This window comes from Halosimplex rarum, assembly GCF_047715405.1.
GTDB classification, from domain to species: domain Archaea; phylum Halobacteriota; class Halobacteria; order Halobacteriales; family Haloarculaceae; genus Halosimplex; species Halosimplex rarum.
On the sequence record NZ_CP180412.1, the window covers coordinates 3,239,571 to 3,296,397 of the forward strand.

50 protein-coding genes (2 of these 50 only partly in view) are annotated in these 56,827 nt (G+C 70.3%); 24 read left to right on the forward strand and 26 right to left on the reverse strand.

The window, feature by feature from the left end:
• The 3 genes in view from ACMGFH_RS15515 to ACMGFH_RS15525 are tightly spaced (at most 51 nt apart) and all read right to left on the reverse strand, a layout consistent with a single transcriptional unit that may run on beyond the window.
• Positions 1–1,027, reverse strand: partial view of a DNA double-strand break repair nuclease NurA gene (locus ACMGFH_RS15515; RefSeq protein ID WP_415379352.1) — the 5' portion only. It extends 230 nt beyond the left edge of the window; 1,027 of the gene's 1,257 nt are visible here — the first part of the coding sequence; the start codon lies at positions 1,025–1,027; its stop codon lies off the left edge, out of view.
• Positions 1,024–1,416 (reverse strand): hypothetical protein, encoded by a 393-nt coding sequence (locus ACMGFH_RS15520; protein WP_415379353.1) that lies wholly within the window; start codon positions 1,414–1,416, stop codon positions 1,024–1,026. The genes ACMGFH_RS15515 and ACMGFH_RS15520 overlap by 4 nt, the downstream gene beginning before the upstream one ends.
• Positions 1,417–1,467: 51 nt before the next feature.
• Positions 1,468–2,925 (reverse strand): sister chromatid cohesion protein PDS5, encoded by a 1,458-nt coding sequence (locus ACMGFH_RS15525; RefSeq protein WP_415379354.1) that lies wholly within the window; start codon positions 2,923–2,925, stop codon positions 1,468–1,470.
• Between the two features lie 146 nt (positions 2,926–3,071).
• On the opposite strand from ACMGFH_RS15525, the gene gpmI reads away from it, so the two are divergent.
• The 3 genes from gpmI to ACMGFH_RS15540 all read left to right on the forward strand — a co-directional run bounded on the left by gpmI (position 3,072) and on the right by ACMGFH_RS15540 (position 5,251).
• Entirely contained in the window at positions 3,072–4,631 is a 1,560-nt protein-coding gene (gene gpmI / locus ACMGFH_RS15530) for a 2,3-bisphosphoglycerate-independent phosphoglycerate mutase (protein ID WP_415379355.1), read from the forward strand.
• A 129-nt stretch (positions 4,632–4,760) separates the two neighbouring features.
• Entirely contained in the window at positions 4,761–5,042 is a 282-nt protein-coding gene (locus ACMGFH_RS15535) for a type II toxin-antitoxin system HicB family antitoxin (protein WP_415379356.1), read from the forward strand.
• Positions 5,043–5,050: 8 nt separating this feature from the next.
• Positions 5,051–5,251 (forward strand): type II toxin-antitoxin system HicA family toxin, encoded by a 201-nt coding sequence (locus ACMGFH_RS15540; RefSeq protein ID WP_415379357.1) that lies wholly within the window; start codon positions 5,051–5,053, stop codon positions 5,249–5,251.
• Between the two features lie 111 nt (positions 5,252–5,362).
• Here ACMGFH_RS15540 and ACMGFH_RS15545 read toward each other — a convergent pair whose 3' ends face one another.
• The 3 genes from ACMGFH_RS15545 to ACMGFH_RS15555 all read right to left on the reverse strand — a co-directional run bounded on the left by ACMGFH_RS15545 (position 5,363) and on the right by ACMGFH_RS15555 (position 7,842).
• Entirely contained in the window at positions 5,363–6,322 is a 960-nt protein-coding gene (locus ACMGFH_RS15545) for a Gfo/Idh/MocA family protein (protein ID WP_415379358.1), read from the reverse strand.
• Between the two features lie 88 nt (positions 6,323–6,410).
• Entirely contained in the window at positions 6,411–6,647 is a 237-nt protein-coding gene (locus ACMGFH_RS15550; RefSeq protein WP_415379359.1) for an amphi-Trp domain-containing protein, read from the reverse strand.
• A gap of 118 nt (positions 6,648–6,765) precedes the next feature.
• Complete coding sequence (locus ACMGFH_RS15555) at positions 6,766–7,842, reverse strand: saccharopine dehydrogenase family protein (RefSeq protein WP_415379360.1); 1,077 nt, start codon at positions 7,840–7,842, stop codon at positions 6,766–6,768.
• A gap of 227 nt (positions 7,843–8,069) precedes the next feature.
• Between ACMGFH_RS15555 and ACMGFH_RS15560 the strand changes: the two genes are divergently transcribed.
• The 4 genes from ACMGFH_RS15560 to ACMGFH_RS15575 all read left to right on the forward strand — a co-directional run bounded on the left by ACMGFH_RS15560 (position 8,070) and on the right by ACMGFH_RS15575 (position 12,098).
• Complete coding sequence (locus ACMGFH_RS15560; protein ID WP_415379361.1) at positions 8,070–8,564, forward strand: ferritin-like domain-containing protein; 495 nt, start codon at positions 8,070–8,072, stop codon at positions 8,562–8,564.
• A 139-nt stretch (positions 8,565–8,703) separates the two neighbouring features.
• Positions 8,704–10,158, forward strand: a complete 1,455-nt coding sequence (locus ACMGFH_RS15565; RefSeq protein WP_415379362.1) for a TIGR00341 family protein — start codon at positions 8,704–8,706, stop codon at positions 10,156–10,158.
• A 57-nt stretch (positions 10,159–10,215) separates the two neighbouring features.
• Entirely contained in the window at positions 10,216–10,560 is a 345-nt protein-coding gene (locus ACMGFH_RS15570) for a hypothetical protein (protein ID WP_274322131.1), read from the forward strand.
• A gap of 551 nt (positions 10,561–11,111) precedes the next feature.
• Positions 11,112–12,098, forward strand: a complete 987-nt coding sequence (locus tag ACMGFH_RS15575; protein WP_415379363.1) for an AAA family ATPase — start codon at positions 11,112–11,114, stop codon at positions 12,096–12,098.
• Here ACMGFH_RS15575 and ACMGFH_RS15580 read toward each other — a convergent pair.
• The 4 genes from ACMGFH_RS15580 to ACMGFH_RS15595 are packed head-to-tail and all read right to left on the reverse strand — an operon-like array spanning position 12,058 to position 15,471.
• Complete coding sequence (locus tag ACMGFH_RS15580) at positions 12,058–12,756, reverse strand: hypothetical protein (protein WP_415379364.1); 699 nt, start codon at positions 12,754–12,756, stop codon at positions 12,058–12,060. The genes ACMGFH_RS15575 and ACMGFH_RS15580 overlap by 41 nt on opposite strands.
• Complete coding sequence (locus tag ACMGFH_RS15585) at positions 12,753–14,018, reverse strand: DUF58 domain-containing protein (protein WP_415379365.1); 1,266 nt, start codon at positions 14,016–14,018, stop codon at positions 12,753–12,755. The genes ACMGFH_RS15580 and ACMGFH_RS15585 overlap by 4 nt, the downstream gene beginning before the upstream one ends.
• Positions 14,015–14,620 (reverse strand): hypothetical protein, encoded by a 606-nt coding sequence (locus ACMGFH_RS15590; protein ID WP_415379366.1) that lies wholly within the window; start codon positions 14,618–14,620, stop codon positions 14,015–14,017. Before ACMGFH_RS15590 ends, ACMGFH_RS15585 begins: the two co-directional genes overlap by 4 nt.
• Positions 14,617–15,471, reverse strand: a complete 855-nt coding sequence (locus ACMGFH_RS15595; RefSeq protein ID WP_415379367.1) for a DUF4129 domain-containing protein — start codon at positions 15,469–15,471, stop codon at positions 14,617–14,619. Before ACMGFH_RS15595 ends, ACMGFH_RS15590 begins: the two co-directional genes overlap by 4 nt.
• 242 nt (positions 15,472–15,713) lie before the next feature.
• On the opposite strand from ACMGFH_RS15595, the gene ACMGFH_RS15600 reads away from it, so the two are divergent.
• Together ACMGFH_RS15600 and ACMGFH_RS15605 are read left to right on the forward strand one after the other, a co-directional pair.
• A complete protein-coding gene (locus ACMGFH_RS15600) occupies positions 15,714–17,738 on the forward strand; it encodes a bacterio-opsin activator domain-containing protein (protein ID WP_415379368.1) in 2,025 nt (674 codons plus the stop codon).
• Between the two features lie 83 nt (positions 17,739–17,821).
• The gene (locus ACMGFH_RS15605; RefSeq protein WP_415379369.1) at positions 17,822–17,995 is read left to right on the forward strand and encodes a hypothetical protein; all 174 of its coding nucleotides are present in this window, start codon (positions 17,822–17,824) and stop codon (positions 17,993–17,995) included.
• A gap of 46 nt (positions 17,996–18,041) precedes the next feature.
• On the opposite strand, the gene ACMGFH_RS15610 is transcribed toward ACMGFH_RS15605, so the two are convergent.
• A complete protein-coding gene (locus tag ACMGFH_RS15610; protein ID WP_415379370.1) occupies positions 18,042–18,725 on the reverse strand; it encodes a hypothetical protein in 684 nt (227 codons plus the stop codon).
• A gap of 212 nt (positions 18,726–18,937) precedes the next feature.
• On the opposite strand from ACMGFH_RS15610, the gene ACMGFH_RS15615 reads away from it, so the two are divergent.
• The gene (locus ACMGFH_RS15615; RefSeq protein ID WP_415379371.1) at positions 18,938–19,132 is read left to right on the forward strand and encodes a hypothetical protein; all 195 of its coding nucleotides are present in this window, start codon (positions 18,938–18,940) and stop codon (positions 19,130–19,132) included.
• A gap of 97 nt (positions 19,133–19,229) precedes the next feature.
• Here the strand turns inward: ACMGFH_RS15615 and ACMGFH_RS15620 are convergent, their stop codons facing one another.
• The 5 genes from ACMGFH_RS15620 to ACMGFH_RS15640 form a co-directional block, all read right to left on the reverse strand.
• Complete coding sequence (locus tag ACMGFH_RS15620; protein ID WP_415379372.1) at positions 19,230–20,444, reverse strand: ATP-grasp domain-containing protein; 1,215 nt, start codon at positions 20,442–20,444, stop codon at positions 19,230–19,232.
• Between the two features lie 42 nt (positions 20,445–20,486).
• Positions 20,487–21,101 (reverse strand): low molecular weight phosphotyrosine protein phosphatase, encoded by a 615-nt coding sequence (locus tag ACMGFH_RS15625; RefSeq protein ID WP_415379373.1) that lies wholly within the window; start codon positions 21,099–21,101, stop codon positions 20,487–20,489.
• On the reverse strand, positions 21,098–22,177 hold the full coding sequence (locus ACMGFH_RS15630) for a polysaccharide deacetylase family protein (RefSeq protein ID WP_415379374.1): 1,080 nt from the start codon (positions 22,175–22,177) through the stop codon (positions 21,098–21,100). The genes ACMGFH_RS15625 and ACMGFH_RS15630 overlap by 4 nt, the downstream gene beginning before the upstream one ends.
• A gap of 93 nt (positions 22,178–22,270) precedes the next feature.
• Entirely contained in the window at positions 22,271–23,824 is a 1,554-nt protein-coding gene (locus tag ACMGFH_RS15635; RefSeq protein ID WP_415379375.1) for a flippase, read from the reverse strand.
• Positions 23,825–24,258: 434 nt separating this feature from the next.
• Positions 24,259–25,605: a polysaccharide deacetylase family protein gene (locus ACMGFH_RS15640; RefSeq protein ID WP_415379376.1), complete on the reverse strand. Its 1,347-nt coding sequence runs from the start codon at positions 25,603–25,605 to the stop codon at positions 24,259–24,261.
• Between the two features lie 231 nt (positions 25,606–25,836).
• Here ACMGFH_RS15640 and ACMGFH_RS15645 point away from each other — a divergent pair, with 231 nt between their 5' ends.
• The 6 genes from ACMGFH_RS15645 (at position 25,837) to ACMGFH_RS15670 (ending at position 31,935) form a co-directional block, all read left to right on the forward strand.
• Positions 25,837–26,778 carry a hypothetical protein gene (locus ACMGFH_RS15645; RefSeq protein ID WP_415379377.1) on the forward strand — a complete coding sequence of 314 codons (942 nt, stop codon included), beginning with the start codon at positions 25,837–25,839 and terminating at the stop codon, positions 26,776–26,778.
• A gap of 7 nt (positions 26,779–26,785) precedes the next feature.
• A complete protein-coding gene (locus ACMGFH_RS15650; RefSeq protein ID WP_415379378.1) occupies positions 26,786–27,361 on the forward strand; it encodes a metal-dependent hydrolase in 576 nt (191 codons plus the stop codon).
• Positions 27,362–27,497: 136 nt separating this feature from the next.
• Complete coding sequence (locus ACMGFH_RS15655) at positions 27,498–27,785, forward strand: GYD domain-containing protein (protein WP_415379379.1); 288 nt, start codon at positions 27,498–27,500, stop codon at positions 27,783–27,785.
• 344 nt (positions 27,786–28,129) lie between these two features.
• Positions 28,130–29,065: a glycosyltransferase family 4 protein gene (locus ACMGFH_RS15660; protein ID WP_415379380.1), complete on the forward strand. Its 936-nt coding sequence runs from the start codon at positions 28,130–28,132 to the stop codon at positions 29,063–29,065.
• The gene (locus tag ACMGFH_RS15665; protein ID WP_415379381.1) at positions 29,058–31,010 is read left to right on the forward strand and encodes a hypothetical protein; all 1,953 of its coding nucleotides are present in this window, start codon (positions 29,058–29,060) and stop codon (positions 31,008–31,010) included. Before ACMGFH_RS15660 ends, ACMGFH_RS15665 begins: the two co-directional genes overlap by 8 nt.
• Before the next feature lie 85 nt (positions 31,011–31,095).
• Entirely contained in the window at positions 31,096–31,935 is an 840-nt protein-coding gene (locus tag ACMGFH_RS15670; RefSeq protein WP_415379382.1) for an HNH endonuclease, read from the forward strand.
• Positions 31,936–32,041: 106 nt separating this feature from the next.
• On the opposite strand, the gene ACMGFH_RS15675 is transcribed toward ACMGFH_RS15670, so the two are convergent.
• The 4 genes from ACMGFH_RS15675 to ACMGFH_RS15690 all read right to left on the reverse strand — a co-directional run bounded on the left by ACMGFH_RS15675 (position 32,042) and on the right by ACMGFH_RS15690 (position 37,443).
• Entirely contained in the window at positions 32,042–33,046 is a 1,005-nt protein-coding gene (locus ACMGFH_RS15675; RefSeq protein WP_415379383.1) for a DUF1616 domain-containing protein, read from the reverse strand.
• A 31-nt stretch (positions 33,047–33,077) separates the two neighbouring features.
• Entirely contained in the window at positions 33,078–34,790 is a 1,713-nt protein-coding gene (locus ACMGFH_RS15680; RefSeq protein ID WP_415379384.1) for a hypothetical protein, read from the reverse strand.
• 139 nt (positions 34,791–34,929) lie between these two features.
• On the reverse strand, positions 34,930–35,901 hold the full coding sequence (locus tag ACMGFH_RS15685) for a glycosyltransferase family 2 protein (protein WP_415379385.1): 972 nt from the start codon (positions 35,899–35,901) through the stop codon (positions 34,930–34,932).
• 129 nt (positions 35,902–36,030) lie between these two features.
• A complete protein-coding gene (locus tag ACMGFH_RS15690; RefSeq protein WP_415379386.1) occupies positions 36,031–37,443 on the reverse strand; it encodes a hypothetical protein in 1,413 nt (470 codons plus the stop codon).
• Between the two features lie 412 nt (positions 37,444–37,855).
• Here ACMGFH_RS15690 and ACMGFH_RS15695 point away from each other — a divergent pair, with 412 nt between their 5' ends.
• From ACMGFH_RS15695 to ACMGFH_RS15715, 5 genes are all read left to right on the forward strand, one after another.
• On the forward strand, positions 37,856–39,226 hold the full coding sequence (locus ACMGFH_RS15695) for a polysaccharide deacetylase family protein (protein ID WP_415379387.1): 1,371 nt from the start codon (positions 37,856–37,858) through the stop codon (positions 39,224–39,226).
• Between the two features lie 44 nt (positions 39,227–39,270).
• On the forward strand, positions 39,271–40,995 hold the full coding sequence (locus ACMGFH_RS15700) for an asparagine synthase-related protein (protein WP_415379388.1): 1,725 nt from the start codon (positions 39,271–39,273) through the stop codon (positions 40,993–40,995).
• An 82-nt stretch (positions 40,996–41,077) separates the two neighbouring features.
• The gene (locus ACMGFH_RS15705) at positions 41,078–42,049 is read left to right on the forward strand and encodes a hypothetical protein (RefSeq protein WP_415379389.1); all 972 of its coding nucleotides are present in this window, start codon (positions 41,078–41,080) and stop codon (positions 42,047–42,049) included.
• 157 nt (positions 42,050–42,206) lie between these two features.
• Positions 42,207–43,397: a glycosyltransferase family 4 protein gene (locus ACMGFH_RS15710; RefSeq protein WP_415379390.1), complete on the forward strand. Its 1,191-nt coding sequence runs from the start codon at positions 42,207–42,209 to the stop codon at positions 43,395–43,397.
• Positions 43,397–44,839, forward strand: coding sequence for a sulfatase-like hydrolase/transferase (locus tag ACMGFH_RS15715; RefSeq protein ID WP_415379391.1), 1,443 nt, complete (start codon positions 43,397–43,399; stop codon positions 44,837–44,839). Before ACMGFH_RS15710 ends, ACMGFH_RS15715 begins: the two co-directional genes overlap by 1 nt.
• Before the next feature lie 525 nt (positions 44,840–45,364).
• Here ACMGFH_RS15715 and ACMGFH_RS15720 read toward each other — a convergent pair.
• The 6 genes from ACMGFH_RS15720 to ACMGFH_RS15745 form a co-directional block, all read right to left on the reverse strand.
• The gene (locus tag ACMGFH_RS15720) at positions 45,365–46,876 is read right to left on the reverse strand and encodes an oligosaccharide flippase family protein (protein ID WP_415379392.1); all 1,512 of its coding nucleotides are present in this window, start codon (positions 46,874–46,876) and stop codon (positions 45,365–45,367) included.
• 120 nt (positions 46,877–46,996) lie between these two features.
• Positions 46,997–47,953, reverse strand: coding sequence for a hypothetical protein (locus tag ACMGFH_RS15725; RefSeq protein WP_415379393.1), 957 nt, complete (start codon positions 47,951–47,953; stop codon positions 46,997–46,999).
• Positions 47,954–48,233: 280 nt separating this feature from the next.
• Positions 48,234–49,595: a polysaccharide deacetylase family protein gene (locus tag ACMGFH_RS15730; RefSeq protein ID WP_415379394.1), complete on the reverse strand. Its 1,362-nt coding sequence runs from the start codon at positions 49,593–49,595 to the stop codon at positions 48,234–48,236.
• Between the two features lie 173 nt (positions 49,596–49,768).
• The gene (locus ACMGFH_RS15735; protein ID WP_415379395.1) at positions 49,769–51,397 is read right to left on the reverse strand and encodes a right-handed parallel beta-helix repeat-containing protein; all 1,629 of its coding nucleotides are present in this window, start codon (positions 51,395–51,397) and stop codon (positions 49,769–49,771) included.
• 362 nt (positions 51,398–51,759) lie between these two features.
• A complete protein-coding gene (locus tag ACMGFH_RS15740) occupies positions 51,760–52,785 on the reverse strand; it encodes a DUF354 domain-containing protein (protein ID WP_415379396.1) in 1,026 nt (341 codons plus the stop codon).
• Positions 52,782–53,792 (reverse strand): glycosyltransferase family 2 protein, encoded by a 1,011-nt coding sequence (locus tag ACMGFH_RS15745; RefSeq protein WP_415379397.1) that lies wholly within the window; start codon positions 53,790–53,792, stop codon positions 52,782–52,784. Before ACMGFH_RS15745 ends, ACMGFH_RS15740 begins: the two co-directional genes overlap by 4 nt.
• Positions 53,793–54,168: 376 nt before the next feature.
• Here ACMGFH_RS15745 and ACMGFH_RS15750 point away from each other — a divergent pair, with 376 nt between their 5' ends.
• The 3 genes from ACMGFH_RS15750 to ACMGFH_RS15760 form a co-directional block, all read left to right on the forward strand.
• On the forward strand, positions 54,169–55,506 hold the full coding sequence (locus tag ACMGFH_RS15750; protein ID WP_415383267.1) for a nucleotide sugar dehydrogenase: 1,338 nt from the start codon (positions 54,169–54,171) through the stop codon (positions 55,504–55,506).
• Between the two features lie 365 nt (positions 55,507–55,871).
• Positions 55,872–56,498 carry a hypothetical protein gene (locus ACMGFH_RS15755; protein ID WP_415379398.1) on the forward strand — a complete coding sequence of 209 codons (627 nt, stop codon included), beginning with the start codon at positions 55,872–55,874 and terminating at the stop codon, positions 56,496–56,498.
• Positions 56,499–56,765: 267 nt separating this feature from the next.
• Positions 56,766–56,827: the beginning of a helix-turn-helix domain-containing protein gene (locus ACMGFH_RS15760; protein WP_415379399.1), read on the forward strand. 1,429 nt of this gene lie beyond the right edge of the window; only the first 62 of its 1,491 coding nucleotides appear in the window; it begins with the start codon at positions 56,766–56,768; the stop codon falls past the right edge of the window.

Sequence of the window (56,827 nt, forward strand, 5' to 3'; positions counted from 1 at the left end):
CGTAGGGCGCCTCGACGCGGTAACAGAGGTCGTCCCGCGGGTCGTACAGGACGAAGAACGTGACCTCGTAGGCCGCGGGGTCGAGGTCGCGGTCGATGCCGAGGGCGTCGGCCTCGGCGGCCATCACGCGGTCGGTGCCGACGCGCGAGCGGAACCAGTTGGTCGCCGTGAGGGCGTCCGTTTTCAGGTCGCCGCGGTCGTCGCGGCGGGCGAGGACCCGCTGGAAGAAGGCGTTGTCGTTGGCCCAGGGGGCGTTTGTCTTCTCGCGGACGACCTGCGTGATCGCCTTGGCGGTGCTGTTCTTGATGAAGCCGATCAGCGGCACGTCGCGCGCGACGAAGTCCTCGACGAGGCGGACGTAGTTCTCGACGACGTCGCGCGGGCGCTCGTCCTCGGTGAGCAGGTCGGCGAGCGCGGTGTCGCGTTCGGCCCACTTGAGGAGGCCGGTGGGGTAGAGCGGGCCGTCGAGGATCAGCAGATCGTCGACGATACCGGCCTGTTCGCGGGCGTGCTCGCTCTCGGCGAGGTAGAGCGCGAGCGCGTGGACGACGTTCTGTTCGTAGCGGTCGACGCGTGGCGCGTGGAGCGCGCGCTTGCGGACGTACCCCTCGTCGTGCATCGTCCAGTCTTCCTGGCCGATCCGGTAGGTGTCGTCGTTGGAGTGGGCGGTCATCACGATGGTCCGCGCGCGGTGCAGGTCCAGATCGGAGGGGACGCCCGCCATCGCGGCCTGGGAGACGTCGAGGACGAGGCCGTTCTTGAACGTCGTCGGGTTGATCGTCCCCGAGTCGAGGCCGTGCTGGGTGGGGAACGGCGGGTCCCGCAAGGCGGCGGCGTCGACGGGGACTTTCTCGCGGCGCTGGTCGCCCAGGGGTTCGAGGACGGGGTCGCCGTCGCGGTAGAGGGGGTCGAGAAACTCCCCCCAGACGGTCTCGGCGGCGTTCTGATGGTCACTCTCGTCGACGCCCTCGCTGACGCGGCCGGCGAGGCGGGCGATGCCGTCGACGTGGACCGGGTCGAGCGTCATTCCGCGGTCGGGTCCTCGGCGAGCATCTTCTCGATGGCCTCGGCGATCTCCTCGTAGGACTGCATCTGGAGGCCGTCCGTGGTGATGAGCACGCCGCGGCGCTCGCCGGTCACCCGGAGGAGGTAGCCGTTGGTGAAGGCGCGGACGGTGAAGCGGTACTCGCCGAGCTCCGAGGACTGGTAGGCGTTGCGCGTGTCGCGGAAGCCGCGCCACTCGTGGCCGACGAAGGTGTCTAGATCGGCGTCGCGCTCCAGGTCCTCCCGGAGGTAGAGCTGTTCGAAGTCCGAGCGCGTGAAGAACGTCACCGAGCGGAGGCTGTCCCCGGTGGCCGTTCGGGCCGTCGTCACGATCTGGTCGGCGAGTTCGTCCGACAGCAGTTGCGCGTCCATACCTCGAAGAGGACCCGCCAGACCCAAAGAGATAGCGGTGATTCGAGTCGGTCAGGACCGTTCGGGCGGGTCGAACGTCGCGTCGGGACCGGCCTCGATGGTCTCGACGGCCTCGTCGAGCAGCGTCTGGACGCGGTCGTTCGACTCGCCCCCGCGGCGCGCCCGGAGGGCGTCGAGGGCGCGCTCGTCCCCGATCCGGCCGAGCGCCCGCGCGGCGTGCCCGCGGGCTCCGGCGTCGCTGTCACCGAGGAGCCCCGCGAGCGCGTCCACCTCCCCTCGAACCGCATCGGGCCGGGTCTCGCCGACGACGCCGAGTGCTTCGGCGCCGCAGGCGCGGACGCCCGGGTCTTCGTCGTCGAGCAGGGCCGCGAACGCGTCGACGCGGGGGACGAGCGCGTCCGGGTCGGTCGTCCCCAGTTCGGTCAGGACGCGCGTCGCGTTGAACCGGACCGCCTGGGACTCGTCGTCGAGCGCGGCCACCAGCGCGTCCACGCGGCCCTCGCCGACTGTCGGGTCGGATTCCGCCAGGGCCACGAGCGCGACGCTCGCGCCGCGTCGGGCGATCAGGTACTCGGCGTCGAGCGCAGCGAAGAGCGGATCGAGGTCCCGAACGGTCCCGAGCGCGTCGGCGTCCTCCTGAGCGATCCGCTCGACGGCGCTCCCGGCCCCGCGACCGGCGTCCCGCACCTCGTCGGTGAGCGTCGCGGCCAGCGCGTCTGTGGCGTCCGCGACGGCATCGACGTCCACGCGAGCGATGCGGCCGAGCGCCCGGGCGGCCGAACCGCGGACCTCGCCGCTCTCGTCGTCGAGCGCGTCGACTAGAGCGTCCGCGAGGTCGACCGCGGCGTCGGGATCGGTCTCGCTGAGCCGTCCGATCGCCTCGGCGGCCTCCTCGCGGACCGCCGCCTCCGGGTCGTCCAGCGCGGCCACGAGCGGGTCGCGGTAGGCGAGCGCGTCGCCGGGGTCCTCCCGGAGGAGGTGGCCGAACGCCCGCGCGGCCGCTCGACGGATGTTCGCGTCGTCGTCGCGCAGCGCGGCGGCGAGCGAGTCGGCGGCCGGGTGGACCGTCTCGGGTGCCTCGCGGGCGAGTTCGGCGAGGACCACCGCCGCGTTGTGCCGGGCGCCCGGGTCGGCGTGACCGAGGAGGTCCGCGCACTCCGAGACCGCGGGTTCGACAGCGCGGGGACGCTCGGTCGCCGTCCGCGAGATGGCCACCGCGACGTGCGTCTGGACGTACGAGACCGGCGTCTCCGCGAAGTACTGGACGGTCGGCTCCTGATCGGGGATCCGCGCGGCCAGCGCGTCGACGTGGTCGGCGACCGCGTCGGGGTACTCCTCGGCGATCCGCGACAGGCCCTCGGCGGCGTCGCGGCGTGCGACGGGACTATCGCTGTCGAGCAGGTCCGCGAGTCCCGGCGCCAGATCCACCGCGTCCCCCGGGTCGGTCTTCGCCCGCTGCGCATCCGCCATCGCCCTGTACCGGTCGAGTGCGCGCCCCAGCAACCCCATGATACGCCGACCGAGATTCGGCTGACTCTTAGCTGTCACGATGGGTCAGCCGTCGGCGAGCGGCGGGTCGGCGACCGACCGGGGCGAGGGACCAGATCGACCGAGCGACCGACACTCACTTTGACGGGCCGGACGGACTCGGAGACATGGAAGCCGCGCTCGTCATCCTCGACGGTTGGGCGTTCAACCCCGACGAGGGGGTCCGCGACGCCGTCGCTGCCGCCGAGACGCCGAACTTCGACCGCTTCTGGAACGCCGGCGCCCACGGAACGCTGGTCACCTCCGGCCGCCGCGTCGGCCTCCCAGAGGGCCAGATGGGCAACTCCGAGGTGGGCCACCTCAACATCGGCGCCGGCCGCGTCGTCACCCAGGAGTCCGCCCGCGTCACCGACGCTATCCGGAAGTGGCGGGGCGAGTCCGTGCCCGACGACGGCATCGACGACCCGCCCATCCACGAGAACGAGGCCATCCAGTCGGCCTTCGACTACGCCCGCGAGAACGACGGCCGCGTCCACTTCATGGGCCTCGTCTCCGACGGCGGCGTCCACTCCTACCAGTCCCACCTCCACGCGCTGATCGAACTCGCCGCCGACAAGGGCGTCGACGCCGTCACGCACGCGTTCACGGACGGCCGCGATACCTCGCCGACCGGCGGCGAGGACTACCTCGCGGACCTGCAGGCCCACGCCGAGGAACAGGGGACCGGCCACGTCGCCACCGTCTCCGGCCGCTACTACGCGATGGACCGCGACGAGAACTGGGACCGCACGGAACTGGCTTACGACGCTATCGTGAACCGCCACGCCGGCCACGAGGCCGCGACGGCCGTCGACGCAGTGGTGGAGTCCTACGACCGGGGCGACACCGACGAGTTCGTGGAGCCGACCACGATCACCGACCGCCCCGCCCTCTCCGATGGCGACTCGGTCGTCTTCTTCAACTTCCGCTCGGACCGCGCCCGCCAGTTGACGCGGATGCTCGCCGACGTCCGCTCGGACGCGTGGGGCGGGCGCACCGACCCGCCGACGACCCGCGTCGTCACGATGACCCAGTACGACGAGACGTTCGGCCTGCCCGCCGCCTTCCCGCCGATCCGCCCGGAGGACACCCTCGGCGAAGTCGTGTCCGAAACGGGCCACACGCAGCTCAGACTCGCCGAGACCGAGAAGTACGCCCACGTCACCTACTTCCTCAACGGCGGCCGCGAGGTCGAGTTCGACGGGGAGATCCGCGAGATCGTTCCCAGCCCCGACGTGCCGACCTACGACCAGCAGCCCGAGATGAGCGCGCCCGAGGTGACCGACACCGCCATCGCCGAGATCGAGGAACGCGACCCCGATCTCGTGGTTCTCAACTACGCGAATCCCGACATGGTCGGCCACACAGGCGACTTCGACGCGGCCGTCGCCGCCGTCGAAGCGGTCGACGAACAGCTGGGCCGGCTGGTCGAGGCGATCCAGACGGCCGGCGGGCACGTCCTCGTCACCGCCGACCACGGCAACGCCGACGACATGGGCACCGAGGCCGAGCCCTACACGGCCCATACGACGAACCCGGTGCCGCTGATCTACCTCGCCGCCGACGGGACGGACGGCGGCCGACTGGTCCGGGAGGGCGGCGCGCTCGAAGACGTCGCGCCGACGCTGCTCGAACTCATGGACGTCGAGAAGCCGTCCGCGATGACCGGCGAGAGTCTGCTCGAGTAGGATTCGACTCGGTCGAACGCGTCGTCGACACACGGGGGCGAACAGCGCGAGCGTCCCGGCCTTTCTGCATTCGCACGGGGACGACAGCGGCACCGAGAACTTATCGGTCATCCCGACCTGATTCAGCGTATGAGCACCGACACCGACGGGGCGGGTGACGAGGACCCGACCACGCCGGTCGAGATCTCCCTCTCTCTCGGCGAGAGCGGCGACCTGTGGGTCGCCCGTGACGAGGAGACCGGCGTCGCGTCACAGGGCGAAACCCGCGAGGCGGCACTGGATAACCTCGACGAGGCGGTCGCCCTCTATCACGGAGAGGCGGGACGCGAGCCGACGGACGAGGAGTTGCGCGCGGTCGGTATCGACCCCGAGGAGAACACCTCGGGAGACCTCCCCGACGTACTGCAGTAGCGGATTGGATGGTCTCCCGCGATTTTTCGGGCGACGACGTGATCGAAGTCCTCGGAAACGACGGCGGCTTCGAATGGCAGCGGACGACCGGTGACCACGTCATCCTCACGTGGTACCCACCGGAGGACCACGACACGGAACCACGGACGGTGAGCATTCCACGGCACGACCGCATCGATACGGGGACGCTCAGGCACATCGCCGAGTAAGCCGGTGCAGACGACTTCGAGGCGTTCTGTGAATGGATCGACCGCAACCGGTGATACCGCCGGGACGGACGGCCAAGGAGGGGTGCCGAGACCGTTCAGCGGCCGACAGTCCTACAACTCGATCGGTTCGCCGCGCTCGATGGACTCGTTGACGGCGAGCGTGAGTTCGAATGTTTCGAGGGCGTCGTCGTAGGGCGAGCGCAGGCCCGCGCCGTCGCCCGTCGCGACGGCGCCGACGAACGACTCGACCTCGGCCGCGTAGGGGTTGCGATCGAACGACTCGTCGATATCCTCGCCGTCGACGACGCCCGAGACGGCCTGCTCGGTCACTTCGATGGTCGCGCCGTCGGCGACGATTTCGAGGCCGTGCTTGCCGTCCTCGGCGGCGCAGGTGGTCGAGACGTGGCTGACGGCGCCGTTCTCGTGGGTCATCGTCGCCGAGGTGGCGTCCGAGAAGTCGACGGCGTCCTCGATGCGGTGGCTACCGGCCGCCGTGACGCGCTCGACGTCGCCGGCGAGGTAGCGGACCGTGTCGTAGATGTGGGTCGCCTGCTCGACGACCTGTCCGCCCGACTTCTCGGCGTGGCGCCACCAGTGGTCCTCGCCGCCGGCGACGCCGCCCCACCAGTAGCCGTCGACGTAGCCCACGGCGCGGTCGGCGAGGATCTCGCGGGCGCGGTCGACGCCGGCCGAGTAGCGCCAGTCGTACCCCGCCTGCGCGAGCACGTCGTTTTCCTCGACGGCGTCGCGGATCTCGCGGGCTTTCTCGGCCGAGAGCGCGAGCGGCTTCTCGACGAACAGGTCGTAACCGTGCTCTGCGGCGGCGATCTCCTGGTCCTCGTGGGCGAACGGCGGGAGACAGACGAACACCGCGTCCGGGTCGGTCTCCGCGTAGAGGTCGTGGTGGTCGGAGAAGGCGGGGACGTCGAACCGGTCGGCCGCCGACTCGGCGGTCTCGCTGTCCACGTCGCAGATGCCGACGATCTCGGCCTCCTCGATGGCTTCGAGGTTGTCGAAGTGCTGCCACTGGGCGATGCCGCCGGCGCCGACGAACGCTAACTCGACCGTCATGACCCGATTCGGGCGCCGGGTGCTTATAAAGACGGCGTCAGCGGAAGGACGGAGCGATGCGCGCCCGGTCGCTCGCCGGCCGGCTGTGTTACTCCGGTTTCCAGTCCAGTTTGATCGTGAACGCCTCGCGGTCGCCGCGCAGGAGCGACGACATCTCGCGGACGCCGATCTCCATGCCGATGTCGTCGGGTGGCGCGAGGTGGACGGTCCGGTTGCTCACGTTCACGTCGAACGAGCCGTCGCCGCGGAGGTCCGCGGCGATCGCTTCGAGCTTGTCGGCCGCCTCGTCGCGGGTCACGTCCAGCTCTTCGAGTTCTTTCGCCATACCCGTGCTCACGGACCGAGACGAAAAAGTAATCGGCGGGAACCGTCGGTAACGCCGACCTACGCCGGTCCAGCGGCGCCAGCGGGCGGGCGCGAACGGCGCTTCCGACCGCCGAGCGCTACTGGACGACGCGCTGCGGTTCGGTCAGGAACTCCACGGTGACGCCCTCGAACTCCTCGACGAACTCGGGACCGAACGCGGAGGCGGGCGTCTGGAACCCCCGTCCCGCCTCGCCGGCGAGGACGCGCTCGGCCGCCGTGACCGCCGTCGCCGTCGTGAGGTCGTAGGTGTCCGGCGTGCGCATCCGGGCGCGGGCGACGCGTCCGCTCTCGGTCCGCACCTCACCCCAGACGTGCGTCTCGCTCTCGGCGCGCTCGCGGGCGGTCGGCCCGGAGACGACGCGGTCGATCAGCCCCTCCGCGGCGCGGCGGACCGGGCCGACGGTGAGGAGTCGGGCGAGCGGGCGCGTCCGCTCCATCACGTCGGCGGCGCGGTCGGGGACCCCGGCGTACACCTCGATGTTCGGGATGCCCGTCGAGTAGTACGCCGAGGACACGTCGCCCCAGGGGACGGTCACGGCGGTCGTCTCGCCGCTGGGGAAGTCGACGGTGCGGCGCTTCCAGGCGAGCGGAACCGTCTCGATGTGGCCGTCCTGCCGGACGGCGCCCGGCCGGTCGAGCCCGCGCAGGACGGACTTCAGCGTCCCGGGCGAGAACGTGCCCAGCCCGTCGATGGCGAGGGTGAGTTCGGTCGCCTCGGGGAGTCGACCGTGGAGCGTCGCGGCGAGGCAGTCGGTCGGCACCACGTCGAACCCGACTCCGGGGACGAGCGCGACCGAGGCCGCCGTCGCCTCGGCGTCGCGGGCGGCGGTCGCTTCGAGGACGTCGACGTTCCCGGCGATGTCGAGGTAGTCGGTCCCGGTCCGGAGACACGCCTCGACCAGCGGCTCGGCCGTGTCCTCGAACGGGCCGGCGCAGTTGAGCACCGCGTCGACGCCGGCGAGCATCCCGTCGACGACGGGCGGGTGTTCGAGGGTGAACACCCGATGGTCGCAGCCGCGTCTGGTCGCCGCCGCCTCGACGCGTTCGGCGTCCCGACCCGCGAATATCGGGTCGAGTCCCTCCGCTGCGGCGCGTTCGCTTATCAGTGACCCCGCGTAGCCGTACGAGCCGTAGACGAGCAGGTCGCCGCTCATGGCGGTCCGTTCGAGTGCGACGGGAAAAACACGCGCGTCCGTTCAGCCGCCGCGGCGACCGCCGTCGCCCGCAGTCGTCCGACCCCGGAACGGAAGCCCGCTCGGAACGGGGTTCAGCCGAACTTTCCGCGCGGTAACCCGCGCGTATCCCGTCGCCGTCAGCGAGTTCGCCGGTAGCGAGCGGATTACTAACCACCGCGGAATCGAACGCCCACGCGGTGATTCATATGGCAGTCAACTCAGCACAGGAGCTGTTCGAGCACGAACTGGAAGACATCTACTACGCCGAGCACGAGCTGCTCGACGTCCTCGACGAGTTGGCCGAGCAGACCGAACACGAGGAGATCGCACAGGCCTTCGAGGAGCACCGCGAGGAGACCAGAGGCCACATCGAGCGCGTCGAACAGGTGTTCGAGATGATCGGCGAGCCGCCGGAGGAAGAAGAGTGCGAGGGGATCCAGGGCCTCATCGAGGAGCACCAGGAGATGGTCGACATGGACCCCGACCCGGACGTCCTCGACGTCGCCAACCTGACGGCGGCCCAGAAGACCGAGCACTACGAGATCGCCGCCTACGGCAACCTCGCCCTGCTGGCCGACCGCCTGGGCATGGACGAGGCCGGCGACCTCCTCCACGAGAACCTCGAAGAGGAAGAGGAGGCCCTGGAGAAGCTGAAAGACCTTACCGACCAGTACGACTACCAGCCGATCCTGGCGGCCTGAGCGCCGCCGACGCGCCGCGAGGGCGATACCCGCGGTCGGTGTCGCCGCTCGCCGTCCGTCGCGGATCGGACGCCAGTCGACGGTCGCGTCCCGTCGCTCGCCGACGCCGCGGAGATCAGACCGCTCCGTTCTCACACTAATGCGATTCGTCCACGTGACCGTTCCCGCGGGGAAGCGACGGGCCGTCCAGCGCGTCCTCGCGGACCACGGCATCGACTACTCGATGACGGACGAGGTCGGGCCGCCGGGTGCGCGGCCGGACGACCGGGAGTACGAGGCAGTCGTGACGTTCCCGCTCCCGGTCGAGGCCGTCGAGCCGGTGCTCTCGTCGTTCCGCGAGATCGGGCTCGACGAGGAGTCCCACGTCGTCGTCCAGAACGTCCAGACGGTCGTCTCCGACCGCTTCGGCGAACTCCAGCGGGCGTACGACGAGCACACGCCGGACGAGCGGATCGCCCACGAGGAGATCCGGATGGTCGCGAAGGACCTCATGCCGGATCGGTACACGTACGTGCTGCTCGTGGTGGTGAGCGCGGTCGTCGCGACGGCCGGGATGTTGCTCGACAGCGCGTCCATCGTCGTCGGATCGATGGTCATCGCGCCGCTCGTCGGCCCGGCGCTCGCGGCCAGCGTCGGGACCGTCCTCTCCGACGACGCCCTGTTCTGGAAGGGCGCGAAGTACCAGGTCGCCGGGTTCGCGCTGGCCGTCGTGAGCGCGACGCTGTTCGCGCTGGCCGTCCGCTATCTCTTCCTCGTCCCGCCGAACCTCGACGTCACGGCGATCGAGCAGGTGTCCGGTCGCCTCTCGCCTGACCTGCTCGCGCTCGTCGTCGCGCTGGGGTCGGGCGCCGCCGGCGCGCGCAGCCTCACCGGCGACATCTCCACGCCGCTCGTGGGCGTCATGGTCGCCGCTGCGCTGGTCCCGCCGGTCGCCGCCGTCGGCATCGGCATCGCCTGGGGGCTCCCGACAGTCGTCTTCCGCGCCGGGTTGCTCGTGTTCGTCAACGCCTTCTCGATCAACCTGACGGCGCTGGCGACGCTGTGGTACTCGGGCTATCGGGGCCAGGGCGGGCGCGACCACCGCCGGTCGATCGCCCACATCCAGAACCGGACAGTCGTCCTCGCGGTGGGGATCCTCGTCCTCGCGTCGATCCTGGGGGCGTTCACCTACTCCGCCTACCGCGCCGGTTCGTCGACGGAGGTGGTCCGCACGACCGTCGAGAGCGTCGTCGACAGCGAGCGCTACGCGAACCTCACGGTGACCGAGGTCACCGTCGAGTACGGCGACGAACCGTTCAGTCGGAACCCGGTCCGCGTGACGACGACGGTGACCGCGCCGAGCGGCGAGACCTATCCGCGGCTCGACGACGACATCGAGCGACGGCTCCGTCAGAACCAGAGCATCGACGTGCAGACGGCCGTCCGGTTCATCCCCGTTGAGACCACCGGCGCGACGGCGACGCCGGCGGGGACCGCGACGGCGGCGCCGACGGACGCCTCCGCATCGAGGCTTTCCGTCCCGGACCTGTCGACGCCACCCGACGACGCGTCGCGGACTCGGGCGCCGATCGCCCGGCGTCGGCGCTGCGTCTGACGCCTGACCGACTGGGCTTTATGGGTGGGGACGCCCTCAGATCGAGGCGAGACGACGATGATCCCGACCACGGAACACGGTGACGACGCTGGTGTCGGCGAGGCGGCCGGGGAGCGGTCGATCCCGATCGAGATCAGCGTCGCGAGCGACGGCGACGAGCGACCGCCGGTCGACGACGAGACGCGGATCGACGTCGAGGTCGACGGCCAGATGTACCCCACCGCGCGGCTGGCCGACGGCCGCTACGTCGCGTGGTGGTTCGAGACCGACGCGCCGGCGCTCGACGACCCCGTGACGACCGAGTGGGTCGCCGCGCCGACGCGATTCCTCGCCGCGGGCACCCTCCACGAACTGTGGCAGGACCCCGCGGCATTCGACTCGCTCCCCGACGACGGGTTCTGACGAGCGCCTCCCGCTCCGTTCCCTCCCGGACTTTCACTCCCGTCTCGGCTCGGTCCAGTAGCCGATTCTCTCGAACGCCTACGCGGTGCACGCGCCGACCGCTCCCTCCGCAGGATTTCGCCGGCACGCCATCGATCCCTCACCGGGCACGGGTCGATCCCCGCCGTTGCGGCGGTTTAGCGGGAACATAATAACGACCGATGCGCTCGCAGTATCGAGTGGACGTTGCCCGACGTCCACAGAGTGCGGGCCGGTGCCGACGTCCGACCCATTCCACCCGCCCCGTCGACCGTCGACGCGGCTAATCGCGGTGCGCCCGAACCCCAATTCGCGCCGTCACCCGTAGCCCGTCGCACTCGGCACCGGTCACTGTCCACCGGCGAACGCGCGCGACTCCCACCACACCGGGCGCGTTCACCCCCGCCCTTCTGTCGATCCACTGGTTCCCCGACCGCCGGGGCCCGTCCGTCGACGTGGCCCGGAGCGGGAGCCCGGTACCGCGCCGAGTTACCACTGTCATAATAACGGCGCAGGGGACGGGTGTCGGACGTATGCAGGCCGCCGACGCGGGCGATACCTGTCGCACCGTCATCGAAACCGTCTCTCGCGGCGTCGTCGCCGACGACGAGCTCCTCGAGACCGTCCTGACGGCGGTACTCGCGGACGGACACGTCCTCCTGGAGGACGTCCCGGGGACCGGCAAGACGCTGACCGCGCGGTGTTTCGCGGCCGCGCTCGGGCTGTCGTTCTCCCGGGTGCAGTTCACGCCGGACCTGCTGCCGGCGGACGTGACCGGAACCTACGTGTTCAACGAGCGGACCGACGGGTTCGACTTCAATCCCGGGCCGCTGTTCGCGAACGTCGTCCTCGCCGACGAGATAAACCGGGCGTCGCCGAAGACCCAGGCCGCGCTGCTGGAGGCGATGGAGGAAGAGCAGGTCACCGTCGACGGCGAGACCCACGAGCTGCCGGAGCCGTTTTTCGTCATCGCGACGCAGAACCCCGTCGAGAGCGGCAACGGCACGTTCCCCCTCCCAGAGGCCCAGAAGGACCGCTTCCTCGTCAAGACGAGTATCGGCTACCCCGACGAGAGCGGCGAGATGGAGCTACTGGACCGCCGGGAGGCGCGCGAAGACCAGTTCTCCGCGGTCGAGCGCGTCCTCGGCACCGAGCGGGTGCGCGCCCTCCAGCAGGCTCCCGAGGGGACCGACATCGACCGCGACGTCAAACAGTACGTGGTCGACCTCGTCCGTCGGACCCGGACCGACGGTCGCGTCGACGTCGGCGTCTCGCCGCGCGGCACCCAGCGGCTCTTCGAGGCCGCGCGCGCGACCGCGGCGCTCCGGGGTCGGGAGTACGTGACGCCAGACGACGTCCGGCAGGTCGCACAACCGGTGCTCGCACACCGGGTCGTGCTGACCGCCGACGCCCGCGTCGGCGAGGCCACCAAGGGCGACGTCGTCGCCGACGCCGTCGACGAGGTGACCGTCCCGACCGTCACTCGTGAAGCGCGCCCGCGAGCAGGACGAGGCCGATAAGCAACACCGCGAACACGCCGAGGGGAAACCCCGGCGTCCCCACGCCGGCGACGGTCTTCCCGGCGACGACCGCTGCCGCACCGACCGCCGCCGAACCGAGTCCGTGAGCGAGTTCGACCCGATACGTCTCGGCGCGGCGGCCGAGTTGCGCCCCGAGTCCGATCGCGTTTTCGCCGAGGTCCCACGCGAGTACAATGGCGACCGTGCCGACGAGGAGCGTCTGGAGCGGCGGCTTCACCACGACGGCGGTCACGAAGACCGAGAGGAGGACCAGCCCGGAGCCGACTTTCACCAGTCGCCGCGACCCCCGGCCGCGCGCCGGGATCACGCCGAGCGCGAGGACCAGCACGCCGACCATCCCCGGGACGGCCTGTGCGGTGACGAGCAGATCTCGTGTGTCGATCCACACGAACGCGAGCGCGCCGAGGACGACCGCGAGCGCGACGACGACCAGCGCGTCGCCGGCCGCTCGCGACCGGTCGCGGCGGACGGTCACGCCGACCGCCAGGAGCGCCAGTCCGAGGGCCTCGACGGCGAAGGCAGTCGTCGACCCGCCGCCCAGCGAGACGAGCGCCCCGAACAGGACGGCGACCGCGAGCGACCCGCTCAGCCGCGTCGGACGGAGGTTCGCCGAGACGGGGTCGCTCGGGGCGCTCACGCGACCACCCCCTCGCTCGTCGCGGCGAGGGCGGCGGCCAGCGGTCTCTCGGGGGACCACTCGACCACCCGGATCCCGGCGTTGCGGAGGTCGCTGAGTCGGTGGCGGCGCTCGGCGACGGCCAGGCGCCGTTCCGGCCCGTCACGGTCGGTGACGGTCGGGCTGACGACGGTCACCGCGTGGCCGCGGGCCTCGAGCGACCGCGCGGTCTCGCAGATCGCGTCGTCGGTGAGCGGCGAGAACAGCACCACTTGCGAGCGGTCGTCGAGGCGCTCGCGCAGCCGGTCGACCTGGTCGTCGAGCGAGCAGTCGCCGTCGGGCGGCGTCGGCGAGAGCGTCTCGTGCCTCGCGAGGAGCGCCTCGACGTCGTCGACGTGCGAGCGGCCGGCGCCCGGTTCGAGCCAGGCGAACGAGCGCCCGAGCGCCGCGACGCCGACCCGGTTGCGGCTCCCGACGAGACTGGCGGCGATCTGGCGCGCGCCCGAGACCGAGTAGGCGACTGCGTGTGGCTCGCCGGCTCGGCCGCGGTAGGCGGGCTCGCGAGCGTCGACGAGGAGAACGACGCTCGCGGCGCGTTCGCGGCGGAACTCCACGGTCGAGAGCGACCCGGTTCGCGCGAAGCGCTTCCAGTCGACACGGCTCGGCGCGTCGCCGCGCTGGTACTCGCGGGTGCGGTGGAACTCGACGCCGCTCCCGCCGTCGTCCGCGGTGACGCGGCCCACGTCGGCAAGCGTCTGGTCCCGCAACGGGGCGGCCGCGTCGGCGACGGTGCAGTCGATCTCGGTCTCGCTGGCGACCGACTGCTCGACCTCGCGAGCGCCGGCCGGGTCGCGCACGACGACGGTCGCGGGGTCGAAGGGGTGTTTGCCCCGCTCGGCCCGGACGGTGTAGCTGAACGTCAGCGAATCCCCTGGGCGGAGGATGCCCGCGTGGCGCGGCGCGCCGTCTGTCACGCGGAGCGTCTCCGGGACCCCGTCGACGACTCGACAGTCGAACAGCGTCGCGTCGCCCTCGTTCGCGAGTTCGACCGTCACCTCGACCGGGTCGCCCTGCCCGGGGCGCTCGTCGTCGAGTCGCCGCTCCAGCGACAGGGCGGGGTCGGGTTCCCGGGTCAGCGCCGGGTAGGCGGCGAAGACGACGCCCCCGACAGAAAGCAGGACGACGTTCGGGAGGTTCAGGAGCAGACCGGCCGTCAGCGCGACGAGCGCGACGCCGATCACGCCGCGCCAGCGCTCCGTCCGACGGGTCCGCCGGTCGGTCACCGGACCACCCCCGGTTCGCGTTCGGTCCCGCCGAGTTCGACGTCCGCGACGGCGTCCGCGGTCCGGCGAGCACCGTCGCTGAAGGGCGTCTCGCCCCGCAGCACGGCGGCGAGGACGTCCCCCGGGGACGCGCGCCGGTCGGACGCGAGGAACGCCGCGGCGCGGGAATCGGACGTCCACTCGCCGTTGTCGACGCGCTCGACGGCGGCGGTTTCGTCGCAGTTGCGGGCCCTGCGAACGGCGGTGATCGCGTCTTCGCGAAGTCGTTCGCGCACGTCGCGCCGGACCCGCCGGCCCAGGACGGGGACGGCGACGCGCCAGCCGTCGAGTCGGTCGCCGAGGTCGTCGCCCGGTGCGGGGACCGCCGTCACCGACTCCGGGTCGGGCATCCGCGTCTGGTCGACCTCATCGCCGTCGACGAGGACGGCCGCCGCGACCGCGAGTGAGCCGGCTCCGATGAGGGCGACGAAGAAGTAGTCGGTCCCGAGGACGGCGACGGCTGCCTCCGCCGTGACGAAGCCACCGACGAGTCCCGTCCCGACGAGCGCGAGCGCCACGAGGGCGACGCCGGGGACCCCGAGCGCGAGTCGGCGGCGGTTCACGAGTCCGCCCCCAGTTGCGAGCGGACGTCTGCGAGCCCGTCGAGGGCCCGGTCGCGCCGGGCGGGCGTGACCGACGCGTGGCCGTACCGGACCGATTCGAACGTCTCGGTGAGGCGCTCGACGGCGGCGCGGTCCGCCCCGGCCGCGACGGCGCGGCGGGCGCACTCGCGGGGACTCGTCGTCTCGACCGCGTCGCCGTCGACGAGCGCGGCCATCTCGTACCAGGCGCGTTCGACCTCGTTCTGCGGTGCGGCCCGCAGCGGCGGCCCGTCGGACTCGTCTGCGGAGCCGTCGTCCCGACCGAACCGCTCCCGGAGCACCGCGGCGATGCGGTCGCGGTTGGCGACGGCGACCGCGAGCAGCCCCAGGGCGACGAGGATGGGGAGCGCTCGCAAGAGCGCCGCCAGGAGGGCGGCCAGTAGCGAGAGCAGCCACTCGATCAGGGACTGCCTGTCGCGACCGGGCAGGTCGCCCGGACCCTGCGTCCGCCGGTTTCTCGTGAGGTCCCCCGCTGTCGGCTCCGAGGGCCGTTGCCGCTGCTCGTTCTCGTCTTCGTTCTCGTTCCCGTCCTCGCCCTCGTTTCCGCTCGTCTCCCCGTCTTCCGAGTCGCCACCCGATTCGGACGGGTCACCCGGCTGGTCGGCCGGGGCGTGCCCGGATCCCGAGTCGGAGTTGAGGCGGTCGGCGTACTCGCCGACGTCGTCGGAGGAGATGGGGAGCGACGCGCTGTCGACGTCGATGACGTCGTCCGGAGTGGTCTCTACCGTCGACTGGAGCGTCGTCGCCGACGCCCCGATGCCGGCGAGCAGTATCACCGCCGCCGCCACGCTGAAGAACCGGTCAGCGTCCATGCTCCCTCCGCGAATGGGGCGGGCGGGCCGCGTGGACCGTGCAACCGCCGCGCAACGAACGCACTGCCGACGTACTGCGGAGCACTCCCGACATGTTTGTGGACGAGGACACGCCGCCGCGCCCGTTTATTATTCAGATGGTAAGGCCCGCTACCGCACCGATAATAACGGCGGAGGGGGCCCTCCGGCGGGTAGATGGATCGACGTCCGAGCACGCGCCGAGCGGCCCAGGGGGAGCGGCGATGACGCTCCGTCCCGACACCGTCGACGCGTTCGAGCGGCTGGTCGAGCGACTGCCGGTCGCCCTGCTGGACCCGGCGGGCGAGACGCGGTACGTCAGCCCCGCAGCCGCGGCCGTCGCCGGCGTCTCCCCCGCGGTACCACTCGACGACGTCGGTCGGCTGGTGGCCCCGGCCGACCTCCCGGCCCTCGCCGACGCGTTCGCGTCGCTCGTCGACGGCGACGGGACCGAGGCGTGCGTCACCGTCCGCCCGGCCGGTCGCTCGGACGGCGCCGCCGTGGCCGCGGCACTGTTCGATTTCACCGCCGATCCGGCCGTCGGCGGCGTCGTCGTCCTGTTCACCGACGAGACGCCGGCGGCGCAGGTGCGGCGACTGGTCCGGGCCGCGACCGACCCCAACGAGGGTGTCGCGGCCGCGGACTCGCCCCGCGACGCGGTCGACCGGATCGTCGCCGCCGCCAGCGACGTCCCGTGGCTCGAACTCGGCTGTTACCTCCGCGACGGAGCGTCGGCGCCGCTCGGACCCGTCGGCCCGTCGGCCGACGACGACGCCGAGCCGGTCGTCAGGGCCGCCGATCGGACCGGCGAACGCCACGTCGTCGGCCCCGACGCGGCCGCACTGAACGCCCTGCCCGACCGGCCGTACGCGGGCGGAATCGCCGTCCCCATGGGGGACCACGGCGTGCTGGTCGCCGGCGTCCGCGACCGGGACGACGTGACTCCCGATCTGCTGACGGGCCTCTCGCTCGTCGCGACGACGGGGTCGCTCGCGCTCGATGGGCTCGCCGCCGGCCGGACCCTCCGCCGGTCCCGCGAGCGGAACCGCCGGTGTCGCGCCGAGGCCGACCGCCTCGCGGCCGCGACGACGACGGAACGCCGCGTCGAGCGGCGCGTGCTGGCGGCCGACTCGGCCCCGGCGATCCGGCAGGCGGTCTGTACCGAACTCGCGGCCGCGGAGCCGGTCGCGCTCGCCTGGTTCGGCACCGTCTCGCCCGGCGGGAGCGAACTCGACCCCGCGGCAGTCGCGGGCGACGGCGACGCGTATCCGTCGGCCGTGACGTTCGAACTGAGCGACGAGTCGGGGCCGCCGGCAGCACGGGCCCTCACCGAACGGAGCGTCGTCGCGGAGCGGGACCTCGCGGCCGGATCCGCGCCGGCCGACTGGCGGCGGGCCGCGCTCGACACGGGGCTCCGATCGGCCCTCGCGGTGCCGATCGGCGGCGACGAGGGCACGCACGGCGTGCTCGCGGTCTACGGGCGAGCGGTCGGCGCGCTCGACGGACCGATCCGCGCGCTCGTCGAGCACCTGGGCCGCGTCGTCGCGTACGCGCTGACGGCGGTCGAACTGCGGGCGCTCGCGCTCGGGAACACGACCGTCGAGCTCGAGCTATCGGTGCCGGCCCCGAACTCGCTCCTCGCTGAACTGGCCGCCGCGACCGACGCCACGGTTAGCTTCGAGAACGCCGCCCCGAACCGGAGCGGATACACGCGCCTGTTCGTCACCGTCGACGCGCCCGGCGACCGGGTCGTCGCGGCCGCGACGGACATAGACAGCGTCGCCGAGGCAAGACACCTCACCGACCGCGACGACGGCGCGCTCGTGGAGGTGATCGCCGAGGACGAGACGGTGCCGGGAACGCTCGCGTCGCTGGGCGCGGTCGTCACCGACGCGGAGACCACCGGCGAGGGCGTCCGCGCAACCGTCACCGTCGCCCGGAGCGTCGACGTCCGCGAGTTCGTCGACGACGTCCGGGAGCACTACCCCGAGACCGTCCTGTTGGCACGACGGGTCCGCGAGACGCCCGTCGAGGCGGACCGGCGCTTCCGCCGGCGGATCGAGTCACAGCTCACCGACCGACAGTACGAGGCGCTCCAGGCCGCCCACTACGGGGGGTACTTCGAGTCACCGCGGCGCCAGACCGGTAGCGACATCGCGGCGACGCTCGACATCACCCAGCCGACCTTCGCGAACCACGTCCGCGAGGCCCAGCGGAAGCTTCTGGCGGCGCTCTTCCGGTCGGGCTGACCCGTCAGCGGCCCCGACAGTTCCGACCGTCTCCATCGCTTACCGGCACGGTAACAATAGCGCCGGGAGCGCTACGTCCGCGTATGTCCACTCCGCCTGAAGCAGACTCGTCCGAGGGACCCGTCAGCCACGTCGGCACCTGTCCGGACTGCGGGACGCCCCTCCCGCGGTCGAACGTCGTCATCGAGTACGAGACCGGAGAAGAGTGGGAACAGCTCGCCGTCTGCACCGAGTGCCGCGACCTCGTCCACGCGTAGCGGACGCGACGGGACGGCGGTCGATCGACCGAACGCCCGACGCTTCTCAGGGCGCGTACTGCACCGATCCGTTCCAGACACCGTAGACGTCGTCGTACTCGCTGTCGCGGTCGACGAGCTTGACGGTGAGGTCGAGTTCGCCGGCGTCGAAGCGGTCGAACCCGCCGTCTTTCCGCATGGTGATCCCGAAGGTCCCGTTCTCGTCGTGGACGACGTACTTCGAGCGCTCCAGGAGCTGGTCGTTCACGTAGACGAGGAAGTACGGTTCACCTTCGACGGTCCCGTGGCTCGCGGGATCGACGCGGGGCATGCTGGTGTTCGCGTGCACCTCCAGATCGAAGTTCGAGTAGCCGGAGCCGTTCTCCGACGCGACCGTGTTCACGACCTCGACGGACGAGATGCGAGGCGCCGACGACGCGTTGGTCTTGTCTTCCATCGGTTTGTTGGGGAGTTTCGGGTGCGTCCACGACTCCGACGTCTCGGGCGTCGCGGTCGCCCCGGTATCCGTCGGGGTCGCCGTCGCCGACGCCGATGCGGTTGCGGTCGCGGTCACCGAGGCCGTCTCGCTCTCGTCGGTCCCGGCGGTCGCGTCGGCGGCGGCAGTGGCCGCGTCGGTCACAGTCGAGTTCTCGTCGGGCGTCGTCGTTTCGTCGGCGCCCAGTCCCGTGCTGCAACCGGCGAGCGCGACGAGACAGGTGATCGCTACGACCGTCAGTATTCGATTTCGCATGGACCCTCGTAGCCCGGCGTGGATCATTATTACGCGGCACGTATCGTGCCATCGAGTGGCATGCACAACGTATCGTCCCGGGAGTCCCCCTCACCAATATTCGAGAGCGGCTTCGAAAGCGCCTCTACTCCCCCGTTTTCGGGGGGTGAAACAGTACGCAACGGTCGAGACGGCCGGACCGTTTTATCCCGTCTCGAGGCCTCCGAATCGGTATGCAATCCCGGAACGCGATGGCGGAGAACCGACAGGAGTTCGAGGCGGCGCTGGGCGCGCTCGTCCGTTCAGCCGAGCGCGCCGGCGTCGACCTGGACGACCCTCATGCGGTCGCGGCCGACGGACTGGGGTGCTGGGAGATCGAGATTTCACGCGTTCGCAACGACGAACCCGAGCGGTCCCGGCCGCGGTGACCGGCGGACACCTAACCCGAGAGCGCCCTACCGCTCTTTTCTCCCGACGCGAATCCACTGACTGCGAGCCGACGGAACGACGAGCGCCGGCGTGAGACTACCGGCCGCCAAACACGTGGTTGGCGACGTCGCGCAGGAAGGGCGCCGGGTCGTCGGCGGCGAGGTAGTCGAAGTTGGGCTGGCGGACGACCGACAGCGCCACCGACGCGACGGCCCGCGCCAGCGACGGCCGCTGGGCGTGGTCGTGGTCGTGTCGGAGGACGCTGTGGAGGTAGCTCGCCTCGCCCCGGAGCGTGTGACAGCCGACGCCCGTCTCGTAGTCGGCGCGGCCGTCGCCGGCAGGGTGGTCGCCGTCTCCGGCACGACGGTCGTCGTCGAAGTCGCCGATCCCGAGCCGGTAGTAGACGGCGGGGAAGTCGACGCCAGCGGCGACGGCGAGCGGGAGCGAGCCCCAGAACCGCGGATTGACTTCGAGCAGCTTGAAGCGGCCGTCGCGCCGGTCGCGCCGGAACTCGACCATCGCCGGGCCGTGCCAGTCCAGAGCGGAAAGCAGCTTTTGGCCGGCCTCGGCTAGCTCTGGGACATCCACAGCCTCGCGGTAGACGCTCGCACCGCCGTCGTAGCTGTAACTGCGGACCCGCCGGTGCTGGAAGGTGCGGACCGGGTCGCCCCCGTCGCAGACGGCGAAAAAGCCGTACTCGCCGCCGTCGGGCACGTGCGACTGCACGATCGGTTCGTGGCCCATCTCGTCGACGAGCGCCTCGACGTCCGGTCGCTCACCGGGGTCGGTGACGTGCACCTCGGGATAGGCGACGCCGCCGTCCTCGATAACGAAGGTGTAGCGCGGTTTGACCACCGCGCGGCCCGACCAGTCGTCGCGCTCGCGCAGGAGCGACGTCTCCGGGACGGGCACGTCCGCCGACTCCGCGATCGCGAACAGTTCGCGGCGGTCCTGGGCGCGGCGGAGGCGGTCGCTGTCGACCCACGGCGTCGCCACGCGGTCCGCGAACGCCGCTCGGTCGCTGGCGAGGGCGTAGATGTCTGGTTCGTACAGCGGGACGACCGTCCGCACGGCCGGTCGGTCGGCGAGGTCGAAGAGAGCGTCCCGGTACCCGTCGAGGTCGGTCCCCGGCGAGGGCGCCACGTGGCTCTCGTCGCAGTGCCTGGAGGCGAGCGCCGGGGCGGACTCGCTCGACGCGACGCCGATCACGGTGAGACCGAGGCGACTCAGCGACCGGATGCAGGCGAGGCTGCTCCCGCCGTGGTCGGCGGGGACGACGACGGCGTCGGGACGGCGCTGCCGGTCTGACATTCGCTTCGCCCTCGGGCGGCCACCGCCTTTCTTATCGCCGTCCTAAGCGGGCGGGGAGACGCGTTCCGGCTCGGCCAGCGCGGCGACGAGTCGCTCGGTGGCCTCGGTCACCGACCGGTAGGCGTCGTCGAACGCCCGCCATCCCTTGCCGTGGGGGTCGGGGACCGCGACCGCGCTCTCGTCGGTGAACGCGTGCAGGAAGTACGGCTCGTCCGAGCGCTCGGGAAAGGCCCGCCGCAGGCGACGCAGGTTCCGGACGTCCATCACGACCACTAGGTCGCTCTCGTCGAGCAGGTCACCGGTGACGCGGATCGATCGGTGGGTCGTCAGGTCGACGCCGTACTGCGCGGCCACGTCGACGGCCTGCGTCGGGCTCGTCCGGCCGTCCTCGGCCACGAATCCCGCGGAGTCGAACCGCGCGGCGTTCCCCCCGTCGCACTTTCGCGCGTAGCGTTCGGCCATCGGGCTCCGGCAGATGTTCCCGTGACAGAGAAAGAGGACCCGCGGCGTCTCGGGGAGGTCTGCGAGCGCCGAGTCGGCGTCGAGCGCTCGGGGTGACGGAGCGACGCGCAACCGCGTCCGTTCGACAGTCCGCGCCGCGCGGTCGATCCCCTGGCGGACGTACTCGCCGGCGACGGCCCGGAGTTCGCTCGTCACGACTCCGCCCTCCGCGCCCGGTCGGCGACAGTGCCCATCGTCGCGATCTCCAGATCGCCCGCGTCGCGGTGGTCCGTCGCGCGCTCCAGGACCCGGCGGATCCGGGCGTAATCGGCGGGCTCGGTCAGGTTGTGCGGGTGGAACCACAGGTGGCAGACGCCACCGTCTTCGGCCGCGGCGTCGACGCCACGCACGGCCCGCTTCGCGACGGGGTCGTCGTGCAGCGCCGCGGCCGCCCCGGTGACGGGGCCGAGCCCGTCGAAGAGGTACATCGAAGCGGGGACGTTCACGAGCCCGTACTCGTCGACGCGCGGGCGGACCAGCGGGGCGTGGCCGCGGTCGAGCAGCGCGCCGGCGGCCTTCCGGACGCGGCGGTCCGCGGCCGTCCGGTCGGCGGTCGGCGCGAGGCCGCGGTAACAGCCGAAGTCGGCATCGGCCAGCAGGTCGCGATAGCCCACCTCGTTGACGGGGAAGACGAACGAATCGAGGTCGCAGCCGACGGCCGCGGCGGCGTCGCGCGTGCGCTCGACCTCTCGGCGGGCGAACGGCCGCGTCATCCGCTCGTGGTCGAAGTGGACGTGCGTGAACCCGTGGCCGGCGATCTCGTGGTCCGGGTCGGCCTCGCGGACCGCCTCGACGAGGTCGCGGCCGTACCACGCGCGGTCCGACGAGAGCGACCGGTCGCTGTCGCTCCCGGGCGCTGCGTCGCAAGGTCGGGCCCCGGCCGGGTGGTCTCGGTGCGGTTCCTCACAGTCGTCGAGCAGGAGGTGTCCGACGACCGCCCAGGTGGCGGGCGCCTCGTAGCGGTCGAACAGCGCGACCAGCCGCCGCCAGCCGCGGCGCGCGTCCGCGATCCGCTCGGCGGGCGGGTCGACGTCGTGAAAGCCCCAGGCGAGCTCGGCGTCGAGCGAGAGCACGAGCGTCCCCACGGTCACCGCCTCCGCGCGGCGCGACCGGCCGCTGTCTGTCGGGCGGGGGCAGTCCGGTCCGTCGGTCGCGCGGCGGGCGTCCGACCCGCCGCTGGCGAGCGGGGCCGCCGCGACTGCGCCCGTTCGGTCGGCGTCATGACCGAACACCGGCCCCGTGGCGCCATTATTATGTCTCGGGTAAGCACCGCGCAACTGTCGCGCCTGCCGGGCGGACTTCGAGCGGGGCCGACCGCCGGACGGCTAGCTCGCGGTGCGCTCGGGGAACCGCCGGCGGAGGCGGCGTCCGACGGTACCGAGCGGGTCCGGACAGGACGTGAGGATGTCGACCGTCTCGCCGACGCCGACCGCGCCGGTGAGGTACGCGGTCGTCAGGAAGACGACCAGGCCCGCGGGCGGCACGACGAACAGCGAGAGGGGGAGCGAGACGCCGACGACCGGAACGACCAGGTGGGCGGTGACGAACCGCGGGAGGGCGAGGATCGGACCGGCCGCGAGCGCGACGGTGGCGACGACGCGACCGACCCGGAGGTCAGCCAGCGGCTGGAAGCCGATCCGGTGGGCGCTCCAGAGGTGGAAGACGAACATCGAGGCGTAGCCGACGCTGGTGGCGACCGCCGCGCCGCGCATCCCGAAGCGCGGGATGAGCGCCAAGTTGAGCAGGGCGTTGACGACCGCGCTCGCGCCGGTCGCGGCGATGGGGTAGCGCAGGTCGCCTTTCCCCTGCTCGATGGCGAGCAACGGGCGCGCGAGCGCGAAGCCGACGGCGCCGGGGATCAGCAGGACGAGCGGCGTCACCGCCGGTGAGTACTCGCTCCCGAGGTACGTCGGGACCGCCACGTCGGCGAGCGCGACGAGTCCGAGGCCCATCAGCGCCGTCAGCAGGAGCGTGTAGCGGGTGGTTCGGGCCGCGATCTCGTTGATCCGGTCGACGCGGTCGTTCGACCACAGCTCCGACATCGAGTGGACGAACACGGACTGGATCATCAGCGGCACCATCCAGAGGAACTCCGCGAGGGTGAGCGCGCCCTTGTAGTAGCCGACGGTGGCCCCGCCGACGAGGACCTGCAGCATGACGACGTCGACGTGGTACAGCGACATCATCAGGAACATGAGGAGGACGGTCAGCGAGTTGAACGTCAGCATCTCCCGGCGGGGGAGCCAGTCGGGCGACGCCGTCGCGCCGCGGAGCGAGACCTTCCGCGCGATGATGGCGAGCCCGACGACGGCGGCGACGAGGCCCGAGAAGACGCGCCCCGCGAGCGCGCCCGCCGCGCCGAACCCCAGCGCGACCAGCGGGAGCGCGAGGCCCACGAAGAGGCCGTGGTTGAAGACCTTCAGCGGCTCCGAGTAGCGTTCGAGGCCGAACCCCATGAGCGTCCGGCGGGCGTAGCCCCAGAACTGCGCGGCGAAGACGCCGACGACCAGCAGGTAGAACAGCGGCTCGTATGCCGGGCCGAACACCGTCGCGACGAGCCCGAAGTGCGTCGCCGAGAACATGAGGAGGGCGCCGGCCGCCGCGAGGAGGAGCGCCAGCCGGAAGTAGAAGCCGACGACCGCTCCCTCCCAGCGGTCGCGGTCGCGGTCCTCGGCCACGTACTTGCGGACGCCGTCGGTGACGCCGGCGCTCACGAAGATCATGAACAGGGCCTGCACCGAGACGACGGTGCCGAAGATGCCGACCCGACGAGGACCCAGCAGCTGATAGAGGACGGGCGTCGTGAGGATGCCCATCACGAGCGAGATCGCTTTCGCGCTCGCGATCGACAGGAACCCGCTGAGGATGCTCCGGTCCACGCTACGACCACCCCGGACTCAGGTCGGAGCGGTCAGTCTCGGCGGAGTCGCGCCGGTCGGTTTCGGCCGGGTCGGAGCGGCCAGTCTCGACGGGAGCGACCGGACCGGTCGCGACGCGGAGACCGGAGGGCGCGCGAGCGGTCGGGGTCCTGCCGCGGCTGGCGACGTTCACGGATACGGAAACGTGGCGGCGGAGTCGCCTTTCTTATGCGTCTGATAAGGGAACGTCGGGCCGCAATCACCGGAGATGGCGACCGGGGAATCCGCTCGACTCGCGCCGGCGGTCGCGGTCGGGCGGGCGCGCGGCGGTAGCGCGGTCCGGTTCGCGGCCGGCGGGACAGGAACCGCCGGCTCGCGATCGGACCGCCCTTCGCGACGGCGCACCTGGGGATTGCGAGGGCCGAGGGCGGCACTGAAATCGTCCGGGACGAAACTCACGGCCCGAGGTCGCCGTCCAGGAGGTCCGACGCAGTGACCACCTCGACGTCCGCCTGATCGACGTACTCCAGGGTGGCGCGGAAGTCCGACTCGGAGATCCCCTCCGGACCGATCGCGTGGTGGTTCAGGACGACGAGCTGGCCGTACTGCTCGGCGTAGTCGACGTACTGCTGGACTGTGCTCGGGTCGGTGCCGTTGATGCGGCCGAAGTTGTACGTCGTCGTCGGGGAGAGGCCGTTGGGCATGCCGCCGAAGGTGAACAGCGACTCGTGGTGCTCGCGAACGATGTCGTAGGTGTTCGGCCCGACCATGTTCTGGGGGGTGAGGAAGTGGCGCGCGCCCTCGCGGAACCCGTTCCGGTCGAGGAACCGCTTGTTGTCCTCGATGCGCTGCTTTTGCTTCGCCTCCGAGAACTCCGTGAGGAGTCGCCCGCGGGTGACCGGGTGCGAGGCCATGTCCCAGCCGTCGTCGCGCATCCGACGCATCATGCCGACGTCGAGGCGGTCCTTGTTGTCGACCGCCGCCGCGATGACGCCCTCGACGCCCGCCATCCCGTACTCCTGCATCGCGGGGAACGCGCGCTCGTAGTGGCTCTCGTGGGCGTCGTCGAAGGTCAGCATCACCCGGCCTTTCTTCGGCCGGTCCACCGCGCGCAGGTCGTCGACAGCGAACTCGACCGGTTCGTCGACGCCGCCGCGCCGGCGGCAGACGATGCGGATCTCCTGGACCTTCGAGAGGTCGGGCTCGCGCTCGACTGTGGTCGTCCCGAAGTCGACGCGGACCCAGCGATCGGTCGGGCCGGGCATCGTGCGCATCATCCGGACCATGTTCCCGCGGTCGGGCGCGAGCAGGGCCACGGATATCTTCGCGATATCGGGCTTCGAGACCTTGACCGCCAGTGAGAGGTTCCGGTCCGAGAAGTCCTGCGGTTCGTCGAACGCCGTGTAGATGCCGCCGAAGGCGTCGCCGCTCTGTGACTCGACGCGCGCGGACTGGCTCCCGTGGTAGGGGTCGCTCGTCTCCGCCGAGAGCTCCCCCTGGTCGCTCAGGACGAACCAGCGGTCGAAGCGCTCGAAGTTCTCGAGCTGTTCGCCCGAGAGGTCGAGCGGACTCGTCGGCGTGGCGGTCGCGGTCGGCGCGTCCGTGCCGTTCGGTGGGGTCGCCGTCTCGTCGGCGGTCGGCGAGGCGGTGGCGGTGCCGGTGCCGTTGGTGAGCGGGTCGTCCGTCGATACGCCGTCGCGGTCCGGTGAATCCGTGTCGCCGGAGCGGAACGACGAGAGGCATCCGGTGACGGACAGCGCCCCGACGGTGCCGATGAACGCTCGTCTGGTCTGTCGACTCATGCGCTCGTCTCGACGAGGCGACCCGTCTTTCTTATCGGGACCGTAGCGCCGCACACCTCGCCGTGACCCCGCCTGCCGAACTCGACGGGGACGCGGCGACGCGTTCCGACGCCGGACTCACAGAGTGGCGGCGTGTTCACCGGCCGCCAGCGTCGGCTTACGACTCCGCTAAACGGCGATTTCGTCGTTACCAAACGCATAGTGAAACCGACCGCTGGGGAAGGGGAGGGCATGCCGGTCAGTTTCAGCGGCTGGGTGTCGGCGCTCCGCGAGGGGCTCACGGAGGACCCCAGGCGGGCGGTCCTCCGGGGCGCCTACTCCACGTATCTCGGTCTCTGGTACACCGTCACCTCGCGCGTCGAGCCCGGTCGAAACGTCTACGAGCGCGACTGGGACGCGCTGCTCGTGCTCGACGCCTGCCGCGTCGACGCGCTCCGCGCCGTCGCGCCGGAGTACCCGTTCCTCGACCGGGGGGACATCGAGAGCGTCCGCTCGGTCGCGTGTGGCTCCCCCGAGTGGTTGGTCAAGACGTTCACGGAGGACCACCGGGAAGCCGTGGCAGACACCGCTTACGTGACGGCGAGCCCCTTCGCCGAACCGGTCTTCGAGGAGGGCGTGTACGGGCCGAACCTCACGGTCCCGTTCGGGTGGCCGCGCCGGAACGTCCTGGGCGACGACGACTTCGCGGACCTCGTCCGCGTCTGGCCCCACGCGCGCGACGAGCGTATCGGGGCCGTGCCGCCGGGCGCCGTGACCGAACGCGCCATCGTCGCGGGCCGTGCGACGGACGCCGGCCGGCTCGTCGCCCAGTACGCCCAGCCCGGCACGCCCGCCCTGGGACGGACGGACGATGGAGACGACCCGACGGACGAGACCGACGCCTGGTCGGCACTCCGTGACGGCGACGTGAGCCGCGACCTCCTCTGGGAGCGCTACCTCGACGACCTGCGGTACGTCCTCGACGAGGTGACGGTCCTCCTCGAGAACCTCGACGCGCGGACCGTCGCGATTACCGCGGACCACGGCGAGACCTTCGGCGAGTGGGGAGCCTACGGCCATCTCGACGGGCTGGCGATCCCACAGGTGAAGCGCGTACCGTGGGTCGAGACGACCGCTACCGACACCGGCTGGCGCACGCCGACCAGCGACCTCGAACGGGTGTCGAACGGGTGACCCGCTGATGTGGCCCTGGGAGCACCTGGCCGTCGGCTACCTGTGCTACTCGGTCGCCGTTCACGCCGTCGACGGACACGCCCCCCACGGGCGGTGCGTCCTGCTGCTCGCCCTCGCGACCCAGGCGCCCGACCTCGTCGACAAACCGCTCGCCTGGTCGCTGGACGTGGTCGCCGTCGGCTACGGGCCCGCTCACTCGGTGCTCGTCGCCGGTCCGGCGCTCTGCGTCGCCGCCGTGGCCGCGGTCCGCAAGCGGCGCGGCGAGCGGGCCGTCGCCGCGATCGGGATCGGCTGGCTCTCGCACCTCGCCGGTGACCTCGTCTACCCCGTCCTGCGAGGCGACCCCGTCCCCGTGGGTCGGGTCCTCTGGCCGGTCGCCTCGTTTCCGGGCCCGGTGACCGACCGCGGGCTGGCCGAGCGGGCGCTCCTGTACTTCCTCCGATATCTCGCCCAGATCCTCTCGCTCGAACCGAGTCCGCTGCTCGTCGTGCAGATCGGGCTCGTCACCGCCGTAGGCCTCCTCTGGCTGGCCGACGGTGCGCCCGGCCCGCTGGCCGCCTGGCGACTCCTCGACCGCCGCTGACGCGGCCCGCTCCGGGCCCGAACGGGGGCCGTCAAACCGGTAGACCGCGACGCGAACGGGACGACGCGGAACGTTCCGGATAGCTGGAACGTCGAAATCCTCATTGGGGCGCCGCTCCACTGACGAAGTGCGCCCTATGCCAACATACATCACCCAGGTCGACGTGAACGAGGGCCAGTTCCAGAACCCCCAGGAGTTCGTCTCGATCTGGGGGGCGATCCGGGAGGACATCCAGGAACTCGGGGGCGACGTCGAGGAGACATACGCCATCCTGGGTGACTACGACTTCCACGTCCGGTTCACCGTCGAGAGCAGCGAGACGGCGTTCCAGGTAACGCAGGTCATCGAGCGCCACGGTCTCGACACGAAGACCATGGAAGCGCTCCCCCTCGATCGGGTCGGCGAACTCGTCGAAGACGTCTGACCGGGAGCGTCCGTTCCCGTCGAGGGGGTCTGGACGGACCGGGAGAGCCGGCCGGGCAGATCCGGTGACTGACTTTAGCGAGATGGTAACCGGCGCGACCGGGGGTGCGGTGGCGGGGGGCTGCCGGCGCGTCTCGCTTACCGCCTCTATAATAAACCACGCCGCGAGCGACGCCCGAACCAGCGACGGAACGCCGCGCGACAGCGGCGTCCCGGGACATCGAACGAATGACGACACCACAACACGACGACACGGGAAGCCACGCGTCGAGAGCCGGTCTCGGTGGGGAGACCGGGCGCCGCGAGACAGTCGCCGAGCGGGCGCGCCGGACGGGAGCGTGACGGATGCGCGCCCTCCACCTCTACACGTCGACGCGATCGTTCTTCGAGGAGCAACTGGCCGCGCTCGAGGCGCGCGGGATCGACTGCACCGCGGTGGGCGTGCCGGGGGAGTACGAGCCCGACTCCCCGCGGACGGCGGCCGACTACGCCCGCTACCTGCCGCGCGTCCTCGACCACAGCCTGGACGGGTACGACCTGGTCCACGCGAACTACGGTCTGACGGCGCCGTTCGCGCTCGCCCAACCCACCCGCCCGGTGGTGTTCACGCCCTGGGGGACCGACCTGTTCGGCGAGCGCAGGTGGCTCACCGGTCTCAGCCGCCTCTCCGCCCGGGCCGCCGACGCGGTGGTCCTGCCGAGTCGCGCCTGCGCGTCCGCGGTCCCCGGCGACCACCCGGTCGTCCCCTTCGGCATCGACCTCGACCGCTTTTGTCCCGTTCCGCGAGCGGAGGCGCGCGACCGCGTCGGCTGGGACCCCGACGAGCGGGTCGTCTTGTTCCCGTACGACCCCGCCCGCCCGGAGAAAGACTACCAGCGCGCCCGCAGAGTGGTAGAGGCTGCCGCCGTCGACGCCGACCTCCGGATCCTCACCGGCGTTCCCCACGAGGAGGTCCCGCTGTACCTGAACGCCAGCGACGCCGTCCTCGTCACGTCGACCCGGGAGGCCGGGCCGATGGTCGTCAAGGAGGCCGCCGCGTGCAACGTGCCCGTCGTGTCGACGGACGTCGGCTTCGTCCGCGAGACGCTCTCGGGCGTCTCGAACTGCCGCGTCTGCGACGACGAAGCGGCGCTCGTCGACGGGATCGAAGCCGTCCTCGACGGCGAGCGGCGCTCGGACGGGCGAGCGACCGTCGACGGCCTCGGGATCGACCGGATGGGCGAGCGCCTCGCCGAGGTGTACCGCCGCGTCGGCCGCGGGGAGGCGGTCGCCGATGTCTAGCTTCGGCGCGGACCGGTCGAGCGGCGTCCGCCTCGACGTGCTCGCGGCGTTCGGGGGGCTCCTGGTGGCGCTCGCGCTCTTCCCGCTTCGGTTTCTGGCCTCGCAGATCTACATCCTGACGATCCCCCTCGTCCTCGGACTGGCCTGCGCGCTCTACCTGATCGCCGTGTACCGGCCGCGGGAGGCGACGGCGCCGCCGCTGTTGCCGACGGTCGTCGCGCGCTCGCTGCCCGGGCTGTCGTTCGCGACCATGGGGCTGCTCGTCGTCGTCGCGACCGTCGAAGGCGGGCGGGCCCTGCCGTTCTACCTCGTCGCGGCCGTCGTCGCCTCCGCGCTGACGGTCCAGCCGCTGGCCGCCAGCGACGAGGACTTCCGGCCGCGGCTGACGCTCGTCCAGATCGTCCTGTTCGCGGCCGTCCTCCGTTTCACCGCGCTGGCCACCACGCCCGGATTCATCGGCATCGACATCTGGTCGCACGTCCCGATCCTGGCCGACAGGGTCGCGACCCAGCACTCGCTCTCGGCGATGGCCGGCGACAAGTACTACGCGTCGCCGCTGTACCACCTGCTCGTCGCGGCCGCCTCCTTCCTCTACGACGTCCCGCTCCGGGCGGCGCTGTACCTGTCGCTCGGCGTCGCGATGCCCATCTCCGCGGTGTTCGTCTACCTGACGACCGGGCTGCTCGTCCGCCAGCGGTGGGCGGTGCTGGCCGCGTCGCTGTACGCCATCGGCGACTACACCATCCAGTGGGGGATGCACCTCATCCCGACGAGCATGGGGCTCGCGTTCTACCTCGCCGTCCTCTACGCGCTCGTCCGGGTGATGCGCACCGAGTACGGCAGCCGCGATTTCCTGTTGCTCGTCTTCCTCACGGTCGTCGTCATCCTGACCCACCAGGTGTCGTCGTTCATCATGCTGGTGACGCTGCTGACCGCCATCGTCGCGCAGGTGCTGGGGTCGCTCGGCGTCTTCGACCCGACCCGACCGGTGCGGTTCACGCGGCGCGAGACGGTCAACGTGGTCGGCCTGTTCGTCTTCGACGCCGGGTTCGTCACGTTCATGTGGTCGCTGACGCCGTACAACGGCGACTCGTTCCTCGAGACCGTCTTCAGCTACCTCGAGGAGACGGTCCGGACGAGCGCGGGCTTTCTCAACCTCGCGAGCGGGTCGTCGTCCGGGTCGGCCGCCGGGCCGGAGACGACGCTGATCGAGCAGGTCGCGCTCTACGTCGACACGCTCGGGTTCCTGTTCCTGCTGTTCGCGACGTTCGTCGGCTGTCTCTACGTGGTCTCCAGAGACCACGCCCGCCAGTCGGTGCTCACGCTCCTGGTGTCGGCGGCCGTCATGCTCGTGTTCGTGATGCTGCTGCCGATGTTCGGCATCCGCAACTTCATCCCGACGCGGTGGTTCGCGTTCCTCTACGCCCCGATGGCCGTCCTCGCCGCCGTCGGCTTCCGCCACCTCTCGCGGGACCTCGCGAAACCGCTCCTGGCCGCCGTCCTCCTCCTCTTCGTCGCGGTCTACCCCGGCGCGATGCTACTCTCGGGCGAGGCCACCGTCGACAATCCGGTCTTCGAGGACGACCGGGAGGAGCTCGCCTACACGGAGTCGGAGATCACCGCCGCGCACACGATCGGCGACATGACCGGCAGGCCCCGGGGGCAGGAGATACGCCCCGACCAGGTGATCTTCACGGACCACCCCTACCAGACCGTCATCGACCGGATCGATTCGCACCCGACGGACGTGGCCGTCCTCAACGAGAGCCAGCGCTCCGAACACGACCTCACCGTCTACCGCCGCGCCCAGTCCACGGAAGCCACCTACTTCCTCGTCGGCGGGAACGGACACGCGCTCAACGTGCCCCGCGAGCGGGTGTGCCGACCGAATCAGAACGTCCTCTACGCCAACGGTGACGTGGCGCTCTGTACCGCGCCTTCCTGAGGGCCTGAAAACGCTATATCGTTTGTTGGGACCGGAACCTCTAGTCACCCTATCGTTTTATCAATCAGTATGAGGATCTCGCGGTATGGGCGTGGTTCGGCGTGAGGGCAACTGGCGACTCGAAAAACGGGACGAGGGCGTCTACGAGATCACCTACGAGAAGGAACCCCGGGAAAAGATCCTAACGCCGGAATACACGCCAGGGATGATGGACAGCCACGGAGTTGGGATGATCCCCGTCCACGAGGTCGAGTCCTACGCCGAGGCCGAGGGCCTGTTTGAGGAACGGGCGAATGGAGGACAAGCGGCCAGATTCGGGCCAAGTGCTGAACAACTGTCGCTTAGTGGCGGATCTCCCAACGAAGGTTCAAGCGTTGCCCGGAACAGTGGTGGCGACGAAACCATCGATCTTGCGCTTCCTGCGGGTGAGGACGGAGACCTTCCTCCAGGTGGTGTTGCGCTCGTTGCGATCCTAACAGGAATTATTGCAACTTGGACGAGCGGTTTTCAGACCAGTTCTATCGTGTTTCTCTCCGGAAGCCTGTTTTTCGTTCTCGGGGTCTCGATCCTCGGCTGGGCACTCATCTCGACCGAGACTATCGGTGAGGCGATCGAGATGCTCGGTACGGTTGATGGGGCAACAGTCGAGAAAGACGGTTCAGATGACGGGACAGAGAAGACGCCACCAACACCGAAGAAACTGAAAAACGATCTCTACTTCGAACGGGCTGACCAGGAGTGTGAATGGTGCGGAGAACACGTAGACCAACCGGAGGTTCACCACATAATCCCGCGAAGCGAAGGAGGGCCAAACGAACGGTCGAACTTAATCGTTCTCTGTCCCAACCATCACCGAAAAGCAGACGCAGGAGCAATATCGAGATCTAAGCTGAAAAGTAAGGTCCGGCGGCTCGAACGCAGTTAATTCCAGATTTCGGGGTGGTGTGCGATGCTCAAACAGCAGCTCCGAGTCTCACTCGTGGCGAACCAGCCGATGGCTCGATAGATCTGGCGATCGCGACTGTGAGGAGTCAGGAGAGCGTGACGTCGAGCCGGAGCGACCGGTACGCCGAAGCAGGCGACGGGTCCTCGGGGGGGTCGCCGCGGTAGAGGTGGAGGACGATCCGGTGGTCCTCGCCGGACAGGTCCGGGGTGATCGCGAGCGGAACGCGTTCCGTCTGGTTCGCCGGAACGCTCACGTCGCGCGTCGCGAGGCGCTGACGGTCGGTGACCGTGACGGTCCCGTTGCCGTCCGCTCCCCTGTCGATCCGCTGGAGCTCCGCGACGACCGTGTACTCCGTGCGCGACCCCTCCCGGTTCCCGACGAACACGTCGAGCGTCGACTCCTGGCCGCGGGAGAACGTGTCGGGGTAGTTAGCCTGGCTGTCGATGGTCATGTCGTCCGTCTCGACGTAGAACTCGGTGAACCCCTCGGACTGGGAGGGCGCGACCGCCGCGTAGCCGACGCTCGTCGACAGGACGACGAGCCCGACGACGAGCAGCACGTTGGGGATCGTAGCCTCGCGTATACGATTTCGGCCTGGCGTATACCACACCCTCGGGAGCGTGAACGCGACGGCAAATCGGTCCTCGGGGTCGACCCGCAACCGAGTGACTGCGGCGGCGATGAGCGCGATCGCGGTCGTCCAGGCGACGCCGGCGAGCAGGGGCCGAAGCCGAATGCTGAAGCCGGCGAGGTCGACGCCGAGCGCGACCAGCGGGACGACCGCGATGCTACAGCAGACCGAGAGGGCGAATCGGCCCTCGGCGCCGAGCCCCGCGCCGTCTCGGAGGTACTCGCTGGGGCCGAGCGACGCCGCCTCGAACTCGTCGAAGGGCATGAGCGAGTGGCCGCTCGCCGCGCGCTCCGGGAACAGCGCGGCGACGAGCGCGTAACCGGGCAGGAAGAGGATCAGCGGGGCGGCGATCAGTATCCGCGCGATGCCGTCGACGCCGGCGGCGACGCCGGCGACGCAGGCGGCTGTCGCCGCCCCCACAGCCACCAGGTCGAGGGACCAGTGTCCGCGTTGGTTCATCCGATCGCCGGTAGGCGCAGCGGTTCCTTACTTATCGGGAGCGTAATCCGGCGTCGAGCCCGGCCAGCGGGTCGCGGTCCACGTCCGCGTCGAGGCAGTCGCCGATCCACCGCTCGACGTCGGCGACGCGGAGCTTGTGTCGCGGCCGGAGCTCGTGGAGGTAGCCGCGCTCGGGGAACAGCCGCTGGTCGAGCCGGTGGCGCTCGAAGTTCTCCGTTCGGCTCGGCCAGGAGGCGCTGTCGTGGTCGACGAACGGCAGCGTCCGCCGACAGCGGTCGACCGCGCCGTTGAGCAGGGCCGAGTCGTACGGGCGATTGGGCGGCCGGTGACGCAGGATGTCGCTGTCGAGCCGTCTGGCCGCGGCCAGGAACGTCTCCGTCGACCGGTGTTCCGGCGGGGTGCGGAGGTGCCAGTCGAGGAGGGCGCTGTCGACGGCGACGAACGATTCGAGGAAGTTGTCCGCCAGGTGCGTCCGGAAGGGGAGGGTCGGCTGGTTGACGATGCCGCAGGCGTCGATGACGTTCTGGACGTCGACGGCGCGGTCGTCGTCGACGGTGCGTTCGCGGACGTCGTCGACGGCCTCGGCGACGGCGCGGCGGGCGAAGGCCTCGTGGTCGTCCGGCCCGACGCCGCTGAAATCGCGCAGGCGGTGGCTCCCCGTCTCCGTGTAGCCGATGCGACCCAGGAGGGCGTCAACCGGGTCCGCATCGGGGTCGAGCCCGCCCAGCGGCACCTCGATGCCGCCGACGCTGAGGGTCGACGGTTCGAGGAAGTGGCCGCGGAAGAGCGTGTCCCACAGCAGGCCGTGATACACCGAATCGACGCCGATGGCGTCGGTCTGGTCGGCGTGGTGGACGTGCAGGGACTCCTTGATCCCCTGCCCGTACCGGGACTTGTTCGCGTCGACGAGCAGGTAATCGTCCGTGGAGTCGAGCGCGGTGTGGGAGACGCCGTACTGCGCGGCCAGCTCGGCCGCGCGGGTGACTTCCTCGCCGTCGCTGTCGCCCACCGTGTAACATCGACTGACGTGCGGGAGTTCGGCGAGGAGGACGCGCGAGTCGTAGCCGGCCGAGAGGAGGAGGCCGGTTTCGCCCGGGTAATCGCTGCGACGCTCGATAGCGGTGCGCAGGCGGCGGGCGAGTTCGGCCGCGTAGTCGAATTCGGCGGGATCGTAGACGAATCGGTCGAGCGGCGTCACGCCGTCGGGCTCGAGGGTCGCGTCGAACGGCACCCGGCTCACCGATTCGAGGAGCGTCCGCCGGCCGAAGACGACGCTCAGGTGGAGGAACTCCCGGAGCGCTCGCCGGGAGACGCGCGGCGCGTCGACGGTCCGTCCGACGGAGGCCGCGTCCGAGCCGAAGACGCGAGTGCCCGGGGCGTCGGTGTAGAAACACTCCCACGAACGGATGGGATCGGTGGCGACGAGGCCCTCGTCGCCGTGTTCGAGCGCGACGAGATACGAGCCGTTGAGGGCCGCGAGGGCGTCGGTACCGCGTTCGGCGTAGGCGTCGGCGAGCCAGGCGGCGACGTCTTCGCCGCCGGTGGGACAGAACGCCTCGCCCCAGACGACGCAGTGACCGGTCTCGTGTTCGTAGACGTCGCTACGGCCCGTCACACCCAGGGCCGGATCTCGGAGTCCGACGGTCAGGTGCTCGCCGGCGACGACGGCGTCGTACTCGTCGCCGGTCCTGAAGCGTCGGAACGCGTCCGCGTCGTCGAATACACCGAACAGTTCCTTGTACACGGTCGTGCACCTCGCGACGTCGTCCGCGTCGTCGCGCGACGGGACGGCCTGGGACCCGTCGCGGTATTACTATCCTGCGGGTAATTGGCGTTCTCGGCCGCTTATTCGAGCGCTAAACTTCTCAGCCGCGCGGGACCGATCACCGACGCCGCGCGGCGACGACGAGGACCGCGACGGCGAGCGCGCTCGTCAGCGCGGTTCGCCGGTCGGTTCGGCGTCGGAAGCCCCCCGCAGTGGCCCACGCGAGGCCGGGCACGTGCCGGCCCGGCACCGTCGCCCCTGTGAGGTGTCGGATCCCGGTGAGGAACGCTCCCTCGGCCAGGAATCGCTTGGCGAGGATGAGGTCGTGGCGTCCCCTGACGTCGAACCCGCGCTCCTCGGCGCGGTCGACGGCGTCGGCATACTTCTCGAGGTACTCGCGGTCGGCGGCCGCCACCGTCTCCGCGGCGGGCGTGCCGGTGTCGTGGCGGACGACCAGCGGCGCGTCGACGTGGGCGAGCGGCCCCTCGTCGAGGAGCCGGAGCACGAACTCGGGGTCCTGGAACCGGTCGAGTTCCTCGTCGAAGCCGCCCACCGAGCGCGCGACGTCCGTGCGCGCCACGAGCGTGGACCCGGCGCCCGGGTGCAGCCGGTCGGCCAGGATCTCGCCGACGAGCTCTTCACCGCCCTCGGTCGGGTGGTCGCCGTCGGCTCGCGCGAGCAGCCCGGCGGCCAGCGACTCCAGCCGCGCCGCCGGTCCCTCGCGTTGCGTCTCGAAGTCGCAGTAGGCCGCCACCCAGTCCGCGTCGTCCGCTTCGAGGCGGTCGAGCTGGCGTTCGAGCTTCGTCGGCTTCCACTCGTCGTCGGAGTCGAGGAAGGCGACGTACTCCCCGTCGGCGGCCTCGATCCCGGTGTTGCGGGCGACGTTCCCGCCGCGGTTCGTCTCGTGGGCGACGTACCGGACCCGGTCGTCGTCGTAGTCGGCCACGACGGACTCGGTCTCGTCGGTCGAGCCGTCGTCGACCACGACGAGTTCGAGGTCGGCGAACGTCTGTCCGAGGGCGCTGTCCATCGCGCGCGGCAGGACGTCCGCGCGGTCGTACGTCGGGATGACGACGCTCACTGTCGGCATTGCTCGTCACGTCGCGGCACCACGGCATTATTATCTCGTCCGTAAGCGCCGGGCACGCGCCCGGCGTTCGCCGCGACGGGTATCGGAGATCGATCGAACAGAGATCGATCGAACGAGGACCGGTCGGGCTCAGTCGTCGATCCCGTTGGGGAACTCGTTGTTCTTGAGTCGGTAGTCCGCGACGTCGTCGAAGATCTTGATCGAGGCGCGGTCCTCGTCGTAGGAGACGCTACGAGTGTCTTCGATCCAGGCGCCTTCGTCCGCCACGGAGAGGCCGCGCTCGGCGACGGAGATGTCGCAGTCGTCGACGTAGGCGTCTCGCCCGGCGAGGAGGATGCCGCGGCGCTTGTTCCCGCCGGTCTGGTCGATAGTGACGTTCCGGAACGCACAGCCGTTCCGCAGACAGCGGATAGCGTGGCGCATCGTCTCGCCGCCGGCGTCGCCGGTGATCCGGACGTTCGAGAGGCCCACCTCGCCGCCGCCGCCCGCCTCGATCTGGACCGCGTTGTTGCTGTCCCGCATCTCGATGCCCACGTCCTTGAGGTACGTCGGTCCACAGCCCGGGTTCACGTGGACCCCGATGGACGCGTCTTCGCCGACGGTGACGTCCGAGTGCTTGACGAACGCTCCGTCCACCTCGCTGCCGACGTTGATCCCCTCGCCGGTGGGGTTGGGCATCGAGACGGTCGTGCCGTCGACGGTGATCCACTCGCCGTGGTCGAGGCGGATCCCCTCCTGCGGGATGCCCCAGGGCTGGTCGTCCACCACCACGGTCGCGCCGGTGACGGAGACCCGTCGGCCGCCGAGCCGGAGCGACGCGGTGCCGCTGTTGGCGTAGCGACCGCCCTCGACGTTCACCCTGCCGCTGCCGCCCGAGGCGTAGAGCCCGTTGTCGGGAAAGCCGCCGAGGTCGCAGTCGCGAAACGTGATCGTCCCCTCGTGAGCCCACGAGCAGAGGATGCCGGTCGGCCCGCGCCAGAGGTGGTCGCCCGGAGTCTGCCACGTCGCCGCCGCGCCGTCCGGAGCTCGAAAGCCATGGACGAGCCCCTCGCCGCCACTGTCGGTGATGCGGAACAGGGCCGGACCCCACGTGCCGCTGTCGTGGCGGCCCTGGACGTCGATGTCTTTCACCGTGAGGCCGTCGTCGACGGCGACGTCGAACACCCGGACCCCCGTGTCGGCCGCCGTGAAGTCGACCGTGAAGTTCTGGATGTGGAGGTCGTTCCCCGGCACCTCGGGGGTCCCGAGCCGGAACAGTTTGTTCGAATCGTCCGCGAAGGAGTGAAAGTCCGCCGGGACGAGCGTCGCGTCCAGCCCCGCCATCGCGAAGTGGTCGAAGTCGGTGAACCGGACCTTCCGGTCCACGTAGTACCGCCCCGACGGGAACTTCAGGAGCGTGTCGTCGTCCGCGAGGTCCTCGATCACGTCCACGACCGACTCCTCCCCGGTGCGGTCCGCGCCGTAGTCGGTCACGTAGAGCGACGTGCCGTACTCGTCGTCGAGTTCGTGGTACGCCGACGCGTCCCCCGAAAATACACTCACTCCCGCGAGTCCCGCACTCCCCGATTTCAGAAACGATCGCCGGTTGAGCCGCGTCGAAGACAGTTCCGATGTCACGGGAGATGGGCCGTGGCAGGGGGTGATGAAGGAGTCCGATAGTCTCGACCGTTTCGGACTGTTTCGGCCGATTTTGCCGGCGAAACGGTCAATGGCGCGATCACTATCCCGCGGGATCGACGCGAGCGGCGACCGATCCGAGCGGTCAGTTCCCGGCGTTTAGGCCCCCGATAGTCCCCGCCAGACCCGTCGTCGGCGGTGAAACCGGGCGATCGAGCGACGGGCGCGGACGTCGCGTCCACGCGCGAGTGAGAACGAATCGGGGACGGCGGGGGCGGCTCACTGGCCGCCTACGCGACCGATAAGTAAGTGGATCGGCGGCGTGGGGACGACCCAGATGAGACAGTCCAGACGAGCCTTCCTCGCGACCGTCGGAGCGGTCGGCCTCGCCGGGTGTAGCGACGTCGGAGGCCGGAACGACCCGGGTGTCGCCGCGCCCGCAGACGGAACCGACCCGGCCATCGACGTCACGACCGGGACCGAAACGGACGCCGCGACCAGCGGCGAGACGGGCACCACCACTGCCGGCGCGACCGACGCGGGAACGAGTACGCCGACGTCCGCCAGCCGGACGGGAACCGCGTCGGCCCCCAGGACGGACATAGGAGCGCTGCTCGAAGGCTTCGAGGACCTCGAGTACTGGTACGCGCTCTCGGACCAGGGGGCGATCGAGCCGGAGAGCGAGGGCGTCTACGCCGGCTCGCAGTCCCTGCGGCTCCGGGCGTCGGGCGACGACGCGTTCGCGGGCGCGTTCACGTCGTTCGGCGAGCCGCGGGACCTCGCCGGCAAGAACGTCTCCCTGGCCGTCAAGGTGCGAGAACCGGCGATCGCGAAGCTCTCGGTCGCGCTGCTGGCCCCGGACGAGTCGAACATGGTCAGGATGACGCGGACGTTCCCGGGGCCCGTCGGGGCGTGGGTCCGCTCGGACATGGGGGTCACGGCGGTCCGCGGCGATCCTGATCTCTCCGCCGTCCAGGAAGTCCGACTCGTCGCCCGGCGACGCGACCAGGACGGGGCCGCCATCGACGTTTCGGTCGACGACGTGCGGCTCGCGGACGCCCCCGAGACGGGCTCCGTGACGCTCACGTTCGACGACACCCACGAGAGTCACTACGAGACGGCGTTCCCGATGATGGAGGAGTACGGCTTCCGCGGCGTCGAGGGCGTCATCTCGGACGCCGTCTACCGGGGCGACCGCCTCGACGTCGGGATGATGACCGAGATGTCGGACGCCGGCTGGGACATGGCCTCACACCCGTACGTCGGGGACAGGCTGCTCACGGAGTACTCCGCGGCGAAACAGCGAAGCCTCATCGAGGAGAACAGGCAGTTCCTCGTGGACAAAGGGTTCGAGGAGGGCGCACGGCACTTTCTGACGCCGAAGAACATGGTCGGGCCGGCGACGATGCGCATCGTCCGGGACGTCCACGACTCGCTGTACACCTTCGGGGGCATGCCCAACGGGCGGCCCGCTACGGCGAACTACTACAACAGCCGGATCGCGGCCGCGAACACCGACCGGGTCGAGCAGTACGTCGACTACGCGGCCGAGTTCGGCCAGCACCTCGTTCTCACTCACCACGCGGTCGGGACGGGGGCGGGAGAGATCTCCGAGAGCGACTTCGCGGCGCTGCTCGAGTACGTCGACGGCGCGGACGTGGACGTCGTGACGTGTTCGGACGTACTCGCGTCGCAGGGACAGCATTGACGGGCAACGTGAGTGACTCTCTCCGCGACACCACGAGGGGTTCGATGGGACTGTTGACCGACGAAGACGACTGGATCGCCCGGGCCAGCACCGACCGGAACCGAATGCGGATGCGCAAGGAGGTGTTCGGCGTCTTCGGCGGCCGAACGGCCTTCGAACGCCACCATGAGACGGACGCGTTCGACACCGTCGTCGCGGGTGAGCACCTGACCGTCGGTCTCAGAGACCCCGCGCTCGGCGTCTCCGGCCGCAGCGACGTCTCCGAACACGAGACCGGCCACTGCGTCGTGTGGGGCGAAGCGTTCTGCCCCACCGGCGGCGACGACGTCGCCGCCTGGCTCGCCGACGCCTACGCCGAACGCGGCGCTGCGGCGTTCGCCGATCTGAACGGGTCGTATCTCGTCGCGCTCGAACACGGCGACGAGGCCCTCGTCGCCACCGATCCCATCCGTTCGTGGGAGTGTTTCTACACCGACGCCCCAGGTACCCGGGCCTTCGGTTCTGACCCGACGGCGGTCCAGGGGACCGTTCCGGACCCGGAGGTGCGCCGCACCTCTCTGCTCGAGTTCCTCCACCTCGGGACCGTGCTCGGGGAGAAGACCCTGTTCGAGCGGACCCATCGAGCGCCCTTCGACGGGTACGTCACCCGCGACGGCCACGGGGAGTTTCGCCGGTTCGTCTACGAGCCGGGAGAGTTCGATTACGCGGCCGAACTCGCTCGCCGGCTGCGCACCGCCATCGACCGCCGCAGCGACTATCCCGGCGAGACCGGCCTCCTCCTCTCGGCCGGCTACGACTCACGGATTCTCCTCTCCGAGCTCCCCGCCGTCAGCCGGTGTTACACCGTCGGCTCTCCGGACGACCAGGAGGTAGCCGCTGCCCAGCGCGTGGCGGAGCAGTACGGCGCCGCCCACCGCGTCCTCGAGACCGACGACCGCTACCTGTCGCTCGACCCGTCCAAGAGCCGCTACAGCCAGTCGATCAAGGAGTCCCTGCACGTCCACCACGCCGGCTACACCGACGACATCGAGGTCGACTCGGTGTACCACGGCCTGCTGTACGACACCCTCTTCAAGGGCTTCTTCCTCGAACGCGACGCCGTCGAGATCGCCGGCAAGCGCCTCCCGTGGCGGCGGCTGGCGGCCGACCCGGACCCGTTCGACTCGCTCCTCGACACGCTCGGCTTCTCGGCCCCGGACAGCCGAGACCTCACGCGGACGGCGACGCGCGTCTTCGAGGACGTCGAGGTCGACGACCCCGCCGCGTTCCTCCGGTCGTCGCTGGAGAGCGAACTCGACGCCTGCCGGGACCGCGCGACGAGCGCCCACAACGCCACGGATCTGCTCGCCATCCGCAACCAGCCGGTGTTGCCCTTCCGGGCGCACCTGGCGGACAACTTCCTCGAATCGTTCGTCGCCGTCGACAGCGCCCTCCTCGACTGGCACCTCCGCACCCCACCGGAGCACCGCTCGCCGGACACGTTCCGGGCGGCGATGGAGCGACTCGACCCCGCGATCGACCGCCACAACCCGCCGGACCGCCCCCACGACGTGCCGCTGTTCAACTACGCCGAGTCGTTCCTCCGAAGGCTGCTCCCGTTCCTCTCGCCGTTCGAGTCGGCGTGGCCGGACCGCGAGGCGGTCTACGAGCGCCACGACGTGGCCGCCCGCCTGTCGGCCCCGGTGCCGGAGGACCTGTCGGTCCGGCACGCGCTCCGCCTGCACGACGCGCTCACGCAGGCGGCCGCCCACGACTGCCGCGAGGACTGATTACCGGCCGCGAAACGCGGGGTTCCGGGGGGACTTACCGCGTGCATAAGGAAGGGCCGCCCGCCGGTACGGGCCGGTACCCGTGAACATCGCCCAACTCGCCCGGAGCGGCTCGGGCCTGTCCTACGCCGCCGCGCGCCGCGCCTACGACGCGTACCTCGGGACCTGGTACACGATCACGTCGCGATACCCCCTCGGGACGAACGTCTACGACCGCGAGTGGGACGCGCTGCTTGTCCTCGACGCCTGCCGCGTCGACGCGCTCCGCGCGGTCGCCCCGGAGTACGACTTCCTCGACGCCGACCGGATCGAACGGACGGTCTCGGTCGGGAGCCACTCCTTCGAGTGGCTGGCCAAGACCTTCACCGGCGACCGACGCCGCGAGGTGGCCGACACCGCGTACCTCACCGCGAACACGCACGCGCAGATGCTGTTCGTCGACGGCGACACGCCGCCGTACGAGCGGGAGATCCCGGGCCGACCGGCCTGGGACCCGGTGGACGCCGCGGACTTCGGCCGGCTCGACATGGTCTGGCGGGACGGCCACGACGACGACCTCGGCAACGTCCCGCCGAGGCGGGTCACCGACCGACTCGTCGACGTGGCGCGCTCGGAGGACCACGGGCGGGTCATCGCCCACTTCATGCAGCCCCACGCGCCCTACCTCGCCGGCGCGATCGCCGAGGACCGCGATCCCACGCCCCTCGAACGGTCGCCCCTGGACGCTTTCGCGCGCGGCGACGCCGACCGCGAGACGGTGTGGGAGCTGTACCTCGACAACCTGCGGCTCGTCCTCGACGAGGTCGCCCTGGCGCTGGAGAACCTCGACGCGGAGACCGTCGCGATCACGGCCGACCACGGGGAGGCCATCGGCGAGTGGGGAGACGTCGACCACCGCGAGGCGTTCCTCCACCCGGTCGTGAAGACGGTCCCGTGGATCGAGACGAGGGCGACCGACGAAGGCACGTACGAGCCCGAGACGGCGGGGGCGCCGGTCGACGACGAGGGAGACGTCGACGTCGAGAAGCGCCTCCGCGACCTGGGGTACGTGTGACGCGACCACGGCCGGTTCGCAGTGTGACGCGGACCCCGCCGGTTCGAAGTGTGACGCTGACCCCGCCGGTTCGCACCGCCTAACCCGGTGGAACGCGCCCTTATCGGACCGATAAGAAAGTGCGGTGGGCGGGTAGTCGGCGTCGATGCATATCGGGATGGTTTCGATACCCCTCCAGTCCGGAGGGGCGGAACGGCTCGTCATCGAAGAAGCGAAATACTTCGCCGAGGTCGGACACGAGGTCACGCTCATCACCGCCGACTACTCCGACTCGTTCCTCGACGAGTTCGACCTCCCCGCGAACGTCTCCGTCCGCACCTACAGCGCGCCGGACACCGCCTCTGGGATCGCCGACTTCGTCACCGAGACCGGCGGCCTCCTCGCGACGGTCCCCGACGTCGACCCCGACGTCCTCTTCACGCACTACCGCAACATCCAGATCTACCTCGTCGAAGCGTTCTCGGACCTCGACGTGCCCTTCACGACCCACGTCCACGGGTCTATCCTCTGGTTTCGCGACAATCCGCGCCTGCTCCCCCACCGCCGCGACGACGGTTTCGACGACCTGGTCGACGCCGTGCCCGGCCACTCGGAGTTCCAGTCGGACATCGACGACGCGCTCGTCCCGCGGGGGAAAGCCGAGATCGAGGAGTGGCTCCAGAACCGGGCGATGGCCGCCTGCGACGTCGTCTTCACCGGGTCGAACCGGGTCGCGGCAGAGCTCGAAGTGCTCTACGACGTCGACCCGGTCGTCGTCCACCCCGGCGTCGCCGACGAGTGGCTGGCCGACCACGACGAGACGCCGCGCGTCGAGCTGATGGACCGCGAACACGTCGTGCTGGCGCTGAGTCGCCTCGACCCGCGCAAGCGCCTCGACCTCCTCCTGCGCGCGTTCGCTCGGCTCCGCGAGCGACGCGACGACGTCGGCCTCGTGATCGGCGGCACCGGCTCCCACGAGGAGACGCTGCGGGAGATCGTTCGCGACGAGGGCATCGAGGACGACGTCAGGTTCGCCGGCTACATCCCGGACGACGAGCTACCGGCCCACTACAAGTCGGCCGACGCCTTCGCCTGCCCGGCGTGGATGTCCTACGGCCTCGCGCCGCTGGAGGCCTACGGCATGCGGACGAAGCTCGCGCTCTCGGCGGACACGTTCGTGAAGGAGCTGCTGGGCGACCAGCGCGGCGTCGCCGTGGCGGAGCCCCGGACCGAGGCGTGGGTCGACTGTCTCGACGAACTGCTCGATGCCGACGAAACGCCGGGGGCTGACGACGTGTCCGTGGTCCCCACCTGGACGGAGTACTGCGCGGAGAAACACCGCGTCCTGGAGGCCGAGGGGGTGCTGTGATGGGGCGGCGCAACGTCGCGCTGGTCGTCCTCGACACCGTCCGCAAGGACGTCTTCGACCGTCACGCCACCCGCCTGCAGGCACTCGCCGACGTCGACGTGGCCGAGTGCCGCGCGGCCAGCGTCTGGAGCACGCCGAGCCACGCCAGCATGCTCACCGGCGAGTTGCCCCACCGCCACGGCGCCCACACGCACAACGTCGACTTCTCCGGCATCGACCGGGCGGACACGTTCCTCGCCGACCTGCCGGACCACGCCGCGCTCGGCGTCAGTGCGAACGTCCAGGCGAGTTCGGCGTTCGGCTTCGCGGACTGCTTCGACGAGTTCACCGACGTGAACCCCGACGCGCGATTCAGCGAGGGGCTCGATCCCGCGGCGTTCTACCGGTCGGACGACCGCACCGGTGCCGCGCTCTACGCGGGCTTCCTGCAGGCGGCGCTGTCGCACGAGCGCCCGCTGGCGAGCCTCGCGAACGGCGCCCTCGCCCAGCTCGATAGCCTGACCAAGCGGGGCCCGACGCCGGCGCTGTTCGACAACGGCGCCCGCGTCGTCGCGCGGGACGCCGGACGGACCGTCGACCGCACCGAGGAGCCGTTCGTCCTCTTCGCTAACTTCATGGACGCGCACGTGCCGCTCCGCCCGACCTACGGGTTCGACGGCGACCTCCACGACGCCCCGCCCCGGTGGCACTCGGCGGAGCTGGCCAAGTGGGAGATAAACCTGGACGGGCTCGAACCCGAGCACGAGCGCGACCTGTACCACTACCGCGACCTCTACGGGGCCGCCGTGGACTATCTCGATCGCCGCGTGGCCGACCTCGTGACGGACCTGCGCGCGCGGACCGACCGCGAGACAACGGTCGTGATCACCGCCGACCATGGCGAGAACCTGGGCTACCCGGACGAAGACGGGCTCGTCGACCACAAGTCCTCGGTTAGCGAGGGACTGCTGCACGTCCCGCTGTGCGTCGTGAACCCGCCAGACGGCTTCGAGCGAGTCGCGCGCGACGCCGACGGGTACCTCTCGCACCTCGCGCTGGGCGACGTGCTCGCGGCGTTCGCCCGCGACGAGGTGCCCTCGCCGTTCACCGACCGCGCGGTCGCCGAGGTGGTCGGCGTCGGGACGACCGTCGGGCCGCTCGACGAGCCCGGCCGCGAGGACGAGTACGAGCACTGGGACCGACTCATCCGGTGTGCGTACGACGACGGCGAGAAGTACGTCTGGGACTCGCGGGACGCGAGCGAGCGGTACGCCCTCGACGGCGGCCCCTGCTCGCAGACGCTCCGGAGCGACGACGCCGCCGTCCCCGGCTGGGCGACCCGCCGATTCGACGGGACGGCGAGCGAGGCCAAAGCCGCGGCACGGGGCGACGGCGACGACGGCCTCGAATCGACCGTCGACGACGACACCCGTGACCGGCTCGCGGAACTGGGCTACCTCTGAGGGGAACGGGTGATCTCGCGGTCAGCCCCCGTGGCGCGGTACGGTTGCCGTCGCGGATTTGCTGTCCCTGACGTCCTGACGAGCGAATCGGGTCGCAGGAGCGTTTGCGCTGGTAGTGGACTGAACGGGCGAGGCGCGCGTAGCGCGACTAGTGAGGGACCGGAGGTCCCTCATACCATGCGAACGGGCGGCTTCGCCGCCCGTGAGCAGACGCAGGGAGCGCCACGGCTGGCCGAACGGGGTCCTGTCGAACCGAGTGAGACAGGGCTCGGAAGACGAACCCAGTGAGTCTTCCGGAGAGCGAAGCGAACCGTGAGGCGCGGTCGCGGCGTCGCGAAGTCGTCTGAGCGGGCCACTATCCGCGCGAGTGCTGTGCGGTACGGCTGTCCGAGCGCGGATATCCCGTCTCGGTTCGAGAGAGCTCCGCTCTCCCGCCGTCCTGACATCCTGCGTTTTTCTGAGACAGCGACCGTGAGCGGGGAAAAGTCCACCGAGCGTCTACGACGACTGACATCGTATACGCCCTCAGTCGCCCACCTGCGAGAGCGTCTGGTCGACGAACTCGCGGTCGGCGTCGTCGATGCCGAGGAGCCAGACGACGGCGCCGAACGTGCCGAGGCCCACGAGGCCACCGAAGAGGATGAGGGGGAGCCCCGAGAGCGGCGGCGCACCGAACAGGCGGACCGCCAGCATGGCGATGGTCGCGTACCCGACGGCCCCGACGGGCTTGAGGTAGCGCCGCGAGTACGGCGTCATCCCCTCGAAGTACCAGACCTGGGCGATGCGGGCGACGTTGACGACGGCGATGGAGATGCCCGTGGCGACTGCCGCGCCGACCATCCCGTAGCGGAGGATGAGCACGTAGTTGAGGACGACGTTGAGGAGCGCGGTGCTCACCTGGTTGACGACGTTGAGGTACTGGTGGTCGGTCATCATGAGGACGTAGCCGCTGGGCCCGACCGCGACGTTGACGACCTTCGCGACCGCGAGGACGACCAGCACCGTGGAACCGGCGGTGAACTCCGGGCCGAACAGCGCGAGGACGGGCGCCCGAAAGACGATCAGCGCCGCGCCGCCGAGCAGGGCGACGCCGAACATCCAGCGGGTGAGGAAGCCGTAGATCGATTCGAGGTCGTCGTAGTTGTCCTCCTCGTACAGGCGGGAGGCGACGGGTGGAAACACCTGATTGGTCGCCATCAGCGGGAGCGCGAGGAGGCTGGCGAGTGCGAGCGAGACGTTGTAGATGCCGACGTCCGCGGCGCCGGAGGCGAGCACGCCGAGCATGAGCACGTCCACGTTACTGTAGACGAGCGATCCGGCGCGCGAAATCGTCAGCGGGAGCGAGTAGTCGTAGTACTCCGCGGCCACCTCGCGGGTGCCGGCGAGGCGCGGGCGCAGGTCCGTCCGCGCGAACAGCAGCGCGAACGAACCGGCGAAGACGGCGACGCCGGCGACGACGAGCGCGACGACGACGCCGACGAGCGACGCGTCGAGGAGGAACGCCGCCCCGACCGCGACGACCTGGGCGGCCGGCAGCGCCACCTTGTTGACGCCCACCGTGTACTCCAGGCGTTCGAGGCTCCGGAACGTCGCGGTGACGACCCGCCGGAGCGTGTAGAAGGGGAGCACGACCGCGAACACCCGGAGCGCGTCCGGGAACAGCGGTTCGTTGAGCGTGTGGGCGTTGATGGCAGGGGCGGCGACCGCCAGGGCCGCGGCGGCGGCGAGGCTGGCGACCAGCGAGGTGACCAGCCCGAGCGTCAGCACCGCGCCCCGGCGCTCGGGGTGGTCCTCGAACTTCGGCATGAACCGCAGGACCGCCTTGTCGGCGCCCAGATCCGCGAGGCCGGCGCCGACGGTGATCAGTTTCTTCGCGAAGACGTACACCCCGTAGGCCACCGCACCGACTGCGTGGGTGAGCGCGAGCGTGAGCAGGAAGCCGAACGCGCGCGCGACGAGCGTCCCGACGGTGAAGATGGAGCTGCCGCGCAGGATCGAGAGCATCGACGACCCTCGTACGTCCCCGTCGTCGCTCACGCGGGGCCACCTCTGCGTCGGACGCGCCCGCTCTCGGCAGCCGAGGGCGGCCGCACGTCGCCCGCCCGCGGGAGCCCGTCGGCCGCCGCTGGGCGCCAGTCGCCCGTCGCCGGGAGCGCTTCAGGCATAGCCCAGGTTGTCGAGACGGTCTCGGACGGTGTCGCTCGCCACGTCGTCGGTCTGTTCCGGCGGGTCGGCGGTGACGGTCCGGCGCTCGTCGGCCGGCAGTTCGTGCCACGGCACCTCGACGAGTTCCGTGACGCGGAGGCGTGCGGGATGGCCGTACCGGCGGAACGGGACCGGCCACTGGCGCTCGCCGAAGAGGTTCCCGTGGTCGGCGGTGACGACGGTCTTCCCGTCCAGCGCCGCCGCGAGGTCGGCGACGTGCTCCTGGACGAGGTCGAAGTTCTCCGCGTAGGCCGCCCAGGCAGTCTCCGGCGACACGTCGGGGTCGCCCGCGGCGAGGCGGTCCCAGATGGAGTCGGCCGGTTCGTCGGTCTTGGCCTGCCCGGTGACGTGGCCGGTGACGCCGCCGCTGTCGAGCTCGCGTCCGCGCTCACCGATGAACGGGTAGTGCGGTTGCATGAAGTGAACGAGGAGGCGCTTCTCGGGATAGCGCTCGTTGGCGGCGCGGGTCGCGTCGACCACCGCCTCCGGCGGGACCGTCCCCAGGTCGGGGTCCCACTCGTCGGCGAAGCAGTCGACGACGCGGTGAAAGACACCGTCGTCGAGCCGCGTGACGAAGGGGTTCGCGGTGACGTAGACGGTGTCGTGGTACGTCTCGCCGGCGAAGTTGCGCTCCATGAACTCCAGGCTCTGCGAGCCCGCCGACGTGACCTTCCGCAACTCGCCGGGCAGGTCGTGGCGCTCGGCGAAGAGGTCGTAGCGGCAGGCGTCGAGGACGAAGCAGTTGTCCCAGTCCTCGTCCATGATGGCCACGGCGTCCCCGGGTGGGTGCCGGCGCGCGGCCACGGCCCGGTTGAGCCGCGAGCCGAGCGCCTCCGCTTCCGTCCGGAGCCGCCGGGGGTCGCGCACCACCCGGCGCAGATTCGTCAGGTTGTACCGAGACGGCAACATACCCGGCCCTTCGGGACGGGTGCATTTTTCTACGGGCCAGCTAATCGGCGGGCGGCGGCCGTCTGGTCGCGATTCCGTCCCGCCCGCGAATGGCGGTGGTGTCCGACCGCCGTCCGTCGTTCGCGCCGCAGCGGCCCCGAGGGCGCCGGCGAACGGTTTTGGCATCGCGTAAAGCGCCGAGCAGCGGGGCGCGGAAGCGCGGTGGCGCAAAAGCGCGGCGGCGTGGAAGCGCGGTGACGCGGAAGTACGGCGGCGCGGTGGCGCGGGGGCGCGGGGCCGCTTACTCAGTGCGCATCGACCAGAGGTCAGAGAACGTGATCGCCTCGACGCCGTCGGTCTCGACGACATAGTCGAGGAGTCGCTCGTACTCGCCGGGGTCCATCGTGTTGTCGGTGCCGAAGTGGTGGAAGTTGAGGATGCCGCAGTTGCGGTGGACGGCGGCGCGGTCGACGACGGTCTTCGCGACCTCGAGGTCGTGGCCGATGGTCCGCGGGAGGACCAGCGGGTCGAAGCCGTTGACGCCCGTCGTGTTCACGTCGCCCGCCTGGTTCATCCCGCCCATCTGGAAGTAGCGGTCGGTCACGTCCAGCGACGTGGCGTCGAAGTTGTTGCCGGGGTAGACGACGAAGTCGCTCCCGTCGAAGTCGTTGGCGAGCAGCCAGCGCTTCTTGCGCGCCAGCATCTCGTCGAGTCGCTCGGCCGACACGGTGCTGAACGTCCGCCCGGTCGTCCCGTGGGCGACGACTTCGTCGCCGGCCTCGCTGATCGCGTGGAACTGGTCGCGGCTCATGAACGGCCCCTGTCCCACGTGGTCGACGGTCGGCGGCATCGTCACGACGCCGGGCAGGTCGCGTTCGCGATGGAGCGGCGCCGCCTCCTCGGCGTAGGCGCGTCGCCCGTCGTCCCAGCTGAGGACGACGTATCCCCGGTCGGGCTTGGGGTGGGTCCGCACGTCGTCGACCCACACCTCGACGTCGTCGGGGCTCGCGTTGAGCGCGACCAGCTGCACCCGCTGGACGTTCGCGAGGTCGGGGACCTGGTCGCTGGTGGCGTAGACGCCCGGGCAGGTGCGGAACCAGCCCACGTCGGGCGGCTGGTAGGAGAGTTTCCGGAGCGAGAGCGCCGCGTAGTTGCCGTAGCCGTCGACCAGTCTGACGACGAAACCGATCTCGCGGGGCGTCGTCGACCGGATCCCGACCGAGAGGTCCCTGTCCGACAGGTCCGTGGGCGAGATCGACTTCGCGATCGAGGCGTTCTCTCCGCCCGGGCCGACTAGTTTGACGCCTCCCGCGTCAGTGATCCCCCGGTCGGAGGCGCTGGCCTCCCCCGCGACCGTCTGCCACTCGTCGGGGCCGTCCAGCGGGGCGAGCGACGATCCGGGCTGGCCGTATCGCTCGCGCGAGCGGTCGTCCGTCTGGAGCTGTTCGCGCGACGGCGTCGCCGTCGCGGTGTCGGTCGCAGTGGTCGTCCCGCCCGACCGGGTAGTCGTCGCGGTCGTGGCATTCGGTTCGGCGGTGACAGTGCCGCCGGTGTTCGGACCGCTCGAATCGGGCGGCGTATCGGCTGTCGCGTCGCCACCGCAGCCGGCCAGACCGCCCGCCACGACGACGCCGCTCGCTCGGAGGAATCGACGTCGGTTCATCGGAGACTCATCACACCGCACGGTCGCACCCCCGTGTTCCTTCTTATGTTGTTGGTAGGACGGCCGCCGCGCCGCGGCGACGCTGCTAGGGCAGTGGTAATCCGTGAGATAGTGCGCATCGAACCGGCGCAAACGGGACAGCGGGGACGCCGTGACGCGGCCCGGCCGCCGACTCAAAAGAAGGTGTTGCCGGCCATCTTGAGATCGGAACAGCCCTCGTCTTTGACGTCGTTTTCGATCTCGTTGTTCTTGAGGTAGACGCGCTCCGTGGTGTCGGTGAGGCGGATGCCCTGGCGGTCGTCGGCCGAGTAGAACGTCGAGTCCTCCACCCGGGTGTCCGCGGCCGTGTCGATGAGCGGGTGCTGACGGGCAGTGAAGTCGCACGCGTACACCATGCAGTCGTCGCCGAAGTTCTCCAGCGCGCGGCGCTTGGACGAACCGGTCTGGTCCACGTCGACGGCGCGGAACTCGACGTTGTTTCGCTTGTTGTAGATGCCGGCACGGTTCCACTTGTGACCGGCCGACCCGGTGACGGTGACCTGCGCGAGCATCGCCCACTCGTCGTCGGTGCCCTCGCCGTCGATGTAGAAGGCGGAACCGCCGGGGCCGTTGTGCTCGACGCTCGTCTGGTAGACGGTCACGTCGCCCGTCCGCGAGGCGAGGCAGATCCCGTGGTTGAACACGGGGCTGTCCACGACGACGGTGTTCCCCTTCAGATAGGCTTTCTCGACGTCCCACTGGACGGAGATCGCGTGGCTGTTGGGCGTGTCCGCGGCGATGCGGACGTAGCAGTCTTTCACGTCGACGTCGTTCGTCTTCTCGACGCGGATGCCGCGCTGGGCCTCGGTCTCCTCCCAGTTCCGGTCGACGACGACGTCGACGCCGATGATCTCGCTGTTCGGACCGCCGACGCGGACGTTCGCGCCGTTGCTGTTCCTGTAGGTGCCGCGCCAGACCCGGATCTGTCCGTTGGTGCCCGCCGCATAGAGGCCGTTGTCCGGGAACCCGCCGAGTTCGCACTCGCGGAACGTCATCCGACCCTCGTTGTAGGTGTTGCAGATGATACCCGAGGGGCCGCGCCAGAGCTTGTCGTGCGGGGCGTTGGCCGAGTACTCGCCGCCGTCGACCGCGGTGAACCGCTCGACGACGCCCGTCCCGTCGGGGTCGGTGACGACGAAGCGGCCCGGTCCCCAGGCGCCGGAGTCGTGTTTGCCCTGGACGTCGATATCGCGGACCTCGAGGCGGTCGGCGACGGCCACGTCGAGGACGCGGGCGCCCGTGTCGTCGGCCGTCTGGTCGACGGCGAAGTTCTCGACGAAGAGGCGGTTCCCGGGGTTGTAGGAGACGCCCAGCCGGAACAGCTTGTGCTTGTCGTCCTCGATACCGTGGTAGTCGGCCGGCACGAGCGTGGCGTCGTTCCCGTACATGCCGAACAGGTCGAAGCCGGTCATCCGGAACTGCCGGTCGATGTAGTAGCGACCCGGCGGGAAGTACAGCAGCGTCCCGTGCTGGAGTCGATCGTCGTCCCGTAGTCGCTCGAGGACGCCGACGATGGACTCCGAGCCCGTGTCGTCGGCACCGGCCTCGACCACGTCGACGACGCGGTCGAATTTCTCGCGCAGTCGCGTCGGGATCACGCCGGTCCCCGTGTCGGCGCTCGCGACGCCCGACCCGAAAATCAGCCCGCCGGCGGCCGCCGCTCCCGTCTTCAGAACCGCGCGTCGAGAGAAAGGCCCTCCATCGCGACCGCAGGTCCGCCCGGTTTCGCCGCGTTCGTCCGCAGTTCCGTCCGTCTGTGTCATGTGTACTTTCTCAATTCGGATACCCCTCCCTGTGACTACCCCTTCACATGTCCACTGTTTAAGTTCGCGCCGGGGAGAGCGTCTGAGGAGCCCGAACGATCGCCGTGAATAACTGGTCCGTAGCCACGTCGTTTCGGAAGCTGATATTCGGGAGAGCCAGTCTGGGCCTCGTTCGGAGCTCGACGGGAAGGTGGAGAGACGCGCCTACCAGTCGCGACGAGAGCGCCGCCAAGGTGAGGGGATCTGTCGGGCGGGTGGTTCGCAGGGTCGAAAGCGGCGGAAGAGCGCGGACCCGGCTCCGGTTCGCGCGGTCGGGCGAGCGCGCAGCCGGCCACCGACCGGGCCCGTCCGTGACGGGCAGGTCACCCGCCCGCGAGGACGCGGTCGACGACGACGTCGGTCACGTCCCGCTTGTCCTCCAGGACGCGGGCGCGGCGGCGCTCCCACCGCTCCCCGTCGGCCTCGCCGAGCAGTTCGAGGGCCCGGCGGACGCCCTCCTCGTGCCTGTTCGGACCGTTGTACTGGAAGACCAGCCCGTACTCCTCGGCCAGTTCCGTCGTGTACCCCAGCCGCAGGGAGTTGACGTAGACGGCGGGCGTCCCGAGGAGCGCGCTCTCGGTCGCGGTGGTCGCGCCCTCGCCGACCGTCAGATCGGCGTAGTAGAGCAAGTCGTGCATCCGCTCGGGTGCGACCGACAGCTCCCGATCGGCGAGCTCGGGCGGGAGGTCGACCTCCGCGGTGAGCTGGACCGTCGCGCCGGTCGATTCGAGCCGTTCGACCACCTCGGTCAGGTCGTCGAACCCGCCCTGGCCCACGTCGTGCGAGGAGTCCCAGCTGCTGAATCGGCAGACGACGAGCGGGTCGTCGGGGTCCACACCGGCGTCGTCGAGGACGCTCGCGTCGGGCGTGTACCGCGAGGGGTGCAGGTACGCGAGTTCGTGGTACCCCGGGTAGCGGACGTGCTTGTCGCCCTCGTCTTCCGTGTAGCAGTCGGGCGTGCACACCTCGTCGGCGAAGGGGTAGGCCAGCCGCTTGATCAGCGATGCGTGCTCGGTGTCGTAGAAGACGACGCCCCGGGCGCCGACCGCAGCGGCGACGTGGGACGCGGCGACGCCGCCGATGGCCGCGATGACGTCGGGGTCGATCTTCCAGGCGCGCGCGAGCAGGCGGCTCTCGTAGGTGACCTGGACCCGGGCGAGCGACGGGAGCGACGCCGAAGCCCCGGCGAGCATCTCGTAGTCGATGCCGTACGCCGACAGCAGCGCCGCGGTCACCTCGTTCTCCCGCGCGAAGACGTGTACCTCGTGGCCGGCGGTCTCCAGTTCCCGGATGGCGTGCTTGAAGAAGTGGACGTGTCCGGGATGCTGGACGGTGACGACGACCTTCATTCCTCGCCCCGCCCCTCCGCGTCGTCGCGGCGCGACAGCGCGATCCACGTCACGACGGTGATGCCGACGAGAGCACCGCGGATAGCGGTCCGCGGGTCGGCGTTCCCCGGGGAGAGCGCGTGACCGATGCGCCGGCAGAAGCCTCGAAGCAGCGTCAGCGAGGTCGTGGGCACGAACTCGGCGTAGTCGATCGTGCTCTCCTCGTCGTCGTAGACCGCGGGCATCGCGACGTCCGCCACGGACTTGTCGGCCACCTGCAGGCGGACGAGGAGGTCGTTCGGGTAGTCGTGGCCGTCCGGGAGCGACTCGACGTCGACGGCCGCGAGCGCGTCGCCGGAGATGGCGGTGTAGCCGTTCTGCGGGTCCATCACCCCCCAGTAGCCGCTGGCGATCTTGGTGAGATAGGTCAGCAGCCAGTTGCCGAAGCGGCGGAACGGCGGCATCCCGCGGCGGTCCTCGGGGTCGGCCAGGCGGTTCCCCTTGGCGTAGTCGGCCCGCCCGTCGGCGACAGGGTCGACGAGCGCCGACATCAGCTCCGGGTCCATCTGTCCGTCCGCGTCCATCGTCACCGTCACGTCGATGCCCTCGTCGAGCGCGGTGAGATACCCGGTCCGGAGCGCCCCGCCCGCGCCCTGGTTCTCTTCGTGTCTGATGGGGAGGATCCGCCCGTCGACGTCGTCGCCGTGGGGCCCGGAGCCGCTCGGAACCCGGGCGCGGATCTCCGCCCAGGTGTCGTCGGTCGAGGCGTCGTCGACCGCGTAGATGCGGTCGACGAACGGCGGGATCGAGTCGAGCACCTCCCCGACGCGGTCGGCCTCGTTGTACGCGGGGACGACGACGGCGACCGTCGTGTCCGCGTACGCGGTGGCGGCGGCCCGACCCTCGTCCGGCGAGTCGGTCCGCGGACCGGCCCCGTCGGGCGGATCCGCCGGCCGAACGCGCCGATAGTCCGTCGTGCGGTCGATCGTCGCTGCGTTCGCTGTCAGATCGGTCGTGGTGGCGTGCATGGGAAACCCCTGTGTGGTCTGTCTTCGGATCCGTCGCGTGACGGGGCGAAGCCGGGCGATCCCACGCCACCAGTGGGTTTTATTATTGATCTGATAAGCGAAATCGGGATCGAAACGCTCGCAACGATCCCGTATATACGCCGGACACAGCACTCATACACGGCCACCACGCCATTTCATCCGAGCGATCGTTTCGCGTCTTACCCCCGGAATAAGCGACCACCTATCAGATTTATAATAAAGCCCATCGCCGGCCGAGGTCGGACACGGACAGCGAGCGGGCGTCCGCTCGCGACGACTACCCATGGATCCGAACAGACCCAGCAATCCCGGCGACGAGCAGGCATCGCACGCTCCGGCGGACGGCACGAGCGGAATGACGGCGATCCCAATCGAGGGGGAGTCGACGACGGAGGACTCGACGGCCGAGCCGGCGACGGTCTGCGTCGTCGGGCTCGGCTACGTGGGCCTCCCGCTGGCCGTCGCGTTCGACGAGGCGGGCCAGACCGTCGTCGGGTTCGACGTCGACGACGAGAAGGTCGACGCGCTCGCGGACGGCCGCGATCCGACCGGCGACGTGGACGACGACGCCGTCGCCGAGGCCGACACCGAGTTCACCACCGACCCGTCGCTCATCGAGCGCGCCGACTTCGTGATCATCACCGTTCCCACGCCGATAGACGACCTGGAGAACCCGGACCTGGAGTTCGTCCGGGCGGCGGGCGAGACGGTGGGCGAGCACATGTCCGAAGACACGACGGTCGTCCTCGAGTCGACCGTCTTCCCGGGCGCGACCGAGACCGTCCTCGTCCCGGAACTGGAAGCGGCCTCGGGCTTCACCGCGGGCGAGGAGTTCGACGTGGGGTACTCCCCAGAGCGCGCCTCGCCCGGCGACGAGGGCCGCGGCGTGCGCGACGTGGTCAAGATCGTCGGCGCGGACGACGAAGCGGTGCGCGAGCGCCTCGCGGAGCTCTACTCGTCGGTGGTCGACGCCGGCATCTACCGCGCCCCGGACGTCGAGACCGCGGAGACGGCGAAGGTCATCGAGAACGTCCAGCGCGACCTGAACATCGCCCTCGTCAACGAACTCGCCATCGCCTGCGACCACATGGACCTCTCGACCGAGGAGGTGCTCGCGGCCGCGCGGACGAAGTGGAACTTCCACGGCGAGTACTCGCCCGGGCTGGTCGGCGGCCACTGCATCCCCGTCGATCCGCACTACCTCGCCCACCGCTCCGAGCGCGACGGGTTCTCGCCGACCCTCGTGCTCAAGGCGCGCGAGATCAACGAGTACGTCCCCACGCACGTCGCCGAACTGACCGTCAAGGGGCTCAACGACGCCGGGAACGTGCTCTGTGACAGCTCGGTCCTGCTGCTCGGGCTCTCGTACAAGCCGAACGTCGGCGACGTCCGGACCTCCGAGGTCGACGGCGTCGTCGACGAACTGTCCGAGTTCGGGGTCGACGCGGAGGGATTCGATCCGCACGTGCCGGACGACCGCGCCCGGGAAACCTTCGACGTGCCCGTCCAGTCCACGTTCAACCCGACCGGGTTCGACGGCCTGGTCGTCGCGACCGCCCACGACGAGTTCGAGGACATCGACTTCGCCGAGGTGGCCGACGCGATGGCCGAGGACCCGGTCGTCGTCGACGTGCCTGGCACGCTCGACGAGCAGCAAGTCGTCGAGGCCGGCTTCGAGTACCGACGGCTGTGATCGGCGGCCCCGTCGAACCGACGACGACCCCGAGGGCCGATCGTCGGCCGGTGGGACCCACCTCGGTCGGCCAGTGTGCCGACGCGCCCGCGTCAGACGGCCGTCAGACGGTCGTCGAGTAACCGGTCGGTGATCGGCCGCGGCTCCGATCGGAGCGGCAAATCGGGCGAGCGAAACCGATCGGTCCGCGATCAAACCGGATTGAATCGAATTAAACCGATTTTGGCAGTTTCACGGCCCGAGGAGTGCGTCTCGCTCGCTTCAAGCGTCGATTTACGACCGTCCATAGCCGCTGCAACAGTCGGCAACGGTCGGGACGAGAGCCCCGTCTTATTAGAATATCCTGGAATGTCCAGATGAAGCCAATGAGCTACTCACCGCAGAAAACCGACGCGACGGCCGCGAACGCGCTCGAGAATGATGAGCTTACCGACGAGGAGCAGGAGACGGCCGACGACGACCAGTCCGACCCGCTCGGCAAGAACGAGCTCTTCCACCTGCTGCAGAACGAGCGGCGTCGCGCGGTCATCCGCTACCTCGAGGGGACCGACCAGACTGTCAAGATGCGCGACGTCGCGGAGCAGGTCGCCGCCTGGGAACACGACACGACTGTCCGTGCGCTCACGTCCGACGAGCGCCAGCGCGTCTACATCGCGCTATACCAGTCCCACCTCGACACGCTCGACGAGGCGGGCGTGATAGACTACAACAAATCGCGGGGGCTCGTCGACCCGCAACCGGCGCTCGACGAGGTCGCGTCGTACATCGAGGACCAGCCGGCAGCGGACGAACCGGAGGACGACTCGGTCGACGCGTGGGACCAGGGCTACCTGAGCCTCTCGCTCCTGGGGTCGCTGTTGCTCGTCGGGACCGTGCTCAACGTCACCCCGTTCCAGCTGCTCTCGGGATTCATCGTCGGCGTCATCGTCGTCACGATGGTTTCGCTGCTGACCGTCGCCAAGATCACGACGACTGCGGACACTGACGCCTGACGCTACTGCGACGAACCCGTGTCGCGTCCGACCGCCCGCTCGACGAACCGCAACAGTCACCGGCCCCTGCTCACGCGAGGAGCGGCGTCCGGATACCGAAGCGCCCTCGGGCGATTCACCGGACCGGACAGTCACTTAGTAAAGTAATACGTATACCGGAACGGGTTGTGTGGGCTAACAGCACGCTACGAGGCCGTTCAGGACACGATGGAAATGCCTAGCAGAACACACGTTGGAGCGCTCGAAGCGGAACCCAGGCTCTAGAACATGGTTCGAAGACACGTCATCGCCGTACTGCTGTGCCTCCTCTTCGTCGGCAGCGCCGTTAC

What these genes read in the sequence shown, in the direction of transcription:
- ACMGFH_RS15650 (WP_415379378.1), top strand. Translation starts at nt 26,786, where the DNA reads ATGTGGCCCTGGGAGCACCTGGCCGTCGGCTACCTGTGCTACTCGGTC.
- ACMGFH_RS15595 (WP_415379367.1), bottom strand. Translation starts at nt 15,471, where the DNA reads ATGGACGCTGACCGGTTCTTCAGCGTGGCGGCGGCGGTGATACTGCTC.
- ACMGFH_RS15550 (WP_415379359.1), bottom strand. Translation starts at nt 6,647, where the DNA reads ATGGCGAAAGAACTCGAAGAGCTGGACGTGACCCGCGACGAGGCGGCC.
- ACMGFH_RS15610 (WP_415379370.1), bottom strand. Translation starts at nt 18,725, where the DNA reads ATGCGAAATCGAATACTGACGGTCGTAGCGATCACCTGTCTCGTCGCG.
- ACMGFH_RS15685 (WP_415379385.1), bottom strand. Translation starts at nt 35,901, where the DNA reads ATGCCGACAGTGAGCGTCGTCATCCCGACGTACGACCGCGCGGACGTC.
- ACMGFH_RS15710 (WP_415379390.1), top strand. Translation starts at nt 42,207, where the DNA reads ATGGTTTCGATACCCCTCCAGTCCGGAGGGGCGGAACGGCTCGTCATC.
- ACMGFH_RS15560 (WP_415379361.1), top strand. Translation starts at nt 8,070, where the DNA reads ATGGCAGTCAACTCAGCACAGGAGCTGTTCGAGCACGAACTGGAAGAC.
- ACMGFH_RS15675 (WP_415379383.1), bottom strand. Translation starts at nt 33,046, where the DNA reads ATGAACCAACGCGGACACTGGTCCCTCGACCTGGTGGCTGTGGGGGCG.
- ACMGFH_RS15575 (WP_415379363.1), top strand. Translation starts at nt 11,112, where the DNA reads ATGCAGGCCGCCGACGCGGGCGATACCTGTCGCACCGTCATCGAAACC.
- ACMGFH_RS15660 (WP_415379380.1), top strand. Translation starts at nt 28,130, where the DNA reads ATGCGCGCCCTCCACCTCTACACGTCGACGCGATCGTTCTTCGAGGAG.
- ACMGFH_RS15740 (WP_415379396.1), bottom strand. Translation starts at nt 52,785, where the DNA reads ATGAAGGTCGTCGTCACCGTCCAGCATCCCGGACACGTCCACTTCTTC.
- ACMGFH_RS15670 (WP_415379382.1), top strand. Translation starts at nt 31,096, where the DNA reads ATGGGCGTGGTTCGGCGTGAGGGCAACTGGCGACTCGAAAAACGGGAC.
- ACMGFH_RS15715 (WP_415379391.1), top strand. Translation starts at nt 43,397, where the DNA reads ATGGGGCGGCGCAACGTCGCGCTGGTCGTCCTCGACACCGTCCGCAAG.
- ACMGFH_RS15735 (WP_415379395.1), bottom strand. Translation starts at nt 51,397, where the DNA reads ATGACACAGACGGACGGAACTGCGGACGAACGCGGCGAAACCGGGCGG.
- ACMGFH_RS15755 (WP_415379398.1), top strand. Translation starts at nt 55,872, where the DNA reads ATGAGCTACTCACCGCAGAAAACCGACGCGACGGCCGCGAACGCGCTC.
- ACMGFH_RS15615 (WP_415379371.1), top strand. Translation starts at nt 18,938, where the DNA reads ATGCAATCCCGGAACGCGATGGCGGAGAACCGACAGGAGTTCGAGGCG.
- ACMGFH_RS15745 (WP_415379397.1), bottom strand. Translation starts at nt 53,792, where the DNA reads ATGCACGCCACCACGACCGATCTGACAGCGAACGCAGCGACGATCGAC.
- ACMGFH_RS15540 (WP_415379357.1), top strand. Translation starts at nt 5,051, where the DNA reads ATGGTCTCCCGCGATTTTTCGGGCGACGACGTGATCGAAGTCCTCGGA.
- ACMGFH_RS15750 (WP_415383267.1), top strand. Translation starts at nt 54,169, where the DNA reads ATGACGGCGATCCCAATCGAGGGGGAGTCGACGACGGAGGACTCGACG.
- ACMGFH_RS15520 (WP_415379353.1), bottom strand. Translation starts at nt 1,416, where the DNA reads ATGGACGCGCAACTGCTGTCGGACGAACTCGCCGACCAGATCGTGACG.
- ACMGFH_RS15645 (WP_415379377.1), top strand. Translation starts at nt 25,837, where the DNA reads ATGCCGGTCAGTTTCAGCGGCTGGGTGTCGGCGCTCCGCGAGGGGCTC.
- ACMGFH_RS15600 (WP_415379368.1), top strand. Translation starts at nt 15,714, where the DNA reads ATGACGCTCCGTCCCGACACCGTCGACGCGTTCGAGCGGCTGGTCGAG.
- ACMGFH_RS15620 (WP_415379372.1), bottom strand. Translation starts at nt 20,444, where the DNA reads ATGTCAGACCGGCAGCGCCGTCCCGACGCCGTCGTCGTCCCCGCCGAC.
- ACMGFH_RS15535 (WP_415379356.1), top strand. Translation starts at nt 4,761, where the DNA reads ATGAGCACCGACACCGACGGGGCGGGTGACGAGGACCCGACCACGCCG.
- ACMGFH_RS15605 (WP_415379369.1), top strand. Translation starts at nt 17,822, where the DNA reads ATGTCCACTCCGCCTGAAGCAGACTCGTCCGAGGGACCCGTCAGCCAC.
- ACMGFH_RS15570 (WP_274322131.1), top strand. Translation starts at nt 10,216, where the DNA reads ATGATCCCGACCACGGAACACGGTGACGACGCTGGTGTCGGCGAGGCG.
- gpmI (WP_415379355.1), top strand. Translation starts at nt 3,072, where the DNA reads ATGGAAGCCGCGCTCGTCATCCTCGACGGTTGGGCGTTCAACCCCGAC.
- ACMGFH_RS15525 (WP_415379354.1), bottom strand. Translation starts at nt 2,925, where the DNA reads ATGGGGTTGCTGGGGCGCGCACTCGACCGGTACAGGGCGATGGCGGAT.
- ACMGFH_RS15695 (WP_415379387.1), top strand. Translation starts at nt 37,856, where the DNA reads ATGAGACAGTCCAGACGAGCCTTCCTCGCGACCGTCGGAGCGGTCGGC.
- ACMGFH_RS15730 (WP_415379394.1), bottom strand. Translation starts at nt 49,595, where the DNA reads ATGAACCGACGTCGATTCCTCCGAGCGAGCGGCGTCGTCGTGGCGGGC.
- ACMGFH_RS15545 (WP_415379358.1), bottom strand. Translation starts at nt 6,322, where the DNA reads ATGACGGTCGAGTTAGCGTTCGTCGGCGCCGGCGGCATCGCCCAGTGG.
- ACMGFH_RS15665 (WP_415379381.1), top strand. Translation starts at nt 29,058, where the DNA reads ATGTCTAGCTTCGGCGCGGACCGGTCGAGCGGCGTCCGCCTCGACGTG.
- ACMGFH_RS15555 (WP_415379360.1), bottom strand. Translation starts at nt 7,842, where the DNA reads ATGAGCGGCGACCTGCTCGTCTACGGCTCGTACGGCTACGCGGGGTCA.
- ACMGFH_RS15700 (WP_415379388.1), top strand. Translation starts at nt 39,271, where the DNA reads ATGGGACTGTTGACCGACGAAGACGACTGGATCGCCCGGGCCAGCACC.
- ACMGFH_RS15565 (WP_415379362.1), top strand. Translation starts at nt 8,704, where the DNA reads ATGCGATTCGTCCACGTGACCGTTCCCGCGGGGAAGCGACGGGCCGTC.
- ACMGFH_RS15655 (WP_415379379.1), top strand. Translation starts at nt 27,498, where the DNA reads ATGCCAACATACATCACCCAGGTCGACGTGAACGAGGGCCAGTTCCAG.
- ACMGFH_RS15725 (WP_415379393.1), bottom strand. Translation starts at nt 47,953, where the DNA reads ATGTTGCCGTCTCGGTACAACCTGACGAATCTGCGCCGGGTGGTGCGC.
- ACMGFH_RS15640 (WP_415379376.1), bottom strand. Translation starts at nt 25,605, where the DNA reads ATGAGTCGACAGACCAGACGAGCGTTCATCGGCACCGTCGGGGCGCTG.